At 66.7% G+C, this 57,413-nt stretch carries 49 protein-coding genes (2 of these 49 running past the window's edge); 15 read left to right on the top strand and 34 right to left on the bottom strand.

What is annotated here, in order from left to right; translation table 11 throughout:
- Window positions 1-496, top strand: partial view of a DUF2268 domain-containing putative Zn-dependent protease gene (locus tag MRBLST15_RS12555; protein WP_367786036.1) — the 3' portion only. The gene continues 464 nt to the left of window position 1, outside the view; the window shows 496 of its 960 coding nt (coding positions 465-960); its start codon lies off the left edge, out of view; its stop codon occupies window positions 494-496.
- A 189-nt stretch (window positions 497-685) separates the two neighbouring features.
- Here the strand turns inward: MRBLST15_RS12555 and queC are convergent, their stop codons facing one another.
- The 18 genes from queC to aspS all read right to left on the bottom strand — a co-directional run bounded on the left by queC (window position 686) and on the right by aspS (window position 16,868).
- Window positions 686-1,351, bottom strand: a complete 666-nt coding sequence (queC, locus tag MRBLST15_RS12550) for a 7-cyano-7-deazaguanine synthase QueC (RefSeq protein WP_100460128.1) — start codon at window positions 1,349-1,351, stop codon at window positions 686-688.
- 77 nt (window positions 1,352-1,428) lie between these two features.
- A complete protein-coding gene (queE, locus tag MRBLST15_RS12545; RefSeq protein ID WP_367786034.1) occupies window positions 1,429-2,130 on the bottom strand; it encodes a 7-carboxy-7-deazaguanine synthase QueE in 702 nt (233 codons plus the stop codon).
- 139 nt (window positions 2,131-2,269) lie between these two features.
- Complete coding sequence (ybgF, locus tag MRBLST15_RS12540) at window positions 2,270-3,088, bottom strand: tol-pal system protein YbgF (RefSeq protein ID WP_088100990.1); 819 nt, start codon at window positions 3,086-3,088, stop codon at window positions 2,270-2,272.
- A 3-nt stretch (window positions 3,089-3,091) separates the two neighbouring features.
- On the bottom strand, window positions 3,092-3,610 hold the full coding sequence (gene pal / locus MRBLST15_RS12535) for a peptidoglycan-associated lipoprotein Pal (RefSeq protein WP_025874668.1): 519 nt from the start codon (window positions 3,608-3,610) through the stop codon (window positions 3,092-3,094).
- 64 nt (window positions 3,611-3,674) lie between these two features.
- Window positions 3,675-4,994, bottom strand: a complete 1,320-nt coding sequence (gene tolB, locus MRBLST15_RS12530; RefSeq protein ID WP_367786033.1) for a Tol-Pal system beta propeller repeat protein TolB — start codon at window positions 4,992-4,994, stop codon at window positions 3,675-3,677.
- Between the two features lie 251 nt (window positions 4,995-5,245).
- Complete coding sequence (gene tolA, locus MRBLST15_RS12525) at window positions 5,246-6,301, bottom strand: cell envelope integrity protein TolA (RefSeq protein ID WP_367786032.1); 1,056 nt, start codon at window positions 6,299-6,301, stop codon at window positions 5,246-5,248.
- Window positions 6,291-6,719: a protein TolR gene (tolR, locus tag MRBLST15_RS12520; RefSeq protein ID WP_025874671.1), complete on the bottom strand. Its 429-nt coding sequence runs from the start codon at window positions 6,717-6,719 to the stop codon at window positions 6,291-6,293. Before tolR ends, tolA begins: the two co-directional genes overlap by 11 nt.
- 24 nt (window positions 6,720-6,743) lie before the next feature.
- Window positions 6,744-7,523, bottom strand: a complete 780-nt coding sequence (gene tolQ, locus MRBLST15_RS12515; RefSeq protein ID WP_025874672.1) for a protein TolQ — start codon at window positions 7,521-7,523, stop codon at window positions 6,744-6,746.
- Between the two features lie 10 nt (window positions 7,524-7,533).
- A complete protein-coding gene (ybgC, locus tag MRBLST15_RS12510) occupies window positions 7,534-7,983 on the bottom strand; it encodes a tol-pal system-associated acyl-CoA thioesterase (RefSeq protein ID WP_265953314.1) in 450 nt (149 codons plus the stop codon).
- Window positions 7,973-9,013, bottom strand: coding sequence for a Holliday junction branch migration DNA helicase RuvB (gene ruvB, locus MRBLST15_RS12505; protein WP_059064880.1), 1,041 nt, complete (start codon window positions 9,011-9,013; stop codon window positions 7,973-7,975). Before ruvB ends, ybgC begins: the two co-directional genes overlap by 11 nt.
- A gap of 377 nt (window positions 9,014-9,390) precedes the next feature.
- Window positions 9,391-11,310, bottom strand: a complete 1,920-nt coding sequence (locus tag MRBLST15_RS12500; RefSeq protein ID WP_265953313.1) for a potassium transporter Kup — start codon at window positions 11,308-11,310, stop codon at window positions 9,391-9,393.
- Window positions 11,311-11,359: 49 nt separating this feature from the next.
- Complete coding sequence (gene ruvA / locus MRBLST15_RS12495) at window positions 11,360-11,953, bottom strand: Holliday junction branch migration protein RuvA (RefSeq protein WP_099818801.1); 594 nt, start codon at window positions 11,951-11,953, stop codon at window positions 11,360-11,362.
- A gap of 13 nt (window positions 11,954-11,966) precedes the next feature.
- On the bottom strand, window positions 11,967-12,488 hold the full coding sequence (ruvC, locus tag MRBLST15_RS12490; protein WP_089236563.1) for a crossover junction endodeoxyribonuclease RuvC: 522 nt from the start codon (window positions 12,486-12,488) through the stop codon (window positions 11,967-11,969).
- A gap of 129 nt (window positions 12,489-12,617) precedes the next feature.
- Window positions 12,618-13,349, bottom strand: a complete 732-nt coding sequence (locus MRBLST15_RS12485) for a YebC/PmpR family DNA-binding transcriptional regulator (RefSeq protein ID WP_180165678.1) — start codon at window positions 13,347-13,349, stop codon at window positions 12,618-12,620.
- 154 nt (window positions 13,350-13,503) lie between these two features.
- Window positions 13,504-14,136, bottom strand: coding sequence for an esterase/lipase family protein (locus MRBLST15_RS12480; RefSeq protein ID WP_265953312.1), 633 nt, complete (start codon window positions 14,134-14,136; stop codon window positions 13,504-13,506).
- Window positions 14,137-14,210: 74 nt separating this feature from the next.
- On the bottom strand, window positions 14,211-14,732 hold the full coding sequence (locus MRBLST15_RS12475; protein WP_265953311.1) for a GNAT family N-acetyltransferase: 522 nt from the start codon (window positions 14,730-14,732) through the stop codon (window positions 14,211-14,213).
- 32 nt (window positions 14,733-14,764) lie between these two features.
- A complete protein-coding gene (locus tag MRBLST15_RS12470) occupies window positions 14,765-15,100 on the bottom strand; it encodes a DNA primase (protein WP_176019826.1) in 336 nt (111 codons plus the stop codon).
- A 16-nt stretch (window positions 15,101-15,116) separates the two neighbouring features.
- Window positions 15,117-16,868, bottom strand: a complete 1,752-nt coding sequence (aspS, locus tag MRBLST15_RS12465; RefSeq protein WP_265953309.1) for an aspartate--tRNA ligase — start codon at window positions 16,866-16,868, stop codon at window positions 15,117-15,119.
- A 160-nt stretch (window positions 16,869-17,028) separates the two neighbouring features.
- On the opposite strand from aspS, the gene MRBLST15_RS12460 reads away from it, so the two are divergent.
- Entirely contained in the window at window positions 17,029-17,781 is a 753-nt protein-coding gene (locus MRBLST15_RS12460; protein ID WP_312704781.1) for a DUF3011 domain-containing protein, read from the top strand.
- 99 nt (window positions 17,782-17,880) lie between these two features.
- Here MRBLST15_RS12460 and MRBLST15_RS12455 read toward each other — a convergent pair whose 3' ends face one another.
- From MRBLST15_RS12455 to blaL2, 4 genes are all read right to left on the bottom strand, one after another.
- Window positions 17,881-18,522, bottom strand: a complete 642-nt coding sequence (locus MRBLST15_RS12455; protein ID WP_312704782.1) for a hypothetical protein — start codon at window positions 18,520-18,522, stop codon at window positions 17,881-17,883.
- A gap of 75 nt (window positions 18,523-18,597) precedes the next feature.
- Window positions 18,598-20,154: an ArnT family glycosyltransferase gene (locus tag MRBLST15_RS12450; protein WP_367786031.1), complete on the bottom strand. Its 1,557-nt coding sequence runs from the start codon at window positions 20,152-20,154 to the stop codon at window positions 18,598-18,600.
- A gap of 108 nt (window positions 20,155-20,262) precedes the next feature.
- The gene (locus MRBLST15_RS12445) at window positions 20,263-21,492 is read right to left on the bottom strand and encodes a cation:proton antiporter (RefSeq protein ID WP_367786030.1); all 1,230 of its coding nucleotides are present in this window, start codon (window positions 21,490-21,492) and stop codon (window positions 20,263-20,265) included.
- Between the two features lie 118 nt (window positions 21,493-21,610).
- Window positions 21,611-22,522: a L2 family extended-spectrum class A beta-lactamase gene (blaL2, locus tag MRBLST15_RS12440; RefSeq protein WP_312704784.1), complete on the bottom strand. Its 912-nt coding sequence runs from the start codon at window positions 22,520-22,522 to the stop codon at window positions 21,611-21,613.
- 177 nt (window positions 22,523-22,699) lie between these two features.
- On the opposite strand from blaL2, the gene ampR reads away from it, so the two are divergent.
- On the top strand, window positions 22,700-23,563 hold the full coding sequence (gene ampR / locus MRBLST15_RS12435; protein WP_312704785.1) for a LysR family transcriptional regulator AmpR: 864 nt from the start codon (window positions 22,700-22,702) through the stop codon (window positions 23,561-23,563).
- 90 nt (window positions 23,564-23,653) lie between these two features.
- Here the strand turns inward: ampR and MRBLST15_RS12430 are convergent, their stop codons facing one another.
- The gene (locus tag MRBLST15_RS12430; protein WP_265954757.1) at window positions 23,654-25,519 is read right to left on the bottom strand and encodes an ABC-F family ATP-binding cassette domain-containing protein; all 1,866 of its coding nucleotides are present in this window, start codon (window positions 25,517-25,519) and stop codon (window positions 23,654-23,656) included.
- 334 nt (window positions 25,520-25,853) lie between these two features.
- Here MRBLST15_RS12430 and MRBLST15_RS12425 point away from each other — a divergent pair, with 334 nt between their 5' ends.
- Together MRBLST15_RS12425 and ybaL are read left to right on the top strand one after the other, a co-directional pair.
- Entirely contained in the window at window positions 25,854-28,241 is a 2,388-nt protein-coding gene (locus MRBLST15_RS12425) for a TonB-dependent receptor plug domain-containing protein (protein ID WP_367786029.1), read from the top strand.
- Between the two features lie 168 nt (window positions 28,242-28,409).
- Window positions 28,410-30,110 carry a YbaL family putative K(+) efflux transporter gene (gene ybaL, locus MRBLST15_RS12420; protein WP_100460145.1) on the top strand — a complete coding sequence of 567 codons (1,701 nt, stop codon included), beginning with the start codon at window positions 28,410-28,412 and terminating at the stop codon, window positions 30,108-30,110.
- 492 nt (window positions 30,111-30,602) lie between these two features.
- Here ybaL and MRBLST15_RS12415 read toward each other — a convergent pair whose 3' ends face one another.
- Window positions 30,603-31,490 (bottom strand): AraC family transcriptional regulator, encoded by an 888-nt coding sequence (locus MRBLST15_RS12415; RefSeq protein ID WP_367786028.1) that lies wholly within the window; start codon window positions 31,488-31,490, stop codon window positions 30,603-30,605.
- 84 nt (window positions 31,491-31,574) lie between these two features.
- Complete coding sequence (locus tag MRBLST15_RS12410) at window positions 31,575-32,861, bottom strand: O-acetylhomoserine aminocarboxypropyltransferase/cysteine synthase family protein (RefSeq protein WP_367786027.1); 1,287 nt, start codon at window positions 32,859-32,861, stop codon at window positions 31,575-31,577.
- Window positions 32,862-33,041: 180 nt separating this feature from the next.
- Between MRBLST15_RS12410 and MRBLST15_RS12405 the strand changes: the two genes are divergently transcribed.
- From MRBLST15_RS12405 to MRBLST15_RS12395, 3 genes are all read left to right on the top strand, one after another.
- Window positions 33,042-33,776, top strand: coding sequence for a response regulator transcription factor (locus tag MRBLST15_RS12405; protein ID WP_191078229.1), 735 nt, complete (start codon window positions 33,042-33,044; stop codon window positions 33,774-33,776).
- Window positions 33,773-35,062, top strand: a complete 1,290-nt coding sequence (locus MRBLST15_RS12400) for an ATP-binding protein (protein ID WP_367786026.1) — start codon at window positions 33,773-33,775, stop codon at window positions 35,060-35,062. Before MRBLST15_RS12405 ends, MRBLST15_RS12400 begins: the two co-directional genes overlap by 4 nt.
- A gap of 141 nt (window positions 35,063-35,203) precedes the next feature.
- Window positions 35,204-36,004 (top strand): MipA/OmpV family protein, encoded by an 801-nt coding sequence (locus tag MRBLST15_RS12395; RefSeq protein WP_367786025.1) that lies wholly within the window; start codon window positions 35,204-35,206, stop codon window positions 36,002-36,004.
- Window positions 36,005-36,089: 85 nt separating this feature from the next.
- Here MRBLST15_RS12395 and clpB read toward each other — a convergent pair whose 3' ends face one another.
- Window positions 36,090-38,675: an ATP-dependent chaperone ClpB gene (gene clpB, locus MRBLST15_RS12390; RefSeq protein WP_265955184.1), complete on the bottom strand. Its 2,586-nt coding sequence runs from the start codon at window positions 38,673-38,675 to the stop codon at window positions 36,090-36,092.
- A gap of 182 nt (window positions 38,676-38,857) precedes the next feature.
- Complete coding sequence (locus tag MRBLST15_RS12385) at window positions 38,858-39,673, bottom strand: DUF3014 domain-containing protein (protein ID WP_367786024.1); 816 nt, start codon at window positions 39,671-39,673, stop codon at window positions 38,858-38,860.
- A gap of 149 nt (window positions 39,674-39,822) precedes the next feature.
- On the opposite strand from MRBLST15_RS12385, the gene MRBLST15_RS12380 reads away from it, so the two are divergent.
- Entirely contained in the window at window positions 39,823-40,533 is a 711-nt protein-coding gene (locus MRBLST15_RS12380) for a glutathione S-transferase (RefSeq protein WP_367786023.1), read from the top strand.
- Between the two features lie 139 nt (window positions 40,534-40,672).
- Here the strand turns inward: MRBLST15_RS12380 and MRBLST15_RS12375 are convergent, their stop codons facing one another.
- From MRBLST15_RS12375 to MRBLST15_RS12360, 4 genes are all read right to left on the bottom strand, one after another.
- Window positions 40,673-42,277 carry a hypothetical protein gene (locus tag MRBLST15_RS12375; protein ID WP_312704790.1) on the bottom strand — a complete coding sequence of 535 codons (1,605 nt, stop codon included), beginning with the start codon at window positions 42,275-42,277 and terminating at the stop codon, window positions 40,673-40,675.
- A 671-nt stretch (window positions 42,278-42,948) separates the two neighbouring features.
- Entirely contained in the window at window positions 42,949-44,667 is a 1,719-nt protein-coding gene (locus MRBLST15_RS12370) for a thiamine pyrophosphate-dependent enzyme (protein WP_367786022.1), read from the bottom strand.
- A 109-nt stretch (window positions 44,668-44,776) separates the two neighbouring features.
- Window positions 44,777-45,637, bottom strand: coding sequence for an SH3 domain-containing protein (locus tag MRBLST15_RS12365; RefSeq protein WP_367786021.1), 861 nt, complete (start codon window positions 45,635-45,637; stop codon window positions 44,777-44,779).
- Window positions 45,638-45,673: 36 nt separating this feature from the next.
- On the bottom strand, window positions 45,674-46,150 hold the full coding sequence (locus MRBLST15_RS12360) for a DUF3574 domain-containing protein (protein WP_367786020.1): 477 nt from the start codon (window positions 46,148-46,150) through the stop codon (window positions 45,674-45,676).
- Between the two features lie 241 nt (window positions 46,151-46,391).
- Between MRBLST15_RS12360 and MRBLST15_RS12355 the strand changes: the two genes are divergently transcribed.
- From MRBLST15_RS12355 to otsA, 4 genes are all read left to right on the top strand, one after another.
- Window positions 46,392-48,824: a TonB-dependent receptor plug domain-containing protein gene (locus tag MRBLST15_RS12355; protein ID WP_367786019.1), complete on the top strand. Its 2,433-nt coding sequence runs from the start codon at window positions 46,392-46,394 to the stop codon at window positions 48,822-48,824.
- Between the two features lie 196 nt (window positions 48,825-49,020).
- Entirely contained in the window at window positions 49,021-49,779 is a 759-nt protein-coding gene (gene otsB, locus MRBLST15_RS12350; protein ID WP_099820904.1) for a trehalose-phosphatase, read from the top strand.
- Window positions 49,780-49,817: 38 nt separating this feature from the next.
- Window positions 49,818-51,599 carry a glycoside hydrolase family 15 protein gene (locus MRBLST15_RS12345; protein WP_367786018.1) on the top strand — a complete coding sequence of 594 codons (1,782 nt, stop codon included), beginning with the start codon at window positions 49,818-49,820 and terminating at the stop codon, window positions 51,597-51,599.
- Window positions 51,596-52,960, top strand: a complete 1,365-nt coding sequence (gene otsA / locus MRBLST15_RS12340; protein ID WP_180165720.1) for an alpha,alpha-trehalose-phosphate synthase (UDP-forming) — start codon at window positions 51,596-51,598, stop codon at window positions 52,958-52,960. Before MRBLST15_RS12345 ends, otsA begins: the two co-directional genes overlap by 4 nt.
- A gap of 127 nt (window positions 52,961-53,087) precedes the next feature.
- Here otsA and MRBLST15_RS12335 read toward each other — a convergent pair whose 3' ends face one another.
- Genes MRBLST15_RS12335 through rluD form a run of 3 tightly spaced genes read right to left on the bottom strand, consistent with a single transcriptional unit; the run spans window position 53,088 to window position 55,269 of the window.
- Window positions 53,088-53,513: a thiol-disulfide oxidoreductase DCC family protein gene (locus MRBLST15_RS12335; protein ID WP_265951415.1), complete on the bottom strand. Its 426-nt coding sequence runs from the start codon at window positions 53,511-53,513 to the stop codon at window positions 53,088-53,090.
- A complete protein-coding gene (gene pgeF, locus MRBLST15_RS12330) occupies window positions 53,513-54,280 on the bottom strand; it encodes a peptidoglycan editing factor PgeF (protein ID WP_265951416.1) in 768 nt (255 codons plus the stop codon). Before pgeF ends, MRBLST15_RS12335 begins: the two co-directional genes overlap by 1 nt.
- Window positions 54,280-55,269 carry a 23S rRNA pseudouridine(1911/1915/1917) synthase RluD gene (rluD, locus tag MRBLST15_RS12325; RefSeq protein WP_099820878.1) on the bottom strand — a complete coding sequence of 330 codons (990 nt, stop codon included), beginning with the start codon at window positions 55,267-55,269 and terminating at the stop codon, window positions 54,280-54,282. Before rluD ends, pgeF begins: the two co-directional genes overlap by 1 nt.
- 113 nt (window positions 55,270-55,382) lie before the next feature.
- On the opposite strand from rluD, the gene MRBLST15_RS12320 reads away from it, so the two are divergent.
- Window positions 55,383-56,267, top strand: a complete 885-nt coding sequence (locus MRBLST15_RS12320) for an outer membrane protein assembly factor BamD (RefSeq protein WP_265951417.1) — start codon at window positions 55,383-55,385, stop codon at window positions 56,265-56,267.
- Between the two features lie 153 nt (window positions 56,268-56,420).
- Window positions 56,421-57,413 carry the 5' portion of a lipase family protein gene (locus MRBLST15_RS12315; protein ID WP_367786017.1) on the top strand. Its footprint extends 207 nt past the window's final position, so only the first 993 of its 1,200 coding nucleotides appear in the window; its start codon is at window positions 56,421-56,423; its stop codon lies off the right edge, out of view.

Raw genomic sequence — 57,413 nt, 5'->3', positions numbered from 1 at the left:
AAGCGTGGATGTCAGCGAACTGCCGGAGCCGTTGCGCAGTCGCCTGCGGATCTTCTACGACAGCCGTCCGGGCGCGAACAACGCACAGAACAACCTGCACGAGTACGTGCACACCCAGCAGCGCGAGACCACCGGTTCGCTCGCGCAGTACGCGGTGCGCGAGGGCGTGGCCGAGTACGTGGCCGAGCGGATCAGTGGCCGTCGACCGGCGCTGCCGCTGTACATCTATGGGCCGTTGCATGAATCGGAGATCCGCACTCGCTTCATCACCGAGATGGACGGCGATGACCTGGACAACTGGCTGTACAACAGCGCCCGCAATGCGTTCGGGGTGAGCGATCTAGGCTACTACGCGGGGTATCGCATCGCGCAGGAGTACATGCGCCAGCAGCCGGATGAGCAGGCGGCGATCGCACGGATGATCGAGCTGGATTACGAGGATCCTGCAGCGGTGCGTGCGTTTATTGACGCGTCGGGATGGTTGCGGCAGCGGTAGCGCCTGGCCATGCCTTGCGGGTCAGGGAGTGCGAACCAACGGTTCGCACCCACCAGCGTCAGACCTCCCCCGGCGGATCAGCCAGCGCGAACCAAGGTTCGCACCCACCGAGGGAGCGGTTGGCACCCACCGGGGTGGAGTTCGCACCTGCGGGGGAAGCCGGCCAGCGGCCGGCACTACCAGAGGCGATCAGGCGTACAGCGTCGGGTCGGCCACACCGGCTTCGGTGAAGCCCTGCGCGCGCAAGCGGCAGGCGTCGCAGTGGCCACAGGCGGCGCCGTTGGCATCGGCGTTGTAGCAGGACACGGTCAGGCCGAAGTCCACGCCCAGGCGCACGCCTTCGCTGACGATCTGGCCCTTGCTGAGGAACTGCAACGGTGCATGCACGGTGATGCCCGCGCCTTCCACGCCCGACTTGGTCGCCAGGTTGGCCAGTGCCTGGAAGGCGGCGATGAATTCAGGGCGGCAGTCCGGGTAACCGGAATAGTCCACAGCATTGACGCCGCAGAAGATGTCGTTGGCACCGAGCACTTCGGCCCAGCCCAGCGCCAGCGACAGCATGATGGTGTTGCGCGCCGGCACGTAGGTGACCGGGATGCCCTCGCCGCCCGCCTCGGGCACGTCGATGTCGTCGGTCAGCGCCGAGCCGCCGATGCTGCGCAGGTCCACGTCCACGGTCTTGTGCACGATCACGCCCTGGGCCTTGGCCACGCGCGCGGCCGCATCCAGTTCGGAGGTGTGGCGCTGGCCGTAGCGCACGCTCAGGGCATGCACGGCGAAGCCCTGTTCCTGGGCCATGGCGATGACGGCGGCTGAATCCATGCCGCCGGAGAGAAGCACGACTGCCTTCTTCATGGGTAAATCATCCGGTTTGGGGGAAAAGCCAGCACGCTGTCCCGCGCCGGAACTACATCAAGGAACAACGGACGGGCTCAGCGGCCCGGTTCGTCATTCCAGAGAATCTTATGCAACTGCATCTGGAAGCGCACCGGCAGACGGTCTTCCACGATCCAGTCCGCCAGCTGGCGGGCAGTGATCTCGCCCTTGCTGGGCGAGAAGAACACCATCGTGCGCTGCACCAGCTGGTGCTCGACGACCGTCGCCTTGGCCCAGTCGTAGTCCTCGCGGTTGCATATCACGAACTTGATCTGGTCGCGTGTGGTCAGCAGCGGCAGGTTCTCCAGCCGATTGCGCGCGACCTCGGCCGAGCCGGGGGTCTTGATGTCGACCACGCGCGATACGCGCGGATCGACCGCGCTGACGTCCAGCGCACCGGACGTTTCCAGCGACACATCCAGGCCGGCATCGCACAGCTTCTGCAGCAGCACCAGGCAGCGCTTCTGTGCCAGCGGCTCGCCGCCGGTCACACAGACATGGCGCACACCCTGGGCCAGCACCTCGGCGACGATGTCGTCGATGTCCCACCAGGTGCCGCCGTGGAAGGCGTAAGCGGTGTCGCAGTACTGGCAGCGCAGCGGGCAACCGGTCAGGCGCACGAACACGGTCGGCCAACCAGCGGTATCGGCTTCGCCCTGCAACGAGGTGAAGATCTCGGTGATCTTCAGGCGCGGCAAGGGTGATTGCACGATCTCGCTGGGCGTGGCGACGGCGTTGGACGGAGTGACGGCGGTCATGGCAGACAATTCTTCATGGGGCGGGCGACGGATGTCTCGGCGCCGGAAACGAAAGCAGCCGAGCATGGGCTCGGCTCTACAGGAGGCTGCCGGGAGTCAACCCAGCGCCAGGCGGCGTATTGTACGCCCGGTCAGCTGATCAGCGGATCTGATTGCCGAGGCGGATCGATTGCAGGCGGTCCTGCGCGGTTCGCGCGGCATCCGAGCCCGGGTATTGCGCCACGACGGTCTCCAGCGTCTGCTGGGCCTGGTCGACCTTGCCCTCGCCATACTGCGAGAGGCCGACCTTGAGCAGGCCACCTGCGGCCTTGTCGTGGGTGGGATAGCGCGAGAGCAGTTCGCGGAACTGGGACTCGGCCATCGGGAAATTGCGGGTGGCGTAATAGCTCTCACCCAGCCAGTACAGCGCATTGGGGGCGTAGACGCCGTTCGGATACAGCTCCAGGAAGCTCAGGAACAGCTGCGCCGAATCATCGTACTTGCCTGCCTTCAACGCATCGAAAGCCACGTTGTAGGACGTGCGCTCATCACCGGTGACGGCCAGGCTGCCCGGGTCACCATGGACGGAGGGCGGCCGCTCGGAAGTGGCCGCCGCTGCGGGTTTTGCCGGGGCTGCAGGAGCCTTCGGCGCGCTCGCCGGAACAGCAGGCAGGGCCGGGGCGGCAGAGCCCCCTTCCAACCGGTTCAGGCGGCTGTCCAGATCCAGATACTGATCCTGGGCGGACTGCTTGAGCTGGGCGTTGTCGTGCTGGAGTTGCTCGATCGAGGCCTGCAGGCTGGTGACCTGCTGCCGCAGCTGATTGATCTGGTTCAACAGGTCCTGGTTGGCACTGTTGTTGTACATCTGCTGCTCGAGCGAACCGACGCGGTCGGCCAGGCTCTGACGTTGTGCATGCGCCGGTGCGGCAGCCACGAGGGCTGCCGCAACGACCAGCATCAGTTTGATGCCAAGGCGCATGGATTACTGCGCGGTGTAGACGATTTCGACGCGACGGTTCTGCGACCAGCAGGACTCGTTCGACTCGGTGCAGACCGGACGCTCTTCACCGTAGGACACGACGGTCAGCTGCGAAGCCGAGCCACCGTTGGCCTGCAGTGCCGAGTTGACGCCGTTGCCACGACGCTCGCCCAGGGCCTGGTTGTACGCGCGCGAACCGCGCTCGTCGGTGTGGCCCTGCAGGGTGATGCGCGAGGACGGACGGTCACGCAGGTACTTGGCGTGGCAAGCCATGATGGCCTGGAATTCCGGCTTCACGTCTTCCTTGTCCAGGTCGAAGTAGACAACGCGCTGGCGCAGGCAGGCATCGGTGTCCAGGTCGCCCGGGCCGTACAGGCCGGAGGTGGACGGACCGGTCGGGGTGGTGGTCGAGGTGCCGGTATCGACCGGAGCCGGGGCTTCTTCCTTGACCTTCTTCGAGCAACCGGCCAGGACGGCCACAGACAGCAGGGAAACAAGCAGAACGCGGGTGGACTTGTTCATGGCGATACCTTTGTGGCTCCTAAGCCGATGAGGGGTTCAATACAGAGAAAATATTAACACTCTTTTAGCGCTGGGTACGGTAGGGGGACCATGCCGGCTCGCGCACATCACCGTCTGCCAGAACCAGGCGCTGGCGCACGCGCGCATCGGCCGAGACGGCGTACAGCACACCACGACCACCCTCACGGGCGGCATACAGCACCATGCTTGCGTTGGGCGCAAAGCTCGGCGACTCGTCCAGCGAACCCGGCGACAGCGTGCTCCAGCGGGGCGAACCCAGCGAGCTGTCCATCAGCGCGATCTTGTAGCTGTTGCCCGAACCCTGGGCGACGGCGATCTTCTTGCCGTCGTAGGAGACCGAGGGCTTGGCGTTGTAGTTGCCCTGGAAGGTCACGCGCTCGGCGCTGCCACCACCGGCACCGACCTTGTAGACCTGCGGGCGACCGCCGCGGTCGGAGGTGAAGTACACCGCGCTGCCGTCCGGAGCCCAGGTCGGCTCGGTGTCGATGGCGAAGTGGTTGGTCAGCTGGGTCAGCTGCTTGCTGCCCAGATCCATCACGTAGATTTCCGGGTTGCCCGAGCGCGACAGGGTCAGGGCCAGCTTGCGGCCGTCCGGCGAGAAGGCCGGGGCGCTGTTGATGCCGCGGAAGCTGGTGACCAGTTCACGGGCGCCGGTGGAGATGTTCTGGATGTAGATGGCCGAGTTGCCACGTTCGAAGCTGACATAGGCCAGCTTGTTGCCATCCGGGCTCCACGACGGCGACAGCAGCGGCTCGGCCGAACGCACGATGGTCTGCGGGTTGAAGCCGTCCGAATCGGCGACCATCAGCGCATAGCGCATGGCGTCGCCCTTGCCGCTGGCGGTCACGTAGGCGATGCGGGTCCAGAAGGCGCCACGGATGCCGGTGATCTTCTCGTAGATGGCGTCGGCCATCTGGTGGGCGACGTCGCGCATGGCATTGCCGCGTGCGGTCATCGCCAGGCCCAGCAGGCGCTCGCCCTTGGGCACGTCGAACAGTTCGTACTCGACGCGGTAGGCGCCGGCACCGGCGTCCATGACCCGCCCGACGACGATGTAGTTCTGCTTCAGCGCGCGCCAGGTGGCGAACTGGATGTCGCCGCCACGGGTCGGCTTTTCGACGATCTGCGCTTCGGGCAGCGTGCGGAACTGGCCCGAACGTTCGAGATCGGCACGGACCACGCCGGCGACGTCGGTCTGCGGAGCGCCGGACGAACCCTGGTAGGGCATCGGCACGATGGTGATCGGAAGGGCGGAGGCGTTGCCGCCGATGATGTCGATATCCAGCCCCTTCTGCTGCGCGACGGCAGCAAAGGGCAGCAACAGGGCCGCAAACACGGCAAGCCAGCGAGGCATCTTCTTCATGGAGCGCTCAAATAGGGGGAACCGGAACGAGGGATAACAAAACGGCAGTGAACCGCTTCGCAATCATGAACCAAGGGTACGTGAATTCCGGGTCAGTGCCAGCCGGGTGTCTCACATGCCGTTAACGTCGCGGCCAACTTCCATGCGGATGACTCAGCTCAAGCATGGCTCGGTCGGCCCCGCACGATCCACAGTCAAAGGCGTCACTGAAGGACGGGACAGCCCTGAAAGGGCTGCCCTACGCCTGCGCCTCAGCGATCCTGGGCGGTGAAGGTGAAGTTGATCGTGCGCGTGAATACCTGCTCGAAGCCACGGTATGGCAACGGCTGGGCGTTGAGCACGGCGGCCTCGATCGAGCGCTTGCCGGCCTCGTCGAACGGGCAGCCGGCGCTGACCGTAGCACTGCGGACCGTTCCACCCGGCAGCTGGTTGATGGTGATCTGGCAGCGTTGGCCCAGCGGCACGCTGTCCGGACGCACCCACTGCGCCAGCACCTTGGCCTGGATCGCCGCCGCGTACTTGGCAGACAGGTCGTCACTGCTGCCACCACCACCGGCGGCCGGCTGTGCGGCGCCGCTGGCACCGGCAGCGGCCGTGCCCGCGGCATTGCGCGCGGCGGCAACCTGGCGCAGCTTCTGCTCGGCCAGCTTGGCTTCCTTCTCGGCCTGCTCGCGGCGGGCACGGATGTCGGCGATCTTCTTCTGCTTCTCGGCTTCAGCCTTGTCGGCAGCCAGACGCTCCTGCTCGGCCTGCTTTTTCTTGGCGTCCGCTTCCTGCTGCTTGGCCAGGCGCAGCTTCTGCTCGGCCTCTTCCTGGCGCTTGCGTTCGGTCAGGTCGATCTGTTCCTGGCGGCGCTTGGCTTCCTGCTCCTGCTTGGCCTTTTCCTGCGAGATCGCCAACGCGCTGACCGCGTCCTGGTCCTTGGTGTCAGGTTGCGCCACGCGCTCCTGCGCCTGTTGCTGCTGCGGCGTCGGCGCGTCCTGCGGGCGCGGCTCTTCAATCGGCTGCGGCGGCGGGATGGTGTCTTCCGGCACCGGGATCGGCTCGGCCACCGGCGGCGGCAGGTCTTCCAGCTTCTCCGACTGGCGCAGGGCCTGGCGCGCCGCGGCGGCTTCGGACGCGGACAGCGCCAGGCTGGCCTCGACCGAGGGATCGCCTGCGGCGGCATCGGTATTGCGCTGCGGTGACCACAGCCAGGCGCCGATGAAGATCAACGCGACCAGCAGGTGCACCAGCACGGCCAGCACCAGCGGCTGGCCCCAGCCGGGTTCCTGCTTGTGCGGTGGCGGCAGGGCGTCAGCGTGCATCGGTGGCCAGGCCTACCTTGTCCACGTTGGCGCGCTTGATCACGTCCATCGCCGCGATGACCTTTTCATAGGCCACGGCACGGTCGGCGGCGACGATCACGCGCACTCCCTTGTCCTGCGCGGCGATGCCGGACAGGTGACCCTGCAGTTCCTCGGCGGTGACGGCGGTGGGCTCCTTGGCGTCGGGCAGCTTCAGGCTGAGCTGGCCGTCCTGGCGCACCGAGACGATCACCGGGTCCTGCTTGCTTTCCAGTGCCTTGGCATTGGAATTGGGCAGGTCGACATCGAAGCTCAGGGTGAGCAGTGGCGCGGTGACCATGAAGATGATCAACAGCACCAGCATGACGTCGATATAGGGAACGACGTTGATTTCCGATTTCAGCTTGCGGCGCTTGCGGCGACCGATGGCAGCGGACATGGCTTGGACTCCCGGGTCTGGCGCTTACTCGTCGCCAGCGCTCTGGCGCTGCAGGATCGAGCTGAACTCGTCGGCGAAGGTCTCGAAACGCACCGACATGCGCTCCACGCGGGTGGTGAAGCGGTTGTAGGCCCACACCGCCGGGATCGCCACGAACAGGCCGATGGCGGTAGCGAACAGCGCTTCGGAAATGCCCGGGGCGACGGCGGCGATACCGGCCTGGGCACCGCTGCTGATCATGTCGTGCATGGTCACCATGATGCCGAACACGGTACCGACCAGGCCCACGTACGGGGCGGTCGAACCGATGTTGGCCAGCAGTTCCAGGTTGCGTTCGAGCTGGTCGACTTCGCGGGTGTAGGTGGTGCGCATCGCGCGCTGGGCGCCTTCCAGCTGGGCACGGCCATCCAGACGGCGCTTGTCGCGCAGGCGGGTGTACTCGCGGAAACCGGCTTCGAAGATCGCTTCCAGGCCGCCGACATTGCGGCTGCGGTCGGTGGCCGAGCTGTACAGCTTGCCCAGGTCGGCACCGGACCAGAAGCGGTTCTCGAACTCGTCGGCTTCGCGGGTGGCCTGCTTGAAGATGCGGGCCTTGCGGAAAATGATCACCCAGCTGACGAACGAGCCGACCAGCAGCGCCAGCACGATGATCTTCACCGGCAGGCTGGCCTTGGCCATCAGTTCGAGGTAGTTGATGCCGCCGCCGGTGGTGGCCTGGGCAAGGGTCTGGGTCGCGGCATTGCTGACGTCAGCCGGCAAAGCCTCGGTGACCGTGGCCTGCAGGGCCAGGAGCGTTGCGATCATCCGTTGTTCCTCAAGAGTTCTGTTCGGATTCGGGGTGGAGGTGGGGTTGCAGCGCGACAAGGACTGCATCGTCCATGCCACGCGGGCGGAAACTGGCCGCGTCCAGTGCGGCGATGCGGACCTGCGCGGACAGCAGCAGCTGGCCGTCGCGCAGGACCTGCTGGTCGAAGACCATGCTGGCCTTCTTCAGCTGGACCAGGGTGGCGCTGACCTGCAGCTGGTCATCCAGCCGTGCCGGCTTGATGAAGTCCATCTGCATGGAGCGCACCGCGAAGACCATGCCGTGCTCGGACCGCATGCGCTCCTGGCCGTAGCCCAGCGCACGCATCCATTCGGTCCGGGCCCGTTCCATGAAGGCCACGTAGCGGGCGTGGTAGACCACCCCGCCAGCGTCGGTATCTTCCCAGTAAATGCGTGTCGGCCAACTGAATCGGGGTTCAACCGAGGGTTCAACCGACATCGGGGACCTCGGCAAACAGGTCCTGCGGCGGGTTCTTCGGCTTCAGGCCCATGTGCCGGTAAGCCTTGTGGGTGGCCATGCGGCCACGCGCGGTGCGCACCAGGTAGCCTTGCTGGATCAGGTACGGCTCGACCACGTCTTCCAGCGTGCCGCGCTCTTCGGACAGCGCTGCGGCGAGCGACTCGATGCCGACCGGACCACCGTCGAAGTAATCGACCATGGTCTTCAGCAGCCGGCGGTCGAGCTCGTCGAAGCCTTCCGGGTCGACCTTGAGCATCTGCATTGCGGCCTGGGCCACGGTCTGGTCGATGTGGCCACCGGCCTTGACCTGGGCGTAATCGCGCACGCGGCGCAGCAAGCGGTTGGCGATACGCGGGGTGCCACGCGCGCGGCGCGCGATCTCCCCTGCCCCGTCGGCGGTGCAGTCGATGGCCAGGATCGCGGCCGAGCGACGCACGATGCGGGTCAGTTCTTCGACGCTGTAGAACTCCAGGCGCTGGACGATACCGAAGCGGTCGCGCAGCGGTGCGGTCAGCAGGCCGGCGCGGGTGGTGGCGCCGATCAGGGTGAACGGCGGCAGGTCGATCTTGATCGAGCGCGCCGCAGGGCCCTCGCCGATCATGATGTCGATCTGGAAATCTTCCATCGCCGGATACAGCACTTCTTCCACCACCGGCGACAGGCGATGGATCTCGTCGATGAACAGCACATCATGTGGCTGCAGGTTGGTCAGGAGCGCGGCCAGGTCGCCGGCCTTTTCGATCACCGGGCCGGAGGTCACGCGCAGGGCCACGCCCAGTTCGTTGGCGATGACATGGCTGAGGGTGGTCTTGCCCAGGCCGGGCGGGCCGAAGATCAGCACGTGGTCCAGCGCATCGCCACGACCCTTGGCGGCCTGGATGTAGATCTCCATCTGCTCGCGCACCGGCACCTGGCCGAGGTAGTCGGCAAGTCGCTTGGGTCGGATGCTGGCGTCGGCGGCGTCATCCTCGCGGGTGGCGCCGGCGGCGATGATGCGGTCGTCGGTCATGTGCTGATTATGCGGCAAAAACGGGGGAATTCGGCCGGGCTGCGCCCGGCACCCGCAAGGGCCAAAGCAACGGCAACAGCCGAAGCAAGAGCAGAGGCAGGTTTTCCGGGGATGGCGGGGTGGGTCCGGTTGCGGGGGACGCTGCAAGTACATCCCTGTACGCTCGGTCGCCGCATCCATGCGGCTCACGCCCCCGCAACCGGACCCACCCCGCCTTCGACAGATCGCTGCGATCTGCCGGAATGGCATGGCCCGCTCTTGGTGGGTGTCGACCTTGGTCGACACAGTAGATCCACGCCATGCGTGGATGGAACTGGATGACACGAACATGGGGTCAGAGCCCTTTTCCTTAGGAAAAGGGATCCGACCCCGCGCGGTCAGATCTCCACCTGCGCGCCCAGCTCTACGAGGCGGTTGCCCGGAATCCGGAAGAAGCCCGTCGCGGGGGCGGCGTTCCTGTGCATCAGTGCGAACAGCTTGTCGCGCCAGATCGGCATGCCGCGGTTGGCAGTGGCGACGATGGTTTCGCGGCTGGCGAAGAAGGTGGTGTCCATCGGGTCGAAGTAGATGCCGCCGTGGTCGCACGAGCGCATCAGCGCCAGCGGCACGTCGGGGGTCTCCATGAAGCCGAAACGCACGTAGACCCGGTAGAATTCATCGCCCACCGATTCGATCTTCAGGCGCTGCCCCTCCGCCGCGTACGGCACCGGCAGGGTCACCACATGCAGGAACACGTTGCGCTCGTGCAGCACCTTGTTGTGCTTGAGGTTGTGCATCAGCGCATGCGGGGCCACGGTCGGGTCGGCGGTGAGGAACACCGCGGTGCCGGGTACGCGTACCGGCGGTGCCAACATCAGGCCCGGCAGGAAGGTGTCGATGCGGATGCCGTCCTTGCGGATTTCATCGCGCAGCAGTTCGCGGCCACGGCGCCAGGTGCGCATCATGGTGAACAGGAAGATGCCCAGCACCACCGGGAACCAGGCACCCTGCAGCAGCTTGGCGCCGTTGGCGATGACAAAGCCAAGATCGATGACGAAGAACACCACGCACAGCGGCAGGATCCAGTTGCGCGCCTTCGGCCACAGCGAACGGGCGACCAGGGCCAGCAGCAGGGTATCGATCAGCATGGTGGCCGACACCGAGATGCCGTAGGCCACGGCCAGGTTGGACGAGCTGCGGAAGGCCAGCACCAGGCCGATCACCATCACCGCGATGCCCCAGTTGATGCCGGGAATGTAGATCTGGCCGATGGTGTCGTGCGAGGTGTGCTTGATGCGCATGCGCGGGATGTAACCCAGCTGCATGGCCTGGCGCGAGACCGAGAACGCGCCGGTGATGACCGACTGCGAGGCGATCACCGCCGCCATCGTGGCCAGGATGATCATCGGGTACAGCGCCCACGACGGTACCGCTTCGAAGAACGGGTTCTTCACCGCCTCGGGGTGGTTGAGCACCAGCGCGCCCTGTCCCAGGTAGTTCAGCACCAGGCACGGCAGCACGAAGAAGTACCAGGCGTGGCGGATCGGCTTGGCACCGAAGTGGCCCATGTCGGCATACAGCGCCTCGCCACCGGTGACCGCCAGCACCACCGCGCCGAGGATGAAGATGCTGTGCCAGCCGTGCTCCATGAAGAAGCGGATTGCCCACCAGGGATTGAACGCTTTCAGCACTTCCGGCGCATCGACGATGTTGTAGATGCCGATCGCCGCCAGCGAGATGAACCAGATCGAGGTGATCGGCCCGAACAGCTTGCCGATCTTCGCGGTACCAAAGCGCTGCACCGCGAACACCGCCAGCAGCACCACCACGGTGATCGGCACGATGAAGGCATGCAGCCCGGGGGCCGCCACTTCCAGGCCTTCGACCGCGCCCAGCACCGATATCGCGGGCGTGATCACGCCGTCGCCGAAGAACAGCGAGGCGCCGAAGATGCCGAGGATGCCCACCACGTAGGCCGAGCGTGACCCGTTGCGCAGCGTGCGCTGGGTCAGCGCCATCAGCGCCATGATGCCGCCCTCGCCGTCATTGTCGGCGCGCATGATGATGGTCACGTACTTCAGGGTAACCACGATGTTCAGCGCCCAGAACGCCAGCGACAGCACGCCCAGCACGGTGTCATGGTCGCTGCTGAGCCCGTAGTGCGGCGAGAACGCCTCCTTCAGGGTGTACAGCGGGCTGGTGCCGATATCGCCGAAGACCACGCCGATCGCACCGATGATCAGCGCCAGCCCCCCGGCGGGGGGAGCGTGACCATGGCCGCCATGGGCGGCGGTGTGCGGGGTTTGACTGCTGGACATGGGGCTCCTGGCGAAGCTCAGGGTGTAATGGGAAAGGAAACGGCGCGGCTCAGCGCAGCGCCGACTGCAGGGCCTTGCGGATGACCATGGCCACTTCGTCGCCCTCGTTGAAGGCTTCGCGCGCCATCCGCGCCGCCTCGGTCGGCTTGTAGCCCAGCTGCTGCAGCGCCACGGTGGCATCGGACAGCGGGTCGGCGGGAGCCGGGCCACTGCCGGTCGGCAATGCGCCACCGGCGCCGAACTGCGCCGCGCGGTCACGCAGTTCCAGCACCATGCGCTCGGCGGTCTTCTTGCCGATGCCGGGAATACGGGTCAGCGCAGTGATGTCGCCGGCCTGGACCATGCGCGCGAATTCTTCGACGGTGACGCCGGACAGCACGGCCAGCGCGATCTTCGCGCCGATGCCGCTGACCCTCTGCACGTCGCGGAACAGGCGGCGCTCGCCTTCGCGCAGGAAGCCGTACAGCGAGACGCTGTCTTCCTTCTGCGAATAATGGGTATACAGGGTGACCTCACGGCCCAGCTCGGGCAGGTCGTAGAAGGTGCTCATCGGCGCCTCCAGCTCGTAGCCCACCCCGTTGACGTCCACCACCAGCCACGGCGGCGCCTTGTAGGCGACGATCCCGCGCAGTCGACCGATCATTGCGTGCAGCTCCTCATTTGCGGCCCCACGCCTGGCGGGCAGTCAGCCCCAGGCGGTTGGCCGTTGCCCTTACGTGGGCATGGGTGATGGCCACGGCCAACGCGTCGGCCGCGTCGGCCTGCAGCTTGGTTTTCAGGTTGAGCATGAGCCCGACCATGTGTTGAACCTGTTGCTTTTCGGCGCCGCCACGACCGACCACCGCCAGCTTGATCTCGCTGGCGGCGTATTCGTGCACCGGCAGGTCGCGCAGCACCACCGCCGAAATCGCCGCGCCACGAGCCTGGCCCAGCTTCAGCGCCGAATCGGGGTTGCGTGCCATGAACACCTTTTCGATGGCCACTTCCTGCGGCTGGTACTCGTGGCACAGCTCGGCCAGGCCCAGCACCAGCAGCTTCATGCGCTGCGGGAAGTCGTCGGCCCCGAGCAGCACCAGCGGCTGGTGATGCACGTGGCTGACCCGGCCGCTGGCATCGACATCGATGATGCCGACCCCGGTCCGTTGTGAACCCGGGTCGATGCCGAGAATGCGGGTCATGCGGCACACACGCAGGTGCCGCTGATCCGGGAAGGACGCATGCGGCGGTGATGGCTGGAAACGTCTGGGGTCATCATGGTCCGCATTGTCCGCTCACCGGCCGCCAAAGGCGACCGGTGGAGCGTCCGTTCAGGCGTAGGCGTCCGCGCCGAGATCGGCGTTGGAGTACACGTCCTGCACGTCGTCGAGGTCTTCCAGCATGTCCAGCAGCTTCTTGACCTGCAGGACGGTGTCGCCCTCGACCTTGATGTCGTTGTCGGCGCGGAAGGTCAGCTCGGCATGGTCCGGCGTGCGGCCGGCCGCCTGCATCGCATCCTTGACCGCGTGGAAGCTGTCCGCGGCGGTGAGCACGTCGATCGCGCCATCCTCCGGGTAGACCACGATGTCATCCGCACCGGCCTCAATGGCCGCTTCGGAGATGGCGTCCTCATCGGCGCCGGCGGCGAAGTGCAGCACGCCCACGCGCTTGAACATGAAGCTGACCGAGCCTTCGGTGCCCATGTTGCCGCCGCACTTGCTGAACGCATGGCGGACATCGGCCACGGTGCGCACGCGGTTGTCGGTCAGGCAATCGACGATGACGGCCACGCCACCGGGCGCGTAGCCCTCGTAGCGGATCTCTTCGTACTCGACGCCTTCCAGTTCACCGGTGGCCTTCTTGATGGCACGCTCGATCACGTCCTTGGACATGTTCGCGGTCAACGCCTTGTCCACGGCCACACGCAGGCGCGGGTTGTTGTTGGGGTCGCCTCCACCGCCGCGGGCGGCGACGCCGATCTCACGGATGATCTTGGTGAAAATCTTGCCGCGCTTCGCGTCAGACGCGTTTTTGCGGTTCTCGATGGAGGGGCCTCTACCCATGGGTCTTTCCGTACGTGCGTTGATGGATAAGGCCGCGGATTCTACCTGATCGGGCCCGGTGACCGTGTCGAGAGCGGACAGGATGCGGCCGGGCGCGGCGCCCCGGTAGCGCCGGCCCATGCCCGGCGAGCGCAGCGGCGCTGGGTGACGTCGCTCAGGCCGCAGCGGCGTCCCGGCCATGGTCGAACTGGCCATGGCGGAGGAAATGCGCGGTCTGCCGCGCGGCATCGGGCGACACCACCAGGCCGCTGTGGCTGGTGCGCACCACGCAGTGGTCGGCCAGGCCCGGCAGGCGGGTCTCGGCCAGCGCCACGGTGCCGTCGGAATCGTCATCCAGCGCCCCCAGCAGGCTGCCCAGCCCATGCGGCACCGAGCCTGCGATCAGGCCGACCGCGGCCTTTCCCTGCCAATCCGGCAGCCCGTCAAGCAGCAGTTCGCTGCTGCGGCCCAGGGCCAGGCCCCAGCCATGTTCGGACAGCGAGCGCGCGGTGCCACTGCCGCGCAGTGGCGAACCCAGGCAGACCACGCGCTGCACGGGCAGCTGCGGCTGCCGGCGCAGGGCTTCCAGCGCCAGCAGGCCGCCAAGGCTGTGTCCTACCAGCGACAGCGGGCCTGCGTCTGCCAGCCGCGCCAGCAACTGCGGGACGGCCACATCGGGGCCGCCAAATACGGACGAGTAGCCAAAGGCATGGACCTGGAAGCCTCGCGCGCGCAGGCGCCAGGCCAGCGGCCCGACCCAGGCACGGGCATTCCAGATGCCATGCAACAGCAGAACGGGGGGAGTCATGTGCAACAGCCTGGCGGTCAGCGGGGCGGAACTACGGTGATTGAACAGAAGCCAGGGGCAAGCGGCAGTGAACGTCAGGCCACGCGCGGTGCACGGCGCAGGATGAACTCAAGGTCGTTGGTATCGCCCACCGGGAACAGGTACTCGCCGGCCTTTTCGAAACCATACCGGGCGTAGAAGCGCTGGGCACCGAAGTTTTCCGACCACACGCCCAGCCACAGCGTGCGCGGGCCATCGTGCTCCAGCCAGGCCAGCGCGGTTTCCAGCAGGCGGCTGCCCCAGCCGCAGCTCTGCTGCGTCTTGACCAGGTACAGGCGCTTGAGTTCACCGTCACCGGGCTTTACGTCCGGATGCGGAAGCCCGCAGGGGCCGGCGGCGGCATGGCCGACCGCCTCCCCATCCAGTTCCAGCAGCCACACCGCGTAATCGGGGTGGGCCAGGATCGTGCGCTGGCGTTCGACCGTGTAGGACGCGTCGATGAAGTCCTGCAGGTCCTGCGGCGGATACAGATGGCCGAAGGTTTCGGTGAACGTGCGCGCGGCCAGCGCCGACAGGGTCGGCGCATCGTCCACAGTGGCGCGGCGGATCGAATACATGGGTCGAGTTGACGTCAGGACAACGGTTCGGGTCAAGCCCGCTCCGCCGGTTCCTTGTCGTCTTCTTCCTCTTCCTCTTCTTCGTATTCCTCGTCGTCCTCTTCTTCCTCGCCTTCTTCCTCTTCTTCGCCTTCCTCGTCCTCGTCGTACTCTTCCTCTTCGTCGTCTTCGTAATCCTCGACGCCGAAGTCTTCACCGTCCCAGCGACCTTCGCCGTCGGCGACGAAGGTCAGGGCCATGGCCGACGGGTTGGTACCGACGCGGACCAGCCAACCACCGAAGACACGTGCACGCTCGGTGACCAGGTTGGCCTCGGAGCCTTCATTGCCCAGCTTTTCCCACTCCAGCGAAAACGCAAACTCGGTCATTGCCTGGATCTCCTGATCAGTTTTTCTTGGGGCGAACCTGGATGTGCACTTCGGCCAGCTGCTCGTCGACGATCGGCGACGGCGCGTCGGTCATCAGATCCTGTGCACCGGTGGTCTTCGGGAACGGGATGACGTCGCGGATCGACTCGGTGCCGGCCATCAGCGCGGCGATGCGGTCGATGCCGAAGGCGATGCCACCGTGTGGCGGCGCGCCGTAGTTCAGCGCGTCGAGCAGGAAGCCGAACTTGGCACGGGCTTCTTCGGCACCGATGCCGAGCAGTTCGAACACCGCGCTCTGCATGTCGGGGCGGTGGATACGGATCGAACCGCCGCCGATTTCATTGCCGTTGAGCACCATGTCGTAGCCGCGCGAAACGGCCGTCTTGGCGTGCGCGCGCAGATCGGCGATGTCGTCCACGGCCGGCGCGGTGAAGGGGTGATGCAGGGCGACGTAGCGCTGTGCTTCCTCGTCCCACTCGAACATCGGGAAGTCGGTAACCCACAGCGGCGCCCAACCGTCGGCGACCAGGTTGAAGTCCTTGCCGGCCTTCAGGCGCAGCGCGCCCATGAAGTCGGACACCTTGTTGTAGCCGCCGGCACCGAAGAACACGATGTCGCCGTTGCCGGCGCCGACGTGCGCCACCAGCGCAGCGAAGCCTTCTTCGCTGAAGAACTTCTGGATGGGCGAGCTGATTTCACCGGTGTCGCTCACCTTGATGTAAGCCAGGCCCTTCGCGCCGTACTTGGCGGCGTGCGCGGCGTACTCATCGATCTGCTTGCGCGACAGGCTGGCACCACCCGGGATGCGCAGCGCGGCGACGCGGCCATCGGCATCATTGGCAGCAGCGGTGAAAACCGGGAATTCGCTGGTCTTGACCAGTTCGGCCACGTCCACCAGTTCCAGCGCGATGCGCAGATCCGGCTTGTCCGAACCGTAGCGACGCATCGCCTCGGCCCAGGTCATGCGCGGGAAGCTGGCCTCCAGCTCGACGTCGACCACTTCCTTGAAGATGCCGCGGATCATGTCTTCGACGAAATCCTGCACGTCGCGCTCGCGGACGAAGGCGAACTCCATGTCCAGCTGGGTGAATTCCAGCTGGCGGTCGGCTCGCAGGGCCTCGTCGCGGAAGCAGCGCGCGATCTGGTAGTAGCGGTCGAAGCCGGCCACCATCAGGATCTGCTTGAACAGCTGCGGGCTCTGCGGCAGGGCGTAGAACTCGCCGGGATGCATGCGCGCCGGCACCAGGAAGTCGCGCGCGCCTTCCGGGGTGGCCTTGGTCAGGATCGGGGTTTCGATGTCCTGGAAGCCCTTTTCGTCCAGGTGGCGGCGCAGGGCCTGCACCAGCTTGATGCGGGTGCGCTGCATGCGCTGCATTTCCGGACGGCGCAGGTCCAGGTAGCGGTACTTCAGGCGGGTTTCTTCGCCCGGGTTCTCGTGCGCGTGGAACGGCAGCGGCGCGGCCTTGTTCAGCACGGTGATGGCAGTGGCGATCACTTCCACCTTGCCGGTGCGCAGCTTGTCGTTGACTGCGTGGCGGGCGCGCACGACGCCTTCCACCTGCAGCACGTCCTCATAGCCCAGGCTGGCGGCCACGGCGAACACTTCGGCGTTGTCGAGCTCCACCGTCACCTGCACGATGCCTTCATGATCGCGGAGATCGATGAAGCAGACGCCGCCCTGGTTACGGGCCACGTCGGTCCAGCCGGCGAGGGTGACAGTCTGGCCAATCAGGGTCTCATCGACCAGGCCGCAGAAGTGGGTACGCATGGGGGGAAAGCTCCGCTGGAGAACGCCGGCGCCTGATGGGGGCCGGAAAGCCTCTTATTCTGCGGCCGAGGCCCCGGCCGGGGCAAATGCGGACGGTCACGCGGGCTTGATCGCCCCGGTCCTTATAGTCGCGCACCTACTCCCGTATGGGGATGTCGCCATGAAACCGCAGTCCCTGGCCAGCCTGGCCGTGATCCTGGGTACCTTTACCGCGCTCGCCCTGCCCTCCGCCCCTGCCGCCGCGCAGGACGGGGTGGTCCGTTGCGAGAGCCAGAACAACCGCGAACGTGTCTGCAACACCGGCTGGCGCGACGCCCGGCTGGTCCGCCAGCTGTCCGGCTCGGCCTGCGTGGAGGGCCGCACCTGGGGCACCCGCAACGGCAGCATCTGGGTCAACAACGGCTGCCGCGCCGAGTTCACCCAGGGCCGCGGTGGCTGGGGGGGCGGCAACGGTGGCGGTTGGGGCGGCGGCAACGGCAACGGCGGCACCGTGCGCTGCGAAAGCCAGGACAACCGCGAACGCAGCTGCCCGGTCGGCTGGCGCAACGCGCGCGTGGTCCGGCAGATTTCCGGCACGCAATGCGTGGAAGGCCAGAACTGGGGCGTGCGCAACGGCGCGATCTGGGTCAACCGCGGCTGCCGCGCCGAGTTCGCCGAAGCCCGCGGTGGCTGGGGCGGCGGCAATGGTGGGGGCAATGGCGGCGGCTGGGGTGGCGGCAACAGCAACTACACCGTGACCTGCAGCAGCAACAACAACCGGCAGCAGAGCTGCAACTGGGACGACCGCCAAGGCCGGCCGGTGCTGCAGCAGCAGTTGTCCGGCAGTGCCTGCCAGGAAGGCCGGACCTGGGGTTACTCGCGCGGCAACGTGTGGGTCAGCAACGGCTGCCGGGCGCGCTTCGGCACGCGTTGAGGACAGGGTCGGATCCCTGGCCGACGGCCAGCGCTCTGCCCCTCGGGCGCGCGCAATGCTGGGGTCGGAGCCCTCCACAGGAGGGGGCCGACCCCGCAATCAGGGTGCCGGCGAAGCCTGATCGCCCCAAGGCGCCGGCGGCAGCGCGACCGGCTTGCTGAGGTCGAACTGGACCCGGAATCGACGGCCCTCCGGACGCGTCAGCTCATAGACGAAGCGCTGGTCCGGCTCGATCTCCATCGCCCACGTGTTGTGGGTTGAAGCCAGCATGTCGGCACGGCGGAACATCGCCACCGATTCGCCGTCGGCGGGGAACTGCTGGCGTTCGGCGGTGCCCGGCGGCTTGCTGTCGCCGCCATAAAAGGTGATCGCGTCGGGGCTGCCGTCAGCATGGCGGTGGTCGTGCTTCAGGCGCACGCCGTGCTCGGTGCGGGTCAACACCCAGGTGCGCGAATGATCATCGCCCACGTGGAACGGGATGCGCAGCTCATGCCCCGGGTCGGCACAGCCCCGCACATGCATCACCAGCTTCTTCCCGGCGAAGGGATCCTCCCCGGTCGGTGCCGGCGTGTCCTCCACCACCTTGCCCTCGTAGGCCTGGCCGCAATGGGCGGCGATGGCGGCCATGAAAGCATCGGAGGGCGCGGTCGCCAGATCGTGGTTGACCGTATGCGATGGCTGCGAGCAGGCGGCGAGGCCGAGCAGGGCGATGGCGGAAGCAGAAGCGGCGATCGATTTCATACCCCAACCCTAAAGGCCATGGCCGGTGGGCGCAAACCGGCGCCCCGGCCTGCGCTGCCCGACCGCTGTCCGCTCTTACGGGCGTAACCATACCTGGCAGCCGTCGATGGCCTGGCTGCGGCTGCCGGCGGTATGCCGGGCCAGAATCTGCGCCTGCCAAGCGGCGCGTTCCGGCGTGCTGCCGACCTGGTTGGGGCAATCGACCAGCGCAGCCAACGGCAGCCCGCCCAGCGCCGCGTCGGACCCGGCGAACGATTGCAGGGCCTGGTCCGAGGCCCAGTCCGGGATCATCAGCGCCCGGCGTCCTGCCAGATAGGGCAGTTCGGAGGACCAGTCCTGGCCGAACGCCACGATCACGCCGTTCTCCGGCGTGCTGGAGCGGATCAGCGCAGCGATCTGCGAAACCGTGGTCGGTTCGCGTGCTTCCTTCATGTTCTTCAGGTAGTGGGCCAGGCCAAAACCGGTGGACAGCACGCACAGCAGCACCGCCAGGGCCACCGCGCGCCGCGGCTTGCCGATGGCGTCGGCACGCAGCACCGCCGACCACAGCACCAGGCCGACGATCGAGGTGGCGAACACGATGTTGGCCGCCTGGTAGTAGGGATGAGCGATGTGCAGGTTGGTGAAGACCAGGAACGGTGCCAGGTAGGCCAGCAGCAGCAACGCGACTGCGGCGCGGATCCGGCTGATGCACAGGCCCGCGATGAGAAACACCAGGAAAATCCAGTTGGAGCCGACTGCGCCGGAGAAGCGCTTCTTGAAGACCGTGCCCCACCAGGTGGCCGGATCCAGGCGCTGCTGCAGGGTGCCGTAGTTCCAGCTGGACAGGGCCTCGGAGGTCACCTGCTGCCCCAGCGGTGACTGCGCCTTCAGCGCGTCAGCGTGCTGCAGCCACAGGGTGATGGCAACCAGAACCGCCAGTGCCGACAGCACGCCCCACGCCAGCAGCTTCCAATGCCCCAGCAGCCACTGCGGGCGCCAGCCGTGCTCGCGCACCGCCAGCCAGGCAAACGCCAGCGCAACGAACGCCGCGAAACCGAAGAACGTGGTTACCTTGACCAGGGCTGACAGTACGGCGGCCACCACAGCGAGCAGGCCGAGCCATGCAGTCGGGCGGTTGCGCAGGCTCCCCAGCGCCCAGACGAAGACCAGGCCGAAGAACACGGCCGTGGACTCCATCATCACCGAGCGTCCCCAGAACTGGGCGTACGGCGAAACCGCGAAGGCACCGGCAACGCACAGCGCCAGCACGCGGTCAGGACGGATGGCCAGCAGCGTGCGGTAGACCAGCCAGACGCAGCCGACGTGGAATACGGTGGACACCAGCCGGCCGCTGTTGTCGGCACTGATGCCGGTGGCGCTGGACAGCACCGCTGCCAGCCACTGGTAGAGCGGGAATTCGAAGGGGATCGACCACGGCGCACCGATCACCGGCGTCAGGTAGTCCAGCCACGGGCCACCGCGCACCATCCAGTCGATGGACAGCGCAGTCTGCGTCTGCCGGAATCCCGAAGCATCGACCGGGGGCATCGACCAGCTGTACCCGAACAGGATCAGCAGCGCGATGGCAGAGAACCAAAGCAGGATCCTGCCTGGCAGCAGTTTACGGTCGAGGTTCACGTCCTGGGTCACGCCTGCAGCTCCTGGGGTATCCAACGCACCAGGGCCGGTACGTCGCGGGGCGCGCAGTGTCCCGTGCTGCACGTCCGCAACGCAAGTCTCGTGATGCCCTGCGCAGGCTCAACGCGATGCAGATGCAGATGCAGGCGGCGGATCGGCGGTAACCACTTCCGTCGCCGCCACCGGCGCATCTTCGCCCTGCCCGGCCGGCTCCTGCTCGACCGGGTCGACATCGAACGGGGTGCGGAACACCAGCGAAGGCAGCAGCGTGGTCAATGCGGCATACAACAGCAACGCACCGAACAGCACCGCCGGAATCTGGAAGCGATCGCGCATGATCGCAGCAAGCACCAGGGTGAAGATCAGCGTCGGTGCCAGTGCCAGCGATACGCGCAGGCTGCTGCGGAAGCTCTCGCCGAACATTACGCGGCGCTGCAGCCAGACCACCGCGATGCGCAGCGGCAGTACCACCAGGGTGATGACGATGCCCAGGCCCAGTGCCTCCCAGCTCAGCGCTTCGCTGGGCACCTTGGTGCCGGCGTTGAAGAAATAGAACGGCACGAAGAACGAGGCGAACAGACGCAGCGCATGCAGGTTTTCGTGCGAGGCCAGCAGCGGCATGCGCTGGTGAAGCAGGCGCGCGACCAGGCCGGCGATGAAGGCGCCGACCAGGTAATACACGCCCAGCAGGTAGGTGATGTACGCCGCCACCATGCCGACCATCACCAGCAGCGAGAATTCCGAACCCGGCGCATGTGGCGCGACCCAGCGACCGAGCGCGATGAACACCAGCGGCAGGCCGACCATCATCGCCAGCAGCGCCGTGCTGGACAGCGCCATGTGCGTCGGGTCACCCGCCTGCAGCACGATGAACAACGCCGCCAGGGCCAGCAGTTCACCCGCGATGGCCTTGCTGGTGACCCAGAACCGCTCGTCTTCGCTCAGCCCCAGCCGCGACAGCGAATCCATGATGAAACCGGTGGACGGGGTCAGCAGCGCCAGCGCCAACAGTCCAGCCGCCTGCCATGGCAGGCCGGCGTAACGCCAGGCCAGCCAGCCGACGCCGAACAGGGTCGCACTGCGGATCAGCAGATGCGCCAGCAGCGGCCACATGCCGCGCCGCAGGGCCTGCAGGTCGACTTCCAGGCCGGCAAACAGGAACAACGAAGAAATGCCCAGCGTGGCCAGCAGCCCGATGACCGCATCGTGCGCCTGGTCGCCCAGCCAGAGCATGCCGATGATGCCGAACAGCAGGCAGGTCAGGGGCGCGGGCAGACTGAACCGCTGCAGCGCGCGCGGGATGACCAGCAGCGCGAAGATCAGCAGCAGGTAGACCAGTTCATGGCTCATCGGGGGACTTCCGTGTGGATCGAACGCGCGCAGGATGCACGCCTGCGCGCGGTGGGACAAGTAGAACATTGCTGAAAATCAGCCCCTGCCCTGCCACATCCATGCACAGCTGCTGCGCTCAGCCGATCAGCCCATCGGCGATGCGACCGACCTGCGCAAGCACCGCCGCGCGCTGTTCGAAGCTGATCGCGCCCGCCTGTAGATAGGCGGTCAGGATCCACGGCGAGCCGCCCTGCATCGGCCACAACACGGCGATGTCGTTGCGGGCGTCTTCGCCATTGCTGCCGGTCTTGTCGCCCACCCGCCAACGCTTGCCCAAGCCTGCACGAAGGCAGGCATCGCCGGTTTCGTTGTCGATCAGCCAGTCGGCCAGCTGCTGGCGCGAGGCCGGCTGGAGTGCATCGCCCAGCACCAGCCGCTGCAGCGTGGCAGCGATGGCCGCCGGGGTGGTGGTGTCGCGCGGATCGTCGAGGGCGAAGCTGTTCAGTTCCGGCTCCAGGCGGTCGCTGCGGGTGATCGCATCGCCGCTGGCGCGCAGGAACGCGGTCACTGCCGGCGGCCCACCGATCGCGGCGAACAGCAGATTGGCGGCGGTGTTGTCGCTGGTGATCAGCGTGGCCCGGCACAGGTCACGCACGGTCAAGTCCTTGCCGGCATGGCGGCGGGTGACCGGCGCGTGCTCGAGGATGTCCTGGGCCCGTACCGGCAGGCGCTGGTCCAGCAGGGCCGGATCACCCTCGGCCTGCTTGAGCACCGTGGCGGCCAGCACGCTCTTGAAGGTGCTGCAGAGCGGAAAGCGTTCGTCCTGGCGATGACCCAGGCGGCGACCACTGCCGGTGTCGAGCAGGGTCACGCCGAGTCGACCGCTGCACGCCTTTTCCAGTGCAGCGAAATCGGCGGCGGCGGCGAAGGCGGCAGGGCTGGGTGCAGCGGCCATGGTTGTTGTGGCGGTGCGGGCGAGCAGCGGTGCCGCGAGCGCGGAAGCGGCGGCAACACCACTGAACTGCAGGAATCGGCGACGAGCGAGCATTCGGGGTTCTCCTGGGCGTGATGCCGATTATCAGAGCCCGCCCACGGTGGCCACCAGCGCGAATTTTCAGGAGAAGCCATTAGTTTCATTCATGCATGCCGCAGAAATTCTGCGGCCATTTCAAAGCCACCCGGCAAGCAGATACGATCAGCCATCACACCTGCTCACGGCTCACGCATGCTCCACCCGACCCTGCCGCTGAATGCGCTGCGCGCCTTCGAAGCCGCTGCCCGGCACCAGAACTTCACCCGGGCGGCGCTGGAACTCTGTGTCAGCCAGGCCGCGCTGAGCCACCAGATACGCGGACTGGAGGACCGGCTGGGCGTCCGCCTGTTCCATCGCCTGCCGCGCGGCGTGGCATTGACCGAGGAAGGAGCAGCGCTGTACCCGGTGCTCAACGAATCCTTTGAGCGCATTTCAGCCAGCATCGCCCGCTACACCGGCGGCCCGGCACGGGAAGTGCTGACGATCGGCGTGGTCGGCACCTTCGCCACCGGTTGGCTGCTGCCACGGCTGGCCGCGTTCGACGCCGCACACCCGGACATCGAACTGAGGCTGCAGACCCACAACAACCGCATCGACCTGGCCGGTGAAGGCCTGGACCTGGCGATCCGTTTCGGTGATGGCGACTGGCAGGGGCAGACCTGCACGGCGATCCTGGATGCACCGTTCGCGCCCTTGTGTGCGCCGGCACTGGCGCGGCGACTGAAGCATCCGCGCGACCTGGCGGCCTTGCCGCTGCTGCGTTCGTACCGCAGCGACGAGTGGCCACGATGGCTGCAGATGGCCGCGGTCAACGGTGTGGAAGCGCGCGGACCGGTGTTCGATTCGTCGTTGACGCTGGCCGTGGCCGCGGCGGGCGGCGCCGGCGTCGCCCTGCTGCCGCTGTGCATGTTCGAAGCGGACCTGGCCGAGGGGCGGCTGCTGCAACCGTTTGCCACCACGCTGGACCTGGGCCGCTACTGGCTGACCCGGCTGCGCTCGCGTGCCGAACGGGAACCGGCCAAGCGGTTCCGCGAATGGCTGCAGGCACAGGGATGAAACACGCGCGCCGCGGGTAGCGCCGGGCCATGCCCGGCGAGCGCAGCGGATGGAAAAGCCGCCGGGCATGGCCCGGCGCTACCGATGGAATCAGGACTCCAGCAGTTCCATCCAGGCCGCTTCGGCCTTTTCCAGCTGCGCGGCGGTGGCTTCGCGGTCGCGGCCGAGCACGGCCATGCGCGCGGCATCGGCGTAGTTGCTCGAGTCGGCAAGCTGCCGGTCCAGTTCGGCCAGCACGCCTTCCAGCTCAGCGACCTTGGCTTCGGCACTGGCCAGCTTGTGCGGGTTGACCGGCTTCTTCTGCACCATCTGCGCGACCGGTGCAGTCTTGACCACCACCGGTTCCTCCACCTGCTCCATGCGTACCTTGGTGCCCTGCGCCTGCGGACGCGTGCGCAGCCAGGCGGCATAGGCATCGAGGTCACCGTCGAACGGTTCGACCACGCCATCGGCCACGCGCCAGAAGGTGTCGCAGACCAGCCCGATCAGATGGCGATCATGCGAAACCATCACGATCGCGCCGTCGAAATCGGCCAGTGCTTCAGCCAGCGCCTCGCGCATTTCCAGGTCAAGATGGTTGGTAGGTTCGTCCAGCAGCAGCACGTTCGGCTGCTGCCAGGCGATCAACGCCAGCGCCAGGCGTGCGCGCTCGCCGCCAGAGAAACCATCCACCGGTTCGAAGGCACGGTCGCCCGGGAAATTCCACTTGCCGAGGAAGTCGCGGAACGACTGGTTCGGTGCATCCGGGGCCAGGTCGCGGAAGTGTTCCATCGGCGACTGGCCTTCATGCAGCGACTCGACCGTGTGCTGGGCGAAGTAGCCGATGCGCAGGTCCGGATGCGCGGCGCGTTCGCCAGCGATCGGTGCCAGTTCGCCCACCAGGGTCTTCACCAGCGTTGTTTTACCGGCGCCGTTGGGGCCCAGCAGGCCGATGCGCTGGCCCGCTTCCAGGCCAAAACCCACGTTGTGCAGGATCACCGAGTCGCTGCCGTAGCCGGCCTCGACGTGGTTCAGGCGGATCAGCGAGAACGGCAGTTTGGCCGGCGGCGCGAACTCGATGCGGAACTCGCGCTCAGCGCGCACTGCTTCGGTACCGGCCAGCTTGGCCAGTCGCTTCATCCGGCTCTGTGCCTGCGCGGCCTTGCTGGCCTGGGCCTTGAAGCGGTCGATGAAGCTCTGCAGATGCGCGCGCTCGGCCTGTTCCTTCTCGTGCGCGATCTGCTGCTGGCGCAACTGTTCGGCGCGCTGGCGCTCGAAGTCGGTGTAGCCGCCCGGGTAAAGCTTGGCGCCGCCACCGTGCAGGTGCAGGGTGTGGGTGGCCACGTTGTCGAGGAACTCGCGGTCATGCGAGATCAGCAGCAGCGTGCCCGGGTACTTCAGCAGCCACTGTTCCAGCCAGTACACCGCGTCCAGATCCAGGTGGTTGGTCGGTTCGTCGAGCAGCAGAAGGTCGCTGGGCATCATCAGCGCGCGGGCCAGGTTCAGGCGCACGCGCCAGCCGCCGGAGAACGAGGACACCGCGCGGTGGTGCGTTTCGGCCGGGAAACCCAGGCCATGCAGCAGCTTGCCGGCGCGCGCTTCGGCGTCGTAGGCATTCAGCTCGGCCATGCGCGTATGCGCCTCGGCCACCGCTTCCCAATCCTCGCGGGCGGTCGCCTCGGCCTCGGCGGCCAACACGGCGGCCACTTCGATATCGCCGCCCAGCACGAAGCTCAGCGCCGGGTCCGGCAACGACGGGGTTTCCTGGGCGACGCTGGCGATGCGGATCTTGCCGGGCAGGTCGACGTCACCCTTGTCGGCCTCCAGCTCGCCCTTCACCGCCGCGAACAGGCTGGACTTGCCAGCACCATTGCGGCCGACCACACCCACCCGGTAACCGGCGTGCAGCGTCAGGTCGACATTGGACAACAGCAGCCGCTCGCCGCGGCGCAAGGCGAAATTACGAAGCGAAATCATGGGGGGAGGCGTCCATATAACCGAATGGAATGTGCTGGTAAGCACTGTTCCTGCGACGCAATTCTAACGTTAACGAATACTTGACGCGCCCCGGGATGCGCGGCGGGCGACGTTCCTCTCTCCCACGTCCTGTCCGCGCGCCTCCCGGGCCCCCTCCCCCGTCACTGCCTGTCGCAGCTAAATGGTTGCTGCTGCAACGTTTTTTCTGATGACAGACATTTGACAGGCACTGAATATCCCGTTAATTCCTGTATTGCGCACCGCAACAACCGTCGTCCGCTCACCCCCGTGATGTCGATTCCGGTGCCGTCCCGCCAACCGGAGCCCCCTCCCGATGACCCGCAAGACCAGCCTGATCGCCGCCGCCGTCGCTGTCGCACTCGGTGGTTCTCCGTTCGTTGCCGCTGCCCAGCAGGCCGGCACCGCCGCCAACACCCTGGATACGGTGATCGTCACCGGTACCCGCGTGGCCGACCGCACGGTCGCCGAATCGCAGTCGCCGATCGACATCATCACCCCCGAGATCCTGCAGTCCACCGGTACCGGTGAACTGGCCACCGCGCTGTCGCGCGCGCTGCCCTCGCTGAACTTCCCGCGCCCGGCACTGACCGACGGCACCAGCGGCGTGCGCCCTGCACAGCTGCGCGGTCTGTCGCCGGACCAGGTGCTGGTGCTGGTCAACGGCAAGCGCCGCCACACCTCGGCGATGATCAACGTCAACGGCAGCATCGGCCGTGGTTCGTCGGCAGTGGACATCAACGCGATTCCGATCGCCGCCATCGAGCGCGTCGAGGTGCTGCGTGACGGCGCCTCCGCACAGTACGGTTCGGATGCCATCGCCGGCGTCATCAACATCGTGCTGAAGGGCAGCGGCAGTGGCGGCAGCCTGGCCGTCGACTACGGCCAGTACTCGGCCGGCGACGGCAACAAGTACCAGCTGTCCGGCGATACCGGCGTGGAATTCGGCAACGGCCGTGGCCGCGTGCACGTGGCCGGCCAGATCAGCCAGCAGGACGAGAGCGACCGCGCCGGTCCCTACCGCGGCACCACGCCGAACACCGTCAATTACCCGTCCGTTGGCCAGACCACCTTCATCGTCGGTGACCCGCGCGTGGACGCCACCGCCGCCTCGGCCAACGCCAGCTTCGATTTCAGCGACCACGTGACCGGCTATGCCAGCGCGCTGCTCAGCAACCGCGACATCACCTCGTTCGCCTTCTACCGTTCGCGCAACCACAACGGTCAGACCGCGCTGCTGGCGCAGACCTACCCGGACGGCTACGTGCCGCAGATCAACCAGTATTCCAAGGACCGTTCGCTGGTGGCCGGCGTCAAAGGCAACACCGACAACGGCTGGACCTGGGACCTGAGCCTGAACCACGGCGAGAACACCCTGGATTTCCACACCCGCAACAGCATCAACTACAGCCTGGGCGCCACCAGCCCGCGTTCGTTCTACGACGGCACGCTGAAGTACCAGCAGGACATCTTCAATGCCGACCTGACCAAGTCGCTGGACTGGGGCCTGGCCTATCCGGTCACGCTGTCCTTCGGCGGTGAATACCGTCGCGAGAAGTGGGACCAGAACCCGGGCGAACTGAACTCCTACACCGGCACCGGTGCGCAGGGCTTCGGCGGCTTCACCCCGACCAACGAAGTGCACACCGACCGCCACAACTACGCGGTCTATGCGGGCCTGGAAGCGGACCTGACCGAGAAGTTCTCGGCCGGCATCACCGGCCGCTACGAGGATTACTCGGACTTCGGCGACCGCTTCTCCGGCAAGCTGTCGGCGCGCTACGCGTTCACCGACAAGGTCGCGCTGCGGGCAACCGCTTCCAGCGGCTTCCGCGCGCCGTCGCTGCCGCAGCAGGGCTACCAGGCGGTGACCAGCCAGTTCACCAACGGTGTGTTCGTCGAACGCGGCACCTTCCCGACCACCAGCCAGGCCGCGCAGGCGCTGGGCGCTTCGCCGCTGAAGGCGGAGACGTCCACCTCCTACAGCCTGGGCCTGGTGCTGCAGCCGATCGACCGCCTGTACGTCACCGTCGATGCGTACCAGATCGACATCGACAACCGCATCGCGCTGTCGTCCAGCATCACCACCAACGCCGCTTCCAGTGCGCTGCTGTCCGGGCTGGGCCTGCCGCAGGTGACCGCGTTCTCGTACTTCACCAATGGTCTGGACACCCGCACCCGCGGCGTCGACTTCGTGTCCAGCTACACTCTGCCGTTCAGCGCCAGCAGCCTGGAACTGACCGCGGCGTACAGCTACAACGACACCGAAGTGCAGCGCGTGGGCGGCACGCCGGCGGTGTTCGGCACGCTGGGCCTGACCCAGTCGCTGATCGGCCGCGATGAAATCGGCCGCATCGAGGACAGCTACCCGCACGACAAGACCATCCTCAGCGGCACCTGGCGTTCGGATCACTGGGAGCTGGGCCTGGCGGCGACCCGCTACGGCAAGTTCACCGTGCGCAACTCGGCCACTGCCGCCCGTGACCAGACCTACGGCGACAAGTGGGTGCTGGATGCCTCGGCCAGCTACAAGCCGAGTGCGAACTGGACGCTGACGGTGGGTGCCGACAACCTGCTGAACGAGTACCCGGACCGCACCGAAGATCTGCAGAACTCGACCTTCGGCATGCTGCCGTACAGCAACTACTCGCCGTTCGGCTTCAATGGCGCGTATGTGTATGGGCGGATCAAGTACAACTGGTAAGTGGTAACGGGCGTGCCGGGCCCAGCCCGGTGGCTGCCCTGGTAGTGCCGGCCGCTGGCCGGCAACAACGCGTGGGCACCCGCAGGCCACGGATCATGGCCTGCGGGTTTGCCGTATCTGGCCGCATCGGTGAAAATCGGGGCATCCCCCCGATTTCTGCGAGAGCCGATGCACCATGACACCGACCTGATCAACATCGTTGCCGTTGGTCTCGGGCTCGCCTTCATCTTCGGCGCGCTGGCCAACAAGCTCCGCTTGTCTCCTCTGGTCGGTTACCTGGTTGCTGGCATCTGCGTCGGTCCGTTCACTCCGGGCTTCGTCGCCGACCAGGCGTTGGCCAACCAGTTGGCCGAACTGGGCGTTATGCTGCTGATGTTCGGCGTCGGCCTGCACTTCTCGCTGAAAGACCTGATGGCGGTCAAGGCCATCGCCATTCCCGGTGCCATCGGCCAGATCCTGGTCGCCACCCTGCTCGGCTGGGGCCTGGCGGCGCTGATGGGCTGGCCGGTCATCCACGGCGTGGTGTTCGGTTTCGCGCTGGCCACGGCCAGTACCGTGGTGCTGCTGCGCGCGATGGAAGAGCGCCGCCTGCTGGAAACCCAGCGCGGCAAGATCGCAGTCGGCTGGCTGATCGTCGAAGACCTGGCCTGTGTGCTGGCACTGGTGATGATGCCGGTGATGGCCGGGGTGTTCGGGCCCGACGCGGCCAACGAACACCACACCATCGGCAGCGTGCTGGCCAGCATTGGCTGGACGTTCGTGCAGCTGGGCCTGTTCGTTGCAGTGATGCTGGTGGTCGGCCGCCGGGTCATTCCGTGGATCCTGGAGCGCATCGCCGGTACCGGCTCGCGCGAACTGTTCACCCTGTCGGTGCTGGCGATCGCACTCGGCGTGGCGTTCGGTTCGGCGATGCTGTTCGGCGTGTCGTTCGCGCTGGGCGCGTTCTTCGCCGGCATGCTGCTCAATGAATCCGAACTCAGCCACAAGGCGGCCAGCGATTCACTGCCGCTGCGTGATGCATTCGCGGTGCTGTTCTTCGTCTCGGTGGGCATGCTGTTCAATCCCGGCATCCTGATCGAGCACCCGTGGCAGGTGCTGGCCACTGCCGGCATCATCATGTTCGGCAAATCGGCGGCGGCCTTCTTCATCGTGCGCGCGTTCGGCCATCCCACCGGCACCGCGTTGACGATCTCGGCCAGCCTGGCGCAGATCGGCGAGTTCGCCTTCATCATCGCCGGCCTCGGCGTGACCCTGAAGATCCTGCCGCCCACCGGCCAGGCGCTGGTGCTGGCCGGCGCGCTGATCTCGATCATGCTCAATCCGCTGGTGTTCGGCCTGCTCGACCGCTGGCTGCTGAAGCACCAGGAAACCACGCCCACGGCAGTGGAGACCGAGCTGCCGCCAGGACCGTCGCTGGACCTGCACGACCATGCCATCGTCATCGGCTACGGCCGCGTCGGCAGCGCGCTGGCACAGGTGCTGCGCGACCGTGGCGTGCCGGTGATGATCATCGACGACAACAAGGAACACGTGGCCGAGGCGCATGCGGCCGGCCTGCCCGGCATCCGCGGCAGCGCCGCTTCGGACAAGGTGCTGGCCGAGGCCCATCCCGAGCGCGCGAAGATCGCGGTGCTGGCGATCCCGCAGCCACTGGAGGCCGGTGAGACATTGGCCAAGCTGCGTGCGATCAACCCTGACCTGACCCTGCTGGCGCGCGCGCACAGCGATGCCGAAGTGAAGCATCTGCTTGAACATGGTGCCGACGGCACGGTGATGGCAGAGCGCGAGCTGGCCTACTCGCTGGCGGAAATGGTGATGGCGACCCCGCCGTATCGCAGTCTTGGGCAGCACAGCATTCCGGTGGTGTGAGGGGTGTGCGGCAGGGCTGCGCCCTGCACCCGCGGTGGCAACTGCAACTGCCGAAGCAACAGCCAGAGCTGGCTTCCTGCGGGATGGCGGGGTGGGTCCGGTTGCGGGAGACGCCGTAAACCCATCCTTGGGGGCTTGGCCGCGGCATCCATGCCGCGGACACTCCCGCAACCGGACCCACCCCGCCTTCGACAGATTTACGCGATCTGCCGGAATGGCATGGCCTGCTTTTGGTGGGTGTCGACCTTGGTCGACACGTCGATCCACGTCATGCGTGGATGTTCTTCGTTCAATCGTTGAAAAATCGATTTCGATTGAGATTCATCCACGCATGGCGTGGATCTACCGGGGTTGGTTGCACCTAAAAAAATCCCCGGCCGACCCGCATCGGCCGGGGATGATATCGCCACGCCCTTGGAGAGCGTCTCTACCGTAGCGCGTTCCTGCAGTGGTGGTGATCGCCTGTGGCGATGACAACCAAGCCGGTGGCTATCAGCCGGCCAGCGGCAGGCAGACGTCGGCGCGCAGCTGGTGCGCAGGTATCTGTTCGGGATCATCCAGGAAGTGGAAATACAGGGGCGCTTCGGCAAGTGCATGCCCGCTGTCCGGCCACCAGTCGCGCAGCAGTACGTCACCCACTGCCTGCAGCTGCTCATAGGGGCCGACGTGGTGGACAACCGCATGCGGTCCGACTCCGAGGGCCTGCCGCCGCAGCGGCGATGACAAGGGCGGCAACCCCGTGGCGAATCCGATGCCGCAGTCGAAGCGGTGCACCCGTGCCGGTACGTCACGGTGGTCATCGACGGCGATGCCCACCAGATGCAGCAGATCATCGGCCAAGCCCTGCGTCTGCGCCCATTCAAACAAGCGACCGAAGCTGGCGTCGAGATCACCGAAGGCACCCTGTGCGCGCAACAGCACGACCTCGAACGGCTGCAGCGCGCGCACTTCCACTTTCAACGGGGTAGCGCTCTCTGCGTCCACGTCGGCCGGCGGCTGTGCCAATACCTGCTGCCATCGCTGCCGCAGCGCTGCATCGGCGCGCAGCGCGCGCGGGGTGGTATCCAGGCGCTGCCGGCAGCGCCGCGCCAGGGCCTGAGCGCTTTCGTAGCCTGCGGCCAATGCGGCGTCGGTGACACTTGCATCGGGCTGCTGCAGCGCCTGCAAGGCGTTGAGCAGACGCAGGCGATCCAGCGTCTGCCCCGGGCTTTCACCGGTCAGCGCCCGGTACAGGCGCTGGAAGTGATAGGGCGACTGATGCGCGACTGTCGCCAGTGCGGTTACATCCGGCAACGCCTGCTGCTCACGCAGGCAGGCCTGCAGATGGTCGATGACCCGTTCGATTCCCTGCGCCTGGCGCAGGCCTGCAAGCCGCTTCATGACCATCTCCCATCGAGGACATGGCTGCGATCCTGCCTGATCCCCCGCCCGCGCGCGTAACCGATCCTGCGCGATTGCCTACCCTCAGGTGACGGCCAGGGCCTGCTCCAGGTCAGCGCGCAGGTCGCCGATGTGCTCGATGCCGATCGACAGGCGCACGGTATCTTCGCTGACACCAGCCCTGGCGAGCTCGGCTGCATCCAGCTGGCGATGGGTGGTCGACGCCGGATGGGTGGCCAGCGACTTCGCATCCCCCAGGTTCACCAGCCGGGTGAACAGCTTCAGTGCATCGAGGAAACGCGCGCCGGCAACGCGCCCTCCGGGCAGGCCGAAGGTCAGCACGCCGGAGCCGTGGCCGCCCAGATAGCGCTGCGCCGCCGCGTGTTCGGGATCGTCGGCCAGCCCGGCATAACGCACCCAGGCCACTTTCGGATGCGCGCGCAGGTACTGCGCCACGGCCAGCGCATTGGCGTTGATCCGCTCCATGCGCAGGGCCAGGGTCTCGATGCCCTGCAGGATCAGGAAGGCATTGAACGGTGACAACGCGGCACCGGTATTGCGCAACGGCACCACCCGCGCACGACCGATGTACGCCGCCGCGCCGAGCGCTTCGGTATAGACCACACCGTGATAGCTCGGGTCGGGCTGGTTCAAACGGGCAAAGCGTTGCGGCTGTGCCGTCCAGTCGAAGCGGCCGGAATCGACGATCGCGCCGCCCAGACTGGTGCCGTGGCCACCGAGGTACTTGGTCAGCGAGTGCACCACGATGTCGGCGCCATGTTCGAACGGGCGCAGCAGGAACGGCGTGGCCACGGTGTTGTCGACGATCAGCGGCACGCCCGCCGCATGCGCGACCTCGGCGATGGCGGCGATGTCGGTGACGTTGCCGCGCGGGTTGCCAATCGATTCAACGAACACCGCCTTGGTGCGCTCGTCGATCAGGGCTGCGAACGCAGATGGGTCAGCCGGATCGGCGAAACGCGTCTGGATGCCGTACTGCGGCAGCGTGTGGGCCAGCAGGTTGAGGCTGCCGCCATACAACGCGCTGGCAGCGACGATGTTGTCGCCAGCCTCGGCAATGGTCTGGATCGCATAGGTGATCGCTGCCTGCCCGGAGGCCAGTGCCAACGCGCCGACGCCCCCTTCCAGTGCCGCCACACGCTGCTCCAGCACGTCGGTGGTGGGGTTCATGATGCGCGTATAGATGTTGCCCGGCACCTTCAGGTCAAACAGGTCTGCCCCGTGCTGGGTGTCATCGAATGCGTAGGCCACGGTCTGGTAGATCGGCACCGCCACCGCGCGGGTGGTCGGATCGGGACGATAGCCGCCGTGCACGGCCAGGGTTTCCAGTTGCCACTGCGGATCGCTCATTGCGCCAGGCTCCATCCGGGGAAGCGCCCACCATAGGCCAGCCATCGACCGCCATTGAGAGCCCCTGGCGATGACGCCAGTACCAGTGGTTATCAGGTTGCCCGGGATTCAGGCAGTCGTCATGGGCCATTGCTAGGCTTCGCCGCCGGGCCTTTCGCCCCGGACAAGGACGCCCTACCGATGCAGCCCTCCCCGTGGACTCCCGCCACCGGCAACCCGACCCAGGTGCTGCTGGTCGAGGACGACCGCCGCCTGGCCGAGCTGGTCAGCGACTACCTGCGCGAACATGGATTTGCCGTGCAGCACGTGCCGCGCGGCGACCTGGCCAGCGCGGCCTGTCGCCAGCACGCGCCGGAACTGGTGGTGCTGGACCTGATGCTGCCTGGCCTCGGTGGCATCGACGTGTGCCGGCAGATCCGCAGCTTTTCCGACGTGCCGATCCTGATGCTGACGGCGTGCGAGGACGATATCGAACAGGTGCTGGGCCTGGAGTCCGGCGCCGATGACTACGTGCACAAGCCGATCGAGCCGCGCCTGCTGCTGGCGCGCCTGCGCGCACTGCTGCGCCGTCGCCATGGCAGCGGCCCTGCGGGCGTGCCGTGCCGGCTGATGCATGGCGAACTGCTGATCGATCGCGTGCAACGCGAGGTCCACCTGCATGGGCAGCCGGTGGAACTGGGTACCACCGAATTCGAGATCCTCTGGCTGCTGGCCAGCCAGCCCGGGCAGATTCTCTCGCGCGACCAGATCCTGCAGGCGGCGCGCGGTATCGGTTTCGACGGCCTGGACCGCAGCGTGGATGTCTGCATCGGCAAGCTGCGCCGCAAGCTCGGCGACGACGCGCGCGAACCGCGCCGTATCAAGACCGTGTGGGGCCGTGGCTACCAGTTCAATCCGTCGGCCTGGTCGGCGTGAAGCGCCTGTTCCTGTGGCTGTGGTTCGTCACCGGGGCCTGCCTGCTGGTGTCGGTGTTCAGCCTCAACCATCTGCTGGACCGCATCTACACGCCCCTGCAGGAACGTGTCTTCGTCGAACAGGTGCGCGGCCAGGTGTATGCGCTACGCAGCGGACTGGCCGGCCTGGACCGCCCGCAGCAACAGCAGCGCGTGGCGCAATGGCAACCGCACTACGGCATTGCACTGTCACTGCTGGATGCGCCGCCGGTACTGGATGACCAAGAGCGCAGCGCCCTGCGCGGTGATGGCTTCATCGTTCGTGAGCGCTACCAGCAGGTCCTGCTGCCCATCGAGGGGGCTGACGGACGCTGGCTGCAACTACGCTTTCCCGGCGAAGTGCAGATGACCCTGTACATGACCGTCGCCGCGTACCTGTGCATCCTGCTGCTGGTCGGCGCCTGCCTCTATGCCTGGGTACGCCTGTTGTGGCGCGATCTGGAGGCGCTGCGGGGTCATGCAGACCGCATCGGTGCCGGCGACCTGCAGGCGCGTGCGCAGGTATCGCCGCGCTCGCAGATCCGCGTCATCGTCGAGCATTCCAACCGCATGGCAGCGCGCGTGGCCGAACTGGTGCAACGGCAGCGCGATCTCACCCATGCCATTTCCCACGAGCTGCGCACGCCGATCGCACGCCTGGCCTTTGGCCTGGACCTGATGCAGGACAGCAACGATCCGGCGCGGCGGGCACACCTCGCTACCGGCCTGCATGGTGATCTGGCCGAGCTCAACCGGTTGGTCAGCGAGCTGCTGGCGTACGAGCGGCTGGAGCATCCCAACGATGCCGAGCCCATGCAGCGGATCGAAGCGAATGATTGGCTGCAGGCCTGCATGGAGGACGCGCGGCGCGATGCCGAGCGCGCGGGACTGGTGCTGCAGGTGTGGCCCAGTGCGCTGCCACGCGTGGATGCCGAGCCGCGCCTGCTGCAGCTGGCCCTGAGCAACCTGGTCGGCAACGCGATGCGCTATGCACGCACCCGTGTGGAGGTGTCACTGGTCAGCGTGGCCGGCAAGGCCTGCCTGCGCGTGGATGACGATGGCCCCGGCATCGCCGAAGGTGATCGCGAAAAGGTGCTGCGCCCGTTCACCCGCCTGGATGACAGCCGCAGCCGCGATACCGGGGGCTTCGGCCTGGGCCTGGCCATCGCCGGGCGCATCGCGGTTCGGCACCACGGCGAACTCCGCGTGGGACGCGCGACCCTCGGTGGCGCGCGCCTGGAAATGCACTGGCCAATGGCTGCCAGCTGAACAGCGCAGGCCGCGCTTACAGTTGCTTACAACTCCCGCACAACTGCGGACGGATTGGTCGCCGGCGTCCCGCCACGCTGGCGACCCTGCAGCACGCGCCGGATGCGCGCGCTGCACTTCCTCCCAATGCAGAGAGTTGCCATGTCCCACCTTCGCCGTTTCCCCACCCTGCTCGGCCTGGCCCTGTTGCCCTTGTTCGCAACGTCCGCAGCGCATGCCAAGGATGACCAGTGGACCTTCGAGCTTGCTGCCGGTGGCGGCGTCGCACCGCGTTACAGCGGCAGCGAGGAATTCCAGGCCGCCCCCACACTGTCCTTCGACGTGACCTCGCCGGGCGGCTGGTTTCTGGGTACCAGCGGTGCGGGTTGGGGTACGGCGATCGGCGAACACACCCGCGTGCGTGCCTACGTCGGCGGCAGCGGCAGCCGCCGCGAGAAGAACTCGATCCTCGGCGGCTCGGACTTCCTGCGTGGCATGGGCGATATCGATACCCGGCCGCTGGTCGGCCTGGCGGCTGGTTATACGCTGGGTGAGGCGGTGCTGAGCGGTTCCTGGCAGTACACGCTGAAAGACGACGACAAGGGCGACAACGGCCTTGCGACCCAGCAGATCCATCTGAACCTGGAATTGCCGTTGTTCGATCTGGCCGGTGGCGTGGTCAGCGGCAGCGTCTCCACCGACTACGGCAACCGCGGCTACATGCAGACCTGGTACGGCGTCAGCCCTGACCAGGCCGCACGCACCGGTTTCGCCCAGCACAAGCCCAAGGCCGGTCTGGTCAGCGCCGGCCTGGGCATGAAATGGAGCCATCGCGCCGGTCGCAACGGCAACTGGTACATCGCTGTGGAAGGCACCCGACTGCTGGGCGATGCGGCCGACAGCCCGATCGTGCAGAAGGCCAACCAGTTCGGATTGATGACCGGGTATACGCACCGGTTCTGAGCATTGCCGGCAAGCGCCGGATGCGGCCGGTCGCTGCAACCGAAACGGGGCGCTGCACTCATGCAGTGCCCCGTTCGGCTCAGGCTCAGGCCTTGGCGAACACCAGATGGCCGCCGTCGTTGCCCACTTCGATGGTATCGCCGTTGGCGAACGCACCGGACAGGATCTTCTGCGCCAGCGGGTTCTCCAGCTGTGCCTGGATCGCACGCTTCAGCGGACGCGCACCGTAGACCGGATCGAAGCCGACGTTGCCGAGCAGATCGAACGCTGCATCGGACACCACCAGCTTCAGGCCACGCTCGGCCAGGCGCTTTTCCAGGCCACGCATCTGGATGCGCGCGATCTGCTTGATCTGCTGCTTGTCCAGCGGATGGAACACCACGATATCATCCAGGCGGTTGATGAACTCCGGACGGAAGTGCGCCTGCACCACGCCCATCACCGCCGCCTTCATCTGCGTGTAGGCCTCCGGCGTGTCATCGCCACTCATGTCCTGGATCTGGTGCGAGCCCAGGTTGGAGGTCATCACGATGACGGTATTGCGGAAGTCCACCGTGCGACCCTGGCCGTCGGTCAGGCGGCCATCGTCCAGCACCTGCAGCAGGATGTTGAACACATCCGGATGTGCCTTTTCCACCTCATCCAGCAGGATCAGCGAATACGGGCGACGGCGCACGGCCTCGGTGAGGTAACCACCTTCCTCGTAGCCCACGTAGCCCGGGGGCGCACCGATCAGGCGTGCAACGCTGTGCTTCTCCATGAACTCGCTCATGTCGATGCGGATCATCGCGTCGGCGCTGTCGAACAGGAACTCGGCCAGCGACTTGCACAGTTCGGTCTTGCCCACGCCGGTCGGGCCCAGGAACAGGAACGAGCCACCCGGTCGATTCGGATCGGACAAGCCAGCGCGCGAACGACGCACTGCGTCGGACACCACCTTGATCGCCTCTTCCTGGCCGACCACGCGATTGTGCAGCACCTCTTCCATGCGCAGCAGCTTGTCACGCTCGCCTTCGAGCATCTTGTTGACCGGGATGCCGGTCCAACGCGAGACGACCTCGGCGATCTCCTCGTCGGTGACGCGGTCCTGCACCAGCTTGAAGTCGGTGTTCTCGGCTTCCTGCGCAGCGGCGAGCTGCTTTTCCAGCTGCGGCAGCACGCCATACTGGATCTCGCTCATGCGGGCGAAATCCTGCCGGCGCTGCGCAGACTCCAGTTCGACCTTGGCCTGCTCGACCTGCTCCTTGATCTTCGTCGTACCCTGCAGCGCAGCCTTCTCCGACTTCCAGACCTCGTTCAGATCGGAGAACTCGCGCTCCAGCGCATCGATATCGTTTTCCAGATCGGCCAGGCGCTGCCGTGAGGCATCGTCCTTTTCCTTCTTCAGCATCTCGCGCTGGATCTTCAGCTGGATCAGGCGGCGTTCAAGCCGATCCAGTTCCTCCGGCTTGGAGTCGATCTCCATGCGCAGGCGTGAAGCGGCTTCGTCCATCAGGTCGATGGCCTTGTCCGGCAGCTGGCGGTCGGTGATGTAGCGGTTGGACAGCGTGGCCGCAGCGACGATGGCCGGGTCGGTGATTTCCACGCCATGATGTACCGCGTACTTTTCCTTCAGGCCACGCAGGATCGCGATGGTGTCCTCCACCGTCGGCTCGCCCACGAACACCTTCTGGAAGCGGCGCTCCAGCGCGGCATCCTTCTCGATGTACTTGCGGTACTCGTCCAGCGTGGTCGCACCGACGCAGTGCAGTTCACCGCGTGCGAGCGCCGGCTTGAGCATGTTGCCGGCATCCATCGCACCATCGGCTTTGCCCGCGCCGACCATGGTATGCAGCTCATCGATGAACAGGATGATCTGACCTTCGCTCTTGGCCAGGTCGTTGAGCACGCCCTTCAGGCGCTCCTCGAATTCGCCGCGGAACTTCGCACCGGCGATCAGCGCGCCCATGTCCAGCGACAGCACGCGCTTGCCACGCAGGCCCTCGGGCACTTCGTCGTTGATGATGCGCTGGGCCAGGCCCTCGACGATCGCGGTCTTGCCCACGCCGGGTTCGCCGATCAGCACCGGGTTGTTCTTGGTACGACGCTGCAGCACCTGGATGGTGCGGCGGATTTCTTCGTCGCGACCGATCACCGGGTCGAGCTTGCCGCTCTCGGCGCGTGCGGTCAGGTCGATGGTGTACTTTTCCAGCGCCTGTCGCTGCTCCTCGGCGTTCTCCGACTGCACGTTCTCGCCGCCACGCAGCTTGTCGATGGCGGTCTGCAGGCGCGCCTTGTCGGCACCGGCAGCGCGCAGCGCCATGCCCAGCGTGCCGCCGTCTTCCAGCGCGGCCAGCACGAACCACTCGCTGGCGATGAAGGCATCGCCCTGCTGCTGTGCCAGCTTGTCGGTATGGTTGAGCAGGCGGTTGAGATCGTTGCCGATCGACAGGTTGCCGGCCTGGCCGGACACCTTCGGCAGTGCTTCAAGCGCCTCGTCCAGGCGCTCGCGCAGCACCGGCACGTTGACGCCGGCCTGGGCCAGCAACGGCCGGGTGCTGCCGCCCTGCTGGTCCAGCAGGGCACTGAAGACATGTACCGGTTCAATGATGCTGTTGTCGCGGCCTACCGCCAGCGACTGCGCGTCTGCCAGCGCCTGCTGGAAACGCGAGGTGAGCTTGTCCATGCGCATTGCGGAACCTCATCGGTCATCTTGGCCGGCCGCGCCGGCGATGCTGGAAAGATGCGGTTGCCCCACCCGGTTTCAAGGGTGGCTGCGACTGCATTCGAAGGCCAGTCAGCCTGCGGCCAGCATGCCGGACGGGGTGTTGTCGGCGCGTTGATCCGGATCACATCCCGCACGACGGAGGGCTCTCAGCGGGTGATCGCGGCCCGGATCGCCCGCAGCTGCTGCTTGACCGCCCGCGCCTGCGCCGCGTCCATGCGCAGCAAGGCCTTCTGGCCGATCGAGCGCGACTGCAGGGTGGCATCGACGAAGCGGTAGCGGCCGCGCTGATCGCGCTCCACCAGCGGCGCTTGAGCCAGCTCAGGGGTATCCAGCAAATGATCGATGACAGACACCAGGCGGTCATTGAAGTAGCCGTCGGGCTTTCCCAGATCGACGTAGGCCTGCTGGATCAGCGGATAGAAGCGCTTGTAGGCATCGGCCGCGGCCGCCGGGTCAATCGCAGTGAAGGCCTGCACATAGGGCGTGTAACGCGCCGCATTGGCCGCAGCGATACGGTCGCCGCCCTCGCCCGGCTCCACCTGCAGGCTGCCCGGCAGCGGCCGAGCGGCCAGCGCGGTAGGCGGCACGCTGGCCTTGTCCAGGTTGTCGACCTGGGTGACCAGCCGCTGGATCAGGTGATCGCGCAGCAGCACGGTCAACGCGCCCTCGCCCTTGAACAGCTGGCTCAATGCGCTCCAGGCAGCGACATCGCTGTCAGCCAGTTCCGGCAGCGCCGGGTCGGCGGCGGCCTCTGTATCCAGCGGATGCCTGATCGGCGGTGGTGCGGGGTCCTGGGTGGCAGCGGGCTTCGGTACGGCACCTGCCGAGGTCGGCGTGGACTGCACCGGCACCGATACGCCATCTGCCAAGGCCTGCAACTGGTCGCGGAACAACCATGTTCCCGCGCCGCCCACCACCACCACGCCCAGAACCCAGGGCCAGACCGCTTTACCACTCTGCATGATGCAGTACCTCGCTTTTCACCTGCATGGACAAGGTGTGACTCCCCTCGTTCCGCAGGGTTCCCCATCCATTCCGCTGGCGTTGTGGTTCACGCGTGCTTTGCGCGATACGCGCGACCCTGCTGTTCTTGTCTTGCGGAGAAGCCTTCATGCAGTACGCGCTGTACTACTGGACCGGCATCCAGGGCCGTGGCGAATTCGTGCGGCTGGCGCTGGAAGATGCCGGCGCCGACTATGTGGACATGGCGCGGGTACACGGCGACGCGGTGATGCAGCCGTTCCTGGACGGCCACAGCGAAGGTGCGCAACCTTTCGCGCCACCGTTCCTGAAGGCCGGGCGACAGGTCATCGCACAGGTCGCGGCCATTCTCGATTTCCTCGGCCCGACACTCGATCTGGTTCCACAGGCCGCCTCACGGCGCATGCAGGCGCTGCAGTGGCAGCTGACCATCGCCGATCTGGTGGCCGAGGTGCACGACACCCACCATCCGATCGCCGCGTCGAAATACTACGAAGACCAGAAGACCGAAGCCAAGGCGCGTGCAGCAGCGATGCGCGGTGAGCGCCTGCCGAAGTTCCTCGGCTACTTCGAGCAGGTGCTGAAGGCCAATGGTGGTCGCCACCCGCTGCGCGAACACTCCTACGTTGACTTGTCACTGTTCCAGCTGCTGAGCGGGCTGGACTACATGTTTCCGCGCCGCATGCAGGCGCTGTGGCCCACGTTGCCGTTGCTGCGCGCGTTGAAGGATCGAGTGGAGCAGCGGCCCGGCATTGCCGCCTATCTCGCTTCGGAGCGGCGGCTTGCCTTCAGTACCAACGGCATCTTCCGGCATTACCCGGAGCTGGATTCAGAGCGGTAATACCGCCGCCTGCCACTCTCACACGTAGAGCCGAGCCATGCTCGGCTCAGAGCAGCCGAGCGCAGGCTCGGCTCTACAACGTACCCGAAGCCGACCGATGCCCAGCAGGGTGCCGGCCAGCGGCCGGCACTACCCGTGATCAGTCGTTCCCAGCCAGCGGCTTCACCGCCTGCTTCTGCAGCGACAGCAGCCCCAACAGGATGGCAAGTGCCACATACGCGCCGGCGAACTGCCAGCTGATGACACGGGCCAGCCCCTGCAGATCCCACGGCAGGTAGATGCCGCCGCGCGGATCCACCGAATGGATCAGGCCGAACAGGGTGAGCGCCGCCGCCACCAGCAGGAAGCCGCAGGCGCGGCGCAGGCGGCCATCGACCATCGCCGCGACGGTGGCGATCCACAGCATCGAGGTGATGATGAAGCCGTTGCCCAGCGCGAAGATCACCGCCAGCTCCGGCAGGCCGTGGCCATCGACGTGGGTCAGCAGTGCGCCCATCTGCTCGGCCGGAATCCAGCCCGGTGCCTTGATGGCCAGCAGGTAAGCTGCCGACGGCAGGAAGCCCAGCACCATCGCGCCGGCATGCTGGCGCGGCGTCGCCTGGAACGCCTGGGTGGTGATGTCGATCGACACGTACACGATGATCGGCGCCAGCACCGCTAGCGGCAGCCACTGCACCAGCCCGGAAATGATGCCGAGCATGCCGCCGATGCCGACGAAAAGGCCGGTCAGCAGCGTGTAGCCGCTGCGCGCACCCATGTGCTTGTAGGCCGGCTGGCCGATGTACGGCGTAGTCTGCGCAACGCCGCCGCAGACGCCAGCGACCAGCGTGGCCACCGCTTCCACCAGCAGGATGTCGCGGGTGCGGTAGTCATCGCCGGCCGCGCGCGCGCTCTCGGATACGTTGATGCCACCGACCACCATCAGCAGGCCAAACGGCAGCAGCAGCGGCAGGTAGGTCATCGCGGTCGGCAGGCCCTCGATGAAGCCCAGCGTCGGCAGCGGCAGTACCACCTGCGGCGGCACCCAGGCCGGAATCTGGAAACCGGGCACGCCCAGCCCGGCCAGGCCAAGCCCGTAATACAGAACGGTGCCGAACACGAACGCCAGCAGCACACCGGGGCCGCGCAGCGGCAGCTTGCCCTTGGCGATCAGCACGTACAGCAGCAGGCCCAGCGTAGTGAAGCCGACCAGCGGCGAGCGCAGGGTTTCCAGCAACGGCAGCAGGCCCATCAGCACCAGTGCGATGCCCGCGATCGAGCCCAGCAGCGCGGCACGCGGCAGCGCGCGGGTCACTGCTTCACCGAAGAAGGACAGGATCAGCTTGAGCACGCCCATGATGACCAGCGAGGCCATGCCCAGCTGCCAGGTGGCGATGGCGGCGGCATGCGGGTCCAAGCCCTGCTGCTTGAAGGCCAGGAAGGCCGGGCCCAGCACCAGCAGTGCCATGCCGATGCTGGTCGGCGCATCCAGGCCCAGCGGCATGGCGGTGACGTCGTCGCGCCCGGTACGTGCGGCCAAGCGCCGTGCCATCAAGGTGTACAGCAGGTTGCCGACCAGCACGCCCAAGGCGGTGCCGGGGAACATGCGGCCGAAGACCACGTCGGCGGGGAACTGGAACATCCCGACCAGGGCCATGGCAATGAAGCCGAGGATGGAGAGGTTGTCGACGACCAGGCCGAAGAAGCCGTTGAAGTCGCCAGCGACGAACCAGCGGCGCGGCGCGGTGGAAGCGGGAGCGGACATGGAAGGGGCGGTGGGGGTGGGGACCGCCGATGGTAGGCCCAGCGGGGCCGGCACGCCAATTCCCGAGTGGAATGATGGGTTCCAGCCAACGGCGGAGCCCCTCGTGGTTGGTCGTCGAAAGCAGCCCATCGGAGTGGCCCGGGCGGGGTGGATTGCGCAGGACACGCCGTAAACCCATCCATGGGGGCTCGATGGCGCCATCCATGGCGCCAACGGTCCTGCGCAACCCACCCCGCCCGGCCCCTGACAGTTTCCTGCGGGCGCCAGCCACGGAAGAGAATCAAAGATCAAAGGCAGAAGCCGGTCGCTGCGCTCGCGAGCCGGGCATGGCCCGGCTCTACAGAGATCACATCCGTCGATATGACCAGAAATCCATCCACGCATCGCGTGGATCGACGTGTCGACCAAGGTCGACACCCAACAAGAGCAGGCCGTGCCATCCAGACAGATTGCGGAGATCTGTCGAAGGCGGGGTCGGTCCGGTTGCGGGGGCGTGAGCGCCATGGATGGCGCGACCGAGCTTACAGGGACGTACTTGCAGCGTCCCCCGCAACCGGACCCACCCCGCCCTCCCACGGAATGCCCGCTGTTGCTGTTGCTTCGGCTGTTGCTTCGGCTGTTGCTCTGGCCTCTGCGGGTGCAGGGCGCAGCCCTGCATCAAACCCAACCTCTTACTTCTTCAGGAAGTTGTCCACCAGCAGATGCTTGACGTCGTCGATGCGACCGCTCAGCACGGCCTTGGCCGCGTACAGTGCCGTGCCCGCCACCTGCTTGGCCTCGATCTGCGGTGGCATCACCAGCTCCGCGCGACTGGTGTGCACGTCCAGCAGGGCCGGCCCACGCTGGGCCAGGAAATCCTGCACCGCTTCCTCCAGATCCTCGCTGCGGGTCACCGTGCGGCCATGGAAGCCGATCACCTCGGCCAACCGGCCGAAGTCCGGATTCTTCAGGTCGGTGTAGTTGTCCAGCAGGCCTTCCACCTTCTGCTCCAGCTCGACGAAATTCAACGAGCCGTTGTTGAACACCACCACCTTGATCGGAAGATTCTCCTGTACCGCGGTCAACAGATCGCCCAGCAGCATCGCCAGCCCACCGTCACCGGACAGCGAAATCACCTGCCGCCCCGGAAATGCCTTCTGCAGACCCAGCGCCTGCGGCATCGCGTTGGCCATCGTGCCGTGCAGCAGGCTGGTCAGCGTGCGGCGCTGGCCGTTCACCCGGATGTGCCGCAGCACCCACACCATCGGTGAACCACCATCGGCGGTGAACAGCGCATCGTCGGTAGCGTACTTCGAGAGCAACGCGGTCAGGTGCTGCGGATGGATCAGCTCGCCTTCACCCGGCTGTTCCTCCTGCTCGCGCTTCTTCAGCGCCTTGTCGCGATGCTCGATGCATTCGTCCAGAAAGCTGCTGTCTTCGCGAGGAGGCAGCATCGGCAGCAGCGCATCCAGCGTCGGTGCGATATCACCGACCACGCCCAGGTTCACCGGATGGCGGCGGCCGAGGTGGCTGCCGTCGCGGTCGACCTGGATGATCGTGGCCTTGTCCGGATAGAACTGGCCCCAGGCGAAATCCGCGCCGAGCAGCAGCAGCGTGTCGCACTCCATCAACGTATGGAAGCCGGATTCGATGCCGAAAACACCGGTCATGCCCATGTTGTACGGGTTGTCCGGTTCGACGAAGTCCTTGGCACGCGACGTGTGCGCCACCGGTGCCTGCAGGCGCCGCGCCAGTTCCAGCAGCTGCGCATGTGCGCCCTGGCAACCGGCGCCGGCATAGATGCCGATGCGCTTGCCCTGCCCCAGCAGTTCGGCAATCTGCTGCAGCTCGGTATCTGAGGGGCGCAGTACCGGTTGGGTGTAATGCACCGAGAACGGCACATCGTGCTTCACGTCCGCCTCGCTGATGTCGGCCGGCAGGATCACCACCGCCACGCCACGCCGGCTGATGGCCGCCTGACAGGCCAGCGCCACCACGCGGCGTGCCTGCGCCGGGCTGTGCACCTGCTCGCAGAACACCGTGCAGCTGCCATATACCGCCTTGAAATCCACTTCCTGCGGGAATTCCATGCCGAGTTCGCTGGTGACCACCTGGCTGGCGATCAGCACCATCGGCGCACGGTTGCGGTTGCTCTCGAAGATGCCGTTGATGAAGTGCAGGCCGCCCGGCCCGCACGAGCCTGCGCAGGCGGTCAGCTGGCCGCTGATCAACGAATCGGCACCGGCCGCGAACGCCGCGACTTCTTCATGGCGGACATGCACCCACTCGATCTCACTGCGATGCAGTGCGTCGGTGACATGGTTCAGGGTGTCGCCGACGATGCCATAACAACGGCGGACGCCCGCCTGCTGCAATGTATCGACGACGATCTCGGCAACGCGCTTGCTCATGGTGCTGCAGCCTGGTTCGGGGGAAACCCGAGGCTAGACCCGGTGAAGTGATGCTCCCGTGGGCAAGAGGCCGATCGCCTTGTTGTGCAAACCCCCGGCAGCGCTGCCGTCAATCGTTGACGTTGATCCAGCCCTCGATCGCGCCCTGTTTCGGAGTGCGGTAACGCAGCTTCACCCAACCATCCTGCTCATCCAGCATCTCCACCTGATCGCCCTGTACCAGGTAGCGCTTGGTGCTTGATGCGCCGGGCCGGTCGAACAGGAACAGGCGCGCAGGCAGCACGGTGGCGTCCAGGCCCCGCAGCGGTGCGCCGCTGGCGGGTGCACCCAATCCATCACCAATGGCGCTTTCCAGCACCTTGCCGGCGGGATCATAGGTGCGCCACACCGCCAGCGGGCCTTGGCTTTCGGTCTCTTCCCAGTGCAGCGCCTGGTTGAGCGTATCGCCCAACATCAGCACATTCTCACCGCGATACAGATAGAGCTGCGGGCCGCTGAACCGATACACGTCGGTGTACCACATCGGCCCACTGCGGCAGCTGGCGGTCAGCGTGCGCGTGGCGGCATCGGCAGTGAGGCCCATCAGTTCACCGCACTGATCGTGTCCATGAGTCACCGCCTTCAGCGCGCGCAACTCACCACTGCCCGCGTCGAAGCGATAGACCGCAACAGCCTCATTGACCATGCCCACCGCCGCGCGCGCGACCAGTTCAGGGTGTCCATCGAAATCGAGATCCTCTGCGCTCAGGCGGGCGTTGCCATCGGCATCGGGCGCGCCGGGCAGGTGCTGGCGCTTCCCGGCCGGCTGCAGCAGCACGGCAAGCATGCCGTCCTCCTGCACCTCGGCCGTCACCTGCACGCCAGCTGCCGGAGAAAAGCGCAGCGGGCCCCGGTCCTCATCCTGCGCCTGCGCCACGGGCACCAACACGCCGGCCAGCATCACGCCCAACAGCAGATCCCTGGATTTCATCCTCATTCCCTGCAGCGCCACCGTGGCGCCTCTGGGTCAGAACGATACGTCAACCGGCTGCCGCGACCACAGCACCGACTGGTGCTTGGTCTGCTGCTTCCACGCCAGCCGGATGGCCTCGATGTCGGCGCGGCGCTGCGGGCTGTCCTCGTGCAGCACCACCAGCACCTTGGTGCGCAGGCGGTTGGGCGTGGCATCGCCGCGGAACAGCCACTGGCCGTAGGCATCGAACACGGTCAGCCCATCCGGGAAGCGCGGCGTCACTTCCTTGTCCAGGAACGCGCGCCACTGCGCCTCGCTGATGGTGTCGGCCTGCGGGCGGTCACCGGCGCCCTGCTCTTCGCCCACGCCGAAATACAGCTCACTGCGCACCCAGCCGTGGCCGCTGGACGGCCGCGCGGCGTCGCCCTGCAGGTCGGCGGTGGTGGCATAGGCGCTGGGCGCCTTGGAGGACAGGCTGGCGCAGCCACTGGTGGCCAGCAGCACGGCGAAGACAAGGCCAAGGTGTTTCATCGGGAACAGCACTCCGGGAAGGGGAAAAAGCACGACGAAGGGGCACGGAGGGTACACCTGCGCCTCGGTTGCGGCTGCAACCAATGCCCTCATGCCGGCAGGGCATGAAGTGATGCGATGGGAGAAGGGGCTTGCATCGCACCACCTCCTCACGCCAAGATAATATATCGCTTCATCCGGATGGATGTAAGTGAAACTATCTCCCCCGCCCCTTCCCCACGTCGTTGCTGCTGGAGTCCGCATGTCCCCCCGCCTGTCCGCGTCGCCGCTCGGCCTCGCCATCGCGCTCGCCCTGTCCCCCGCCCTGGCTTCGGCCCAGGACGCCGCCACCAACCTGGACACGGTGATCGTCACCGGTACCCGCGCCGCCGACCGCACCGTGCTTGAATCCACGTCGCCGGTGGACGTACTGACCGCCGAGGACATCCGCAAGGCCGGCGTGGTCAATGGCGAGCTCGGCAGCGCCCTGCAGGCCCTGCTGCCCTCGTTCAACTTCCCGCGCCAGTCCAACTCCGGCGGCGCCGACCACGTGCGCGCCGCGCAGTTGCGCGGACTGTCGCCGGACCAGGTGCTGGTGCTGATCAACGGCAAGCGCCGCCACCACACCGCGCTGGTCAACACCGACAGCAAGATCGGCAAGGGCACCACGCCGGTCGACTTCAACGCGATCCCGGTCAGCGCCATCAAGCGCATCGAAGTGCTGCGCGATGGCGCCGGTGCGCTGTACGGCTCCGATGCGGTGGCCGGCGTGATCAACGTGATCCTCGACAACGGTGGCGACGGTGGCGAGATCGAAGCCAGCTACGGCGCCAACCACACCGATCTCAAGCCGATCGGCCGCACCCTCACCGATGGCCAGACCGGCAACATCAGCGCCAAAGTCGGCACCTCGCTCGGCGAGGACGGCGGCTTCCTGCGCGTCGGCCTGGAATACAAGAAGCGCAATGGCACCAACCGCGCCGGCTTCGACCAGATTCCGCCGTGGGACCAGACCGAGGCCAATCTTGCCCTGCAGGGCAAGCGCAACTATGTGCTCGGTGATGGCGCCAGCAAGGACATCAACCTGTGGCTGAACACCGAGATTCCGGTTGGCAAGACCGCGACGTTCTATGCGTTCGGCACGTTCAACCAGCGTGACACCGAAGGTGCGAACTACTTCCGCTACCCCGACGGCGATGCCAACTGGAAGCAGGTCTATCCCAACGGCTACCGGCCGATCTCCGAAGGCGAGAACCGCGATGTGCAGGCGGTGGCCGGTGTGCGCGGGCAGTGGGGCGAATGGGCTTACGACGGCAGCCTGGATTACGGCCAGAACGACTTCACCTACCGCCTGCGCGATTCGCTGAACGCCTCGCTGGGCCCGACCAGCCCGACCCGCTTCAAAACCGCCGACTACGAGTACGCGCAGACCGTAGGCAACTTCGATCTGAGCCGCGTGTTCTCGCAGTCCGACAGCATCAGCCACACCCTGGGCCTGGGCGCCGAAGCCCGCCACGAGCGCTACCAGACGCGTCCAGGCGACCCGGCCAGCTACGCCGCCGGCCCGTACACCGATCGTCCCACCGGCTCGCAGGCAGGCGGTGGCCTGACTCCGCAGGACGCGGCGACCTTGTCACGCGATGTGGCCAGCGCCTACGCAAGCCTGTCCAGCCAGTTCGGCGAAAAATTCTCCACCGACCTGGCCGCGCGCTACGAGCACAGCGATGACTTCGGTGGCGAGCTGACCGGCAAGCTCGGCCTGCGCTACGAATTCACCCCCGCATTCGCCCTGCGCGGCGCGATCTCCAACAATTTCCGCGCGCCGTCGCTGGCGCAGATCGGCTACGAATCCACCTCCACCGGCTACAACGCCGGTGGCCAGCTGGTGCAGGGCCGCCTGCTGTCGGTCAACAACCCCATCGCCCGTGGCCTGGGTGCGCAGGACCTGAAGCCGGAGAAGTCGCTGAACACCTCACTCGGCTTCACCAGCCGCATCGGCGAGCACTTCGACCTGTCACTGGACTTCTTCCAGATCGACATCGACGACCGCATCGCACTGTCGGAGAGCGTCACCGGCGATGCGCTGACCGACTACGTGGCCGCCAACTACGGCGTCAGCGGCCTGCAGAGCGCCAGCTTCTTCGTCAACGCCGCCGATACGCGCACGCGCGGTGCCGAGCTGGTGAGCAACTGGCGGCAGTCGCTGGGCGATGGCCAGTTGTTGCTGACCGGCACCTACGCCTACACCAAGACCACATTGAAGAACGTACTGGCCACGCCGGCGCAATTGCAGGCGCTCGACCCGGACTACGTGCTGTTCGGCATCGAAGAGACCAATACGCTGACCGACGCCACGCCGCGCACCCGTGGCAGTTTCGCGGCCAGCTGGAGCAACGACCGCTGGTCGCTGAGCAGCCGGGTGAACCGCTACGGCAGCGCCACCCGCGTATTCAACTTCGGTGATGGCTACATTCCGCGCCAGACCTACCAGGCCGAGTGGCAGCTGGATGCGGAAGTGGAATACCGCATCACGCCGCAGTGGAGCGTGGCCATCGGTGGGCAGAACCTGACCGACAACTACCCGGATCGCTCCAACGAAGACATCCACTACTTTGGCAACCTGCCCTACGACGTGCTGTCGCCGATCGGCAGCAACGGTGCGTACTACTACGGGCGCGTGCGTTACACGTTCTGATTGCTCTGGGTGTGATTGCCTTGGGTGGGTGCGGACCGTTGGTCCGCACAGCGTGCCGACCAACGGTCGGCACCCAGCGGGACGCCATTGGTCGCTGCGGGTGGGTGCGGACCGTTGGTCCGCACAGCCGGCGCGACCCTCAGCCGTAGCCTGACCTCGACCCCACGTACACGCTGGCGCTGGCATGGTGGTCGCCATGGCTGAACCGCTCCCCCTGCGTCCGCCACCTCCATTGCTGGACGACGCCTGCGCGTTGTTCCTCGATGTGGATGGCACCCTGATCGAATTCGCTGCACGCCCCGACGCCGTGCAGCTTCTCCCCGATGTGCGTGAAGCCATCGGCCGCATCAGTGATCGACTGGAAGGTGCCGTGGCACTGGTCAGTGGTCGCCCGCTTGAACAGCTGGACCAGCTGTTCGCGCCACTCAAGCTTCCCGCCGCGGGCCTGCATGGCCACGAACTGCGTGCGCAGGACGGGCACGTGATACGCGATGAGCATGGCGACGACACCGCCGACTGGCTGCATGCCCTTCATCAACAAGCGATGCGTTTCGCCCATGGCCACCCCGGCGTACTGGTCGAGAACAAGGGCGTAGGCCTGGCCCTGCACTGGCGTGGCGCGCCGCATGCCGCCAACGATGTGCGTGCCTTCGCCGACCGCCACATCCGCGGCCGTGCCAGCTACCGCCTGCAGCCAGGCGACCATGTCGTTGAATTCGTTCCGGTGGCTACCAACAAGGGCCGGGCCGTACGTCGGCTGATGCAGTACCTGCCGTTCCGTGGGCGTCTGCCGGTGTTCCTCGGCGATGACCTGACCGATGAATTCGGCTTCGATGCGGCCAACGGCCTGCATGGCTGGAGCGTGTTGATCGGTGAACGTGAACCCAGCGCGGCGGTGTTCGCGCTGCCCGACATACGCAGCGTGCACGCCTGGCTGCGTGAGAATGCGTATTGACCCCGGCCCCCACGGCCGCAACCGAGATGTACCGCGTGATGACCCAACCCGATCTTGATCTGGGCGTGGTCGGCAACGGCAGCTTCGGCGCCCTGGTCGACAAACACGCCCGTGTTGTCTGGAGTTGCCTGCCGACCTTCGACGGCGACCCGACCTTCTGTGCCCTGCTCAGCCCCAACCAACAGACCGGCGGTGACTTCGCCATCGAGCTGGAGGACTTCGCCGACAGCGAACAGGAATACCTCACCAACACCGCGATCCTGCGCACCGTGCTGCGCGATGCACATGGCGGCGCGCTGGAAATCCTCGATTTCGCCCCGCGCTGGCGCCAGAACGATCGTTTCTACCGGCCGGTCAGCCTGATCCGCCAGGTACGCCCGTTGTCCGGCAGCCCGCGCATCGTGATCCGCGCACGCCCGCTGGCCGACTGGGGCGCGCGCGTGCCCGAGTCCACCTGGGGCAGCAACCATGTGCGCTGGATCCTGCCCGAGCATGTGCTGCGCCTGACCACCGACGTTCCTGTGCGCTTCGTGCGTGATGGCCTGCCGTTCGTGCTCAACCACCCCATCCACCTGATCCTGGGGGTGGATGAATCGCTCAACCGCTCCATCAGCGGCTACGTGCAGGAAGCGTTCCAGCGCACCCGCGACTACTGGCGCGAGTGGGTGCGCTACCTGTCCATTCCGCTGGAATGGCAGGACGCGGTGATCCGCAGTGCGATCACCCTCAAGCTCTGCCAGTACGAGGACAGCGGCGCGATCATCGCGGCGATGACCACCTCGATTCCGGAGGCGCCCGGCAGCGTGCGCAACTGGGATTACCGCTACTGCTGGCTGCGCGATGCCGCCTTCGTGGTGCGCGCGTTGAACCGCTTGGGTGCCACCCGCACCATGGAGCAGTTCCTCGGCTACATCTTCAACCTCGCCACTACCGACGGCACCCTGCAGCCGCTGTACGGCATCGGCTTCGAAGCCAAGCTGGACGAGGACGAAGTACCCAGCCTGTCCGGCTACCGCGGCATGGGTCCGGTGCGGCGCGGCAACCTGGCCTGGGTGCAGCGCCAGCACGATGTCTACGGCAGCGTGGTATTGGCATCGACCCAGCTGTTCTTCGACCGCCGCCTGCAGGATCCGGGTGACAGCCACACCTTCGCTCGGCTGGAACCGCTGGGCGAACAGGCCTTCGCACTGCACGACGTGCCCGACGCCGGCCTGTGGGAATTCCGCGGCCGCACCGAAGTGCACACCTACACCAGCGCGATGTGCTGGGCGGCGTGCGATCGCCTGTGCAAGATCGCGGTGCGCCTGAAGCGTGATGACCGCGCGCAGTACTGGCGCGAACGTGCCGACACCATCCACGCACGCATCATGGAAAAAGCCTGGAGCGAGGAGCTCGGCCACTTCACCGACACCTTCGATGGCCATCGCCTGGATGCCTCGCTGCTGCTGCTGGCCGACATCGGCTTCATCGACGCCAACGACGCACGCTTCGTCGCCACCGTCGAGGCCATCGGCCGCGACCTCAAGCATGGCAATGCGCTGTACCGCTACATCGCACCGGATGATTTCGGCGAGCCGGAAACCAGCTTCACCATCTGCACGTTCTGGTACATCGATGCGCTCGCTGCCATCGGCCGCATGGACGAAGCGCGCGACATGTTCGAAGCGCTGCTGCAGCAGCGCAACCATCTGGGCCTGCTGTCGGAAGACCTGGCCTTCGACGGTGGTGAGGCCTGGGGCAACTTCCCGCAGACCTACTCGCACGTCGGCCTGATCACCGCGGCCATGCGCCTGTCGCGTTCCTGGCAGGAGGCCTCGTGAGCCGTCTTGTCATTGTTTCCAACCGCGTGGCCGTCCCCGGCGAGAACCGCGCCGGCGGCCTCGCCGTGGGCCTGCTGGCGGCACTGAAGGAGCGCGGTGGGCTGTGGTTCGGCTGGAGTGGCAAGAGCGTGCGCGAGGCCAGTGGCGCGCTGCACGAACAGCGCGATGGTGACATCCAGTACGTCACCATGGACCTGGCCAAGCGCGATGTGGATGGCTACTACAACGGCTTCGCCAACCGCACCCTGTGGCCCCTGCTGCACTTCCGCCTGGACCTGGTCGACTACGACCGCGGCACCCGCGAGACCTATCACCGGGTCAACGCACTGTTCGCCGACAAGCTGGCGCCGCTGCTGCGCGAAGACGACATCGTCTGGATCCATGATTACCACCTGATTCCGCTCGGCGCGATGCTGCGCGAGCGCGGCATCGGCTGCCGCATCGGCTTCTTCCTGCACATCCCGATGCCCTCGGCCGACCTGCTGCAGGCCATGCCCGACCATCTGCGGCTGTTCTCGGCGCTATACGCCTACGACCTGGTCGGCTTCCAGACCCAGCGCGATGCCGATCGCTTCCAGACCTACCTGCGCCTGTTCGGCGGCGGTCGGGTGCTCGACAACGGCAACCTCGAAGCGCCTGGTGGACGCCACTTCCGCGCCGCGGCATTCCCGATCGGCATCGACACCGAGCTGATCGCCCGCCAGGCCAGCACCGCCGCCAGCAAGGCGGCAGTGAAGAACCTGCGCAGCAGCCTGCGCGACCGCCAGCTCGCCATCGGCGTGGACCGCCTTGACTACTCCAAGGGCCTGCCCGAGCGTTTTCTGGGCTTCGAACGCTACCTGCAGCGCCATCCCGACCAGCGCGGCTCGCTCACCTACCTGCAGATCGCCCCGGTCTCGCGCGGCGATGTCACCGAGTACCGGCAACTGCGCAGCCAGCTGGAGCAGATCGCCGGCCACATCAATGGTGGCCACGCCGAGCCCGACTGGACCCCGCTGCGCTACGTCAACCAGAACTTCACCCACGCCACCCTGACCGGTTTCTACCGCGCCGCCGCTGTCGGCCTGGTCACCCCGCTGCGCGATGGCATGAACCTGGTCGCCAAGGAATACGTGGCCTCGCAGGACCCGGAAGATCCCGGTGTGCTGGTGCTGTCCCTGCTGGCCGGCGCCGCCGATGAACTGAAGCAGGCGCTGCTGGTCAACCCGCATGACCTGGACGGCGTGGCCGATGCCATCGCCACCGCCGCGACGATGTCCCTGCGCAAGCGCCAGGAGCGCTGGCACGCGATGATGGAACACCTGCGCACGTACGACATCAACCACTGGCGCCGCAGCTACCTCGAGGCGCTGGAGGGCTGAGGCAAGAGCTCCTGTAGAGCCGAGCCATGCTCGGCTGGCTCTTCCGTAGAGTCGAGCGGAGCAATCGAGCATGGCTTGACTCTACAAGAGCCAGCCGAGCATGGCTCGGCTCTACAACAACAGGCGATCAATCGAGGAAGCGCGCGGCCTGTGCCGGCGTCGGCAGGAAGCAGGCGTCATGCCGCCCGAACCAGCGATAGCGGTTGCGCGCCAGCACGCGGTACGCACCATCGCGCCAGCGCCGTGGCAGCACGCGCAGCACGGCCGCCAGCCGCCAACCACCGCCCAGTGCGTCCAGAACGCGCAGGATCGCATCGGTATCGGTCCACGCGCCCTGCCCGTCCAACAGCAGGAACGAGGTCGGGTCGTGCGCGTCCAGGCCGTGCGCCCGCAACAGCGCGCTGCCCTGCGCGCCCTGCATTGCCGCGAAGCGAAAGCGCTCCTGCCGGTCGAACCGCAGCAGGAAACGTACCCAGCGACTGCACAATGCGCAGACGCCGTCGAAGACGATCACGCCGCCAGGTTCTGCGCCCGCAGCGCGATCCTCCCGCATCAGTCCATCCACACCAGCGTCGCCATCCGTCCGGTACGGCGGTCGCGGCGATGCGAGTACAGGTCCGCATCGGCCATGGTCGAGACCGTGCCGCCATGGATGTTGCCCAGCTCCATGCCCGCCGCCTGCAGGCGCTGGCGCGCCAGCGCGAACAGGTCCACCTTCCAGTGGCCGGGGCGGGTTGCCACGAAGGCCGAAGCAGCGGCCGCGTCGTGGCCGACGAAGGCGTGGTACACCTCTTCGCCGATCTCGTAGTCGGCTGGTCCCGCTGCCGGGCCCAGCCACGCGCGCAGCTGTGCCGGCTGCGTCTGCATGGCGGCCACGGTGGCCTCCAGCATGCCGTCGGCCAGGCCGCGCCAGCCGGCATGGGCAGCGCCCACCTCGCTGCCATCGACAGCGGCGAATACCACCGGCAGGCAGTCCGCGGTGAGGATCGCCAGCACCACGCCAGGGACCGACGTCACCGCGGCATCGGCCACCGGTTCGCTGGCCCCTTCCACGGGCGGCGCAGCGAAGCGCAGCACGGTGCTGCTGTGCACCTGGCGCAGCCAATGCGGCGCCGACGGCAGCGCCAGCCCCTGCTGCAGCAACTGCCGGTTGTGCTCGACATTGGCCGGGCTGTCACCGTCGGCCGCGTGCCGGTTGCCCAGGTTGAACTGGGCGAACGGCTCCGGCGAGACGCCCGCGCCATGCCGGCGCGTGGTCAACGCATGCACGCCCGGGGGCGTCGGCCAATCAGCCTGCAGCAGCGGCAGCGCGGTCGTCATTACCAGCGGTTCCGCTCGCGCTCGGCGAAGGCAGCACTGTCTTCGCGCAGCACCTTCATCAGGTGCAGCATGTCAGCCGGCGCCGGCGCGGTATTGCGCACCGGCTCACCGCTGATCGGATGCACGAATTCCAGGGTCTCTGCATGCAGGGCCTGGCGCTTGAAGCCGCGCAGCGCGGCCACCAGCTCGTCGCTGGCACCCTTGGGCAGCTTCAGCGCGCCGCCGTACAGCTGATCGCCCACGATCGGATGACGCAGGTGCGCCATGTGCACGCGGATCTGGTGGGTGCGTCCGGTTTCCAGGCGGCATTCCAGCGCGGTATGCGCGCGGAAGCGCTCGCGCAGGCGGTAATGGGTCACCGCTTCCTTGCCATCCTCGCGCACGCCCATCTTCAGGCGGTCGCGCGGGTGACGGTCGATCGGCGCATCGGCCGTGCCACCGGCCACCAGCGCGCCCATCACCACGGCCAGGTACTGGCGGTGCACGTCACGGGCGGCCAACTGTTCGACCAGCGCGGTCTGCGCTTCCAGCGTGCGGGCCACGACCATCACGCCGCTGGTGTCCTTGTCCAGGCGATGCACGATGCCCGCGCGCGGCAGCACCGCCACGGACGGGTCGCGGTACAGCAGCGCATTGACCAGGGTGCCGCTGTGGTTGCCGGCGCCGGGGTGCACGACCAGGCCGACCGGCTTGTTGATCACCAGCAGGTGCTCGTCCTCGAACAGCACGTCCAGCGGGATGTCTTCCGGCTCGGCGGTGGTCTGTGTTTCCAGCACCACCTGCAGGGTGACCACCTCGCCGCCGCGCAGTGCATCGCGCGGGCGCGCCTGTGCGCCGTCCAGCAGGACGTCGCCGGCCTTGATCCACTCGGTCAGGCGGGAGCGGGAGTATTCGGGGAACAGCTCGGCCACGACTGCGTCGAAGCGACGGCCGGCGGAGGTGTCGGGGACAATGGCCTGGCGGGCCGATTCGGAGGGTTGTTCAGACATGGCAGGGGGCATCTTTGAAATTTTGGGGTCCCGGCGAGCCGGTTTCAGTCGCTGGACAGGACACTAGGCTATCATCGACCCTTCGTATTCCAGCCGCGTCCCGCATTGACCCCATGATCCGACGCTCCGTCCTGCTCTCCGCGCCCGTCCGCCTGACCGCCCTTCTGCTGGTGCTGGTCATCGTCGCCACCGGCTGCAACCGCGGCACCAAGGGCGATCGCCCTGATGAAGGCACCCCGGTCGAACAGCTCTACGAAAAGAGCCACAAGCTGATGCAAGGCGGCAACTGGAGCGGCGCCGAAGCCAGCTTCCGCCGTCTGGTGGCACAGTATCCCTACGGCCCGTACACCGAGCAGGCGATGATCGAATCGGCCTATGCCCAGTACAAGGCCGGCAAGCACGATGACGCCGTGTCCAGCATCGACCGCTTCATCCGTACCTACCCGACCCACCGCAACATCGCGTACCTGTACTACCTGCGCGGCCTGGCCAACTCCAACCGCAATACGGTTTTCCTGCGTCGCGTATGGTCGCTGGACGCAAGCCGCCGCGATCTGTCCACGCCGCACCAGGCGTATTCAGACTTCAACATCGTGGTCGACCGCTACCCCAACAGCCGCTATGCCGCCGACGCGCGCCAGCGCATGCTGGTGCTGCGTGACGTATTCGCCCAGCACGAGCTCGACAACGCCCTGTACTACATGCGCCGTGGTGCCTGGGTCTCGGCCGCCGGCCGCGCCAACTACCTGCTGGAAACCTACCCGCAGAGCGCGTTCCAGAACGATGCCGTGGCGGTACTGGCCGATTCCTACACCCACCTGGGCAACAAGACCCTGGCCGACGACGCCCGCCGCGTCCTGGAACTGAACCAGCCGGACCACCCGTGGCTCGAAGGCAAGTGGCCGAGGTATCCGTGGATGATCCGCAAGCTGAACCCGTTTGCTGGCGAAAAGTCCGCCGCCACCGGCCAGCGCAACGCGCGACTGGAAAAGAAGTAAGAAAAGAGGCCCCGCAAGGGGCCTTTTTTTTGCCTGGCGTCATCGCTAGGAATTCTCCGAATCCGTGATCGCTGCGACATCCGTCCCAGTCAGCACGAAGGACAGCTTCCAGACTGCGGCGCAAAGGCCATCCCGGCCTGCATGGAGCGCCATATGTCCTCATCGTCCCCGCGGTTCCGCCCTCGCCCGACCCTGCTGGTCACGGCCCTGCTCGTTCTGGCCGCCAGCCCCGTTGCCGCCCTCGCGGCGCAGCCGGGCGACCTGCTCTCAGCCTCGCCCTACCGTGCCAGCTGGGTGCCCTCCAAGGCCGCCCAGGCCTACAAGCTGGCCTACCGCACCCCCGATCATCACGGTCGCCTGGCCCAGGCCACCGGGCTGGTCTACCTGCCCGCCGGGCCTGCGCCGGCAGGGGGCTGGCCGGTGGTGTCCTGGGCGCACGGCACCCAGGGCATCGCCGACCACTGCGCGCCTTCGGTATCCGGCCCCTATCAGCCCGAGCGCGATGGCCGCTTCCTCGACCAGTTCCTGGGACAGGGCTATGCCGTCGTTGCCGCCGATTACCAAGGCCTGGGCAGCCCGGGTGACCATGCCTACCTGCACGTGCGTACTTCCGCGCGCAACGCCATCGATCTCATCAAGGCCGGCCGCCATTTCCTCGGCACTGCCACGCTGTCGCCGCGCTGGGTCTCCGTGGGCCACTCGCAGGGCGGCGCCGCCGCACTCACTGCCGGGCATCTGGCGCCATCCTATGGCCCCTCGCTGCAGTACCGCGGCAGCTTCACCACCGGCACGCCCACGGCCGTCGAACTGACCGCACTGGTCATGAAGCCCGACAACCGCGCCGCCAATCCCGGGGCGGTCAACGCCTATCACGCCTACCTGCTGGATGGCCTGCTGCAGGTGGAACCGCGCATCGCACAGGTGCTCAGCGATGAAGGCCATGCGCGGGTCGCGCTGGCGCGCCAGCAGTGCCTCGGCCCGTTGGCGGCTACCCTGGAAGGCGCCAACACCGGAGAAATGTTCAGCGCACCGCTGACCTCGGTACCGGGTATCTGGTCACTTTTGCATGACTACCTTGGCGTGCCGCGGCGAGGCTTCAGCCAGCCGCTGATGCTGGGCCACGGCAGCCAGGACCGCGACGTGCCC

It is taken from the genome of Stenotrophomonas sp. LST15-1-1.1 (assembly GCF_040815575.1).
GTDB lineage: Bacteria > Pseudomonadota > Gammaproteobacteria > Xanthomonadales > Xanthomonadaceae > Stenotrophomonas > Stenotrophomonas lactitubi_B.
This window is presented reverse-complemented; position numbering and strand designations above follow the sequence as displayed.

Bases quoted from the DNA above. Each gene is read 5' to 3' on its own strand.
- queC (WP_100460128.1), bottom strand. From the start codon at position 1,351: ATGAAGAAGGCAGTCGTGCTTCTCTCCGGCGGCATGGATTCAGCCGCC.
- queE (WP_367786034.1), bottom strand. From the start codon at position 2,130: ATGACCGCCGTCACTCCGTCCAACGCCGTCGCCACGCCCAGCGAGATC.
- ybgF (WP_088100990.1), bottom strand. From the start codon at position 3,088: ATGCGCCTTGGCATCAAACTGATGCTGGTCGTTGCGGCAGCCCTCGTG.
- pal (WP_025874668.1), bottom strand. From the start codon at position 3,610: ATGAACAAGTCCACCCGCGTTCTGCTTGTTTCCCTGCTGTCTGTGGCC.
- tolB (WP_367786033.1), bottom strand. From the start codon at position 4,994: ATGAAGAAGATGCCTCGCTGGCTTGCCGTGTTTGCGGCCCTGTTGCTG.
- tolA (WP_367786032.1), bottom strand. From the start codon at position 6,301: ATGCACGCTGACGCCCTGCCGCCACCGCACAAGCAGGAACCCGGCTGG.
- tolR (WP_025874671.1), bottom strand. From the start codon at position 6,719: ATGTCCGCTGCCATCGGTCGCCGCAAGCGCCGCAAGCTGAAATCGGAA.
- tolQ (WP_025874672.1), bottom strand. From the start codon at position 7,523: ATGATCGCAACGCTCCTGGCCCTGCAGGCCACGGTCACCGAGGCTTTG.
- ybgC (WP_265953314.1), bottom strand. From the start codon at position 7,983: ATGTCGGTTGAACCCTCGGTTGAACCCCGATTCAGTTGGCCGACACGC.
- ruvB (WP_059064880.1), bottom strand. From the start codon at position 9,013: ATGACCGACGACCGCATCATCGCCGCCGGCGCCACCCGCGAGGATGAC.
- MRBLST15_RS12500 (WP_265953313.1), bottom strand. From the start codon at position 11,310: ATGTCCAGCAGTCAAACCCCGCACACCGCCGCCCATGGCGGCCATGGT.
- ruvA (WP_099818801.1), bottom strand. From the start codon at position 11,953: ATGATCGGTCGACTGCGCGGGATCGTCGCCTACAAGGCGCCGCCGTGG.
- ruvC (WP_089236563.1), bottom strand. From the start codon at position 12,488: ATGACCCGCATTCTCGGCATCGACCCGGGTTCACAACGGACCGGGGTC.
- MRBLST15_RS12485 (WP_180165678.1), bottom strand. From the start codon at position 13,349: ATGGGTAGAGGCCCCTCCATCGAGAACCGCAAAAACGCGTCTGACGCG.
- MRBLST15_RS12480 (WP_265953312.1), bottom strand. From the start codon at position 14,136: ATGACTCCCCCCGTTCTGCTGTTGCATGGCATCTGGAATGCCCGTGCC.
- MRBLST15_RS12475 (WP_265953311.1), bottom strand. From the start codon at position 14,732: ATGTATTCGATCCGCCGCGCCACTGTGGACGATGCGCCGACCCTGTCG.
- MRBLST15_RS12470 (WP_176019826.1), bottom strand. From the start codon at position 15,100: ATGACCGAGTTTGCGTTTTCGCTGGAGTGGGAAAAGCTGGGCAATGAA.
- aspS (WP_265953309.1), bottom strand. From the start codon at position 16,868: ATGCGTACCCACTTCTGCGGCCTGGTCGATGAGACCCTGATTGGCCAG.
- MRBLST15_RS12460 (WP_312704781.1), top strand. From the start codon at position 17,029: ATGAAACCGCAGTCCCTGGCCAGCCTGGCCGTGATCCTGGGTACCTTT.
- MRBLST15_RS12455 (WP_312704782.1), bottom strand. From the start codon at position 18,522: ATGAAATCGATCGCCGCTTCTGCTTCCGCCATCGCCCTGCTCGGCCTC.
- MRBLST15_RS12445 (WP_367786030.1), bottom strand. From the start codon at position 21,492: ATGAGCCATGAACTGGTCTACCTGCTGCTGATCTTCGCGCTGCTGGTC.
- blaL2 (WP_312704784.1), bottom strand. From the start codon at position 22,522: ATGCTCGCTCGTCGCCGATTCCTGCAGTTCAGTGGTGTTGCCGCCGCT.
- ampR (WP_312704785.1), top strand. From the start codon at position 22,700: ATGCTCCACCCGACCCTGCCGCTGAATGCGCTGCGCGCCTTCGAAGCC.
- MRBLST15_RS12430 (WP_265954757.1), bottom strand. From the start codon at position 25,519: ATGATTTCGCTTCGTAATTTCGCCTTGCGCCGCGGCGAGCGGCTGCTG.
- MRBLST15_RS12425 (WP_367786029.1), top strand. From the start codon at position 25,854: ATGACCCGCAAGACCAGCCTGATCGCCGCCGCCGTCGCTGTCGCACTC.
- ybaL (WP_100460145.1), top strand. From the start codon at position 28,410: ATGCACCATGACACCGACCTGATCAACATCGTTGCCGTTGGTCTCGGG.
- MRBLST15_RS12415 (WP_367786028.1), bottom strand. From the start codon at position 31,490: ATGAAGCGGCTTGCAGGCCTGCGCCAGGCGCAGGGAATCGAACGGGTC.
- MRBLST15_RS12410 (WP_367786027.1), bottom strand. From the start codon at position 32,861: ATGAGCGATCCGCAGTGGCAACTGGAAACCCTGGCCGTGCACGGCGGC.
- MRBLST15_RS12405 (WP_191078229.1), top strand. From the start codon at position 33,042: ATGCAGCCCTCCCCGTGGACTCCCGCCACCGGCAACCCGACCCAGGTG.
- MRBLST15_RS12395 (WP_367786025.1), top strand. From the start codon at position 35,204: ATGTCCCACCTTCGCCGTTTCCCCACCCTGCTCGGCCTGGCCCTGTTG.
- clpB (WP_265955184.1), bottom strand. From the start codon at position 38,675: ATGCGCATGGACAAGCTCACCTCGCGTTTCCAGCAGGCGCTGGCAGAC.
- MRBLST15_RS12385 (WP_367786024.1), bottom strand. From the start codon at position 39,673: ATGCAGAGTGGTAAAGCGGTCTGGCCCTGGGTTCTGGGCGTGGTGGTG.
- MRBLST15_RS12380 (WP_367786023.1), top strand. From the start codon at position 39,823: ATGCAGTACGCGCTGTACTACTGGACCGGCATCCAGGGCCGTGGCGAA.
- MRBLST15_RS12375 (WP_312704790.1), bottom strand. From the start codon at position 42,277: ATGTCCGCTCCCGCTTCCACCGCGCCGCGCCGCTGGTTCGTCGCTGGC.
- MRBLST15_RS12370 (WP_367786022.1), bottom strand. From the start codon at position 44,667: ATGAGCAAGCGCGTTGCCGAGATCGTCGTCGATACATTGCAGCAGGCG.
- MRBLST15_RS12365 (WP_367786021.1), bottom strand. From the start codon at position 45,637: ATGAAATCCAGGGATCTGCTGTTGGGCGTGATGCTGGCCGGCGTGTTG.
- MRBLST15_RS12360 (WP_367786020.1), bottom strand. From the start codon at position 46,150: ATGAAACACCTTGGCCTTGTCTTCGCCGTGCTGCTGGCCACCAGTGGC.
- MRBLST15_RS12355 (WP_367786019.1), top strand. From the start codon at position 46,392: ATGTCCCCCCGCCTGTCCGCGTCGCCGCTCGGCCTCGCCATCGCGCTC.
- otsB (WP_099820904.1), top strand. From the start codon at position 49,021: ATGGCTGAACCGCTCCCCCTGCGTCCGCCACCTCCATTGCTGGACGAC.
- MRBLST15_RS12345 (WP_367786018.1), top strand. From the start codon at position 49,818: ATGACCCAACCCGATCTTGATCTGGGCGTGGTCGGCAACGGCAGCTTC.
- MRBLST15_RS12335 (WP_265951415.1), bottom strand. From the start codon at position 53,513: ATGCGGGAGGATCGCGCTGCGGGCGCAGAACCTGGCGGCGTGATCGTC.
- pgeF (WP_265951416.1), bottom strand. From the start codon at position 54,280: ATGACGACCGCGCTGCCGCTGCTGCAGGCTGATTGGCCGACGCCCCCG.
- rluD (WP_099820878.1), bottom strand. From the start codon at position 55,269: ATGTCTGAACAACCCTCCGAATCGGCCCGCCAGGCCATTGTCCCCGAC.
- MRBLST15_RS12320 (WP_265951417.1), top strand. From the start codon at position 55,383: ATGATCCGACGCTCCGTCCTGCTCTCCGCGCCCGTCCGCCTGACCGCC.